At 72.6% G+C, this 57,671-nt stretch carries 49 protein-coding genes (2 of these 49 running past the window's edge); 44 read left to right on the top strand and 5 right to left on the bottom strand.

The genetic code is table 11. The features are described 5' to 3' along the window. From DEI99_RS09880 to DEI99_RS09825, 12 genes are all read left to right on the top strand, one after another. On the top strand, nucleotides 1-246 hold the 3' portion of the coding sequence (locus DEI99_RS09880; protein ID WP_071255911.1) for a F0F1 ATP synthase subunit epsilon. Its footprint begins 18 nt before the window's first position; only the last 246 of its 264 coding nucleotides appear in the window; the start codon falls outside the window, past its left edge; it ends in the stop codon at nucleotides 244-246. Next, on the top strand, nucleotides 243-1,013 hold the full coding sequence (locus tag DEI99_RS09875; protein WP_349774922.1) for a YaaA family protein: 771 nt from the start codon (nucleotides 243-245) through the stop codon (nucleotides 1,011-1,013). Before DEI99_RS09880 ends, DEI99_RS09875 begins: the two co-directional genes overlap by 4 nt. Before the next feature lie 108 nt (nucleotides 1,014-1,121). Then, nucleotides 1,122-1,679, top strand: coding sequence for a hypothetical protein (locus DEI99_RS09870; RefSeq protein ID WP_146247125.1), 558 nt, complete (start codon nucleotides 1,122-1,124; stop codon nucleotides 1,677-1,679). Nucleotides 1,680-1,704: 25 nt separating this feature from the next. After that, entirely contained in the window at nucleotides 1,705-2,997 is a 1,293-nt protein-coding gene (locus DEI99_RS09865) for an FHA domain-containing protein (RefSeq protein ID WP_146247124.1), read from the top strand. 3 nt (nucleotides 2,998-3,000) lie between these two features. After that, entirely contained in the window at nucleotides 3,001-3,822 is an 822-nt protein-coding gene (locus tag DEI99_RS09860; protein WP_071255903.1) for a PP2C family protein-serine/threonine phosphatase, read from the top strand. Nucleotides 3,823-3,953: 131 nt separating this feature from the next. Continuing rightward, complete coding sequence (locus tag DEI99_RS09855) at nucleotides 3,954-5,366, top strand: serine/threonine-protein kinase (protein ID WP_111042058.1); 1,413 nt, start codon at nucleotides 3,954-3,956, stop codon at nucleotides 5,364-5,366. After that, entirely contained in the window at nucleotides 5,363-11,245 is a 5,883-nt protein-coding gene (locus tag DEI99_RS09850) for an Ig-like domain-containing protein (RefSeq protein WP_284180793.1), read from the top strand. The genes DEI99_RS09855 and DEI99_RS09850 overlap by 4 nt, the downstream gene beginning before the upstream one ends. A gap of 85 nt (nucleotides 11,246-11,330) precedes the next feature. Next, a complete protein-coding gene (locus DEI99_RS09845) occupies nucleotides 11,331-12,302 on the top strand; it encodes an AAA family ATPase (protein ID WP_071255898.1) in 972 nt (323 codons plus the stop codon). Between the two features lie 98 nt (nucleotides 12,303-12,400). After that, complete coding sequence (locus DEI99_RS09840) at nucleotides 12,401-13,714, top strand: DUF58 domain-containing protein (protein ID WP_258369168.1); 1,314 nt, start codon at nucleotides 12,401-12,403, stop codon at nucleotides 13,712-13,714. After that, nucleotides 13,711-16,173: a transglutaminase TgpA family protein gene (locus tag DEI99_RS09835; RefSeq protein WP_111040559.1), complete on the top strand. Its 2,463-nt coding sequence runs from the start codon at nucleotides 13,711-13,713 to the stop codon at nucleotides 16,171-16,173. The genes DEI99_RS09840 and DEI99_RS09835 overlap by 4 nt, the downstream gene beginning before the upstream one ends. Next, nucleotides 16,170-18,107 (top strand): zinc-ribbon domain-containing protein, encoded by a 1,938-nt coding sequence (locus tag DEI99_RS09830; protein WP_111040558.1) that lies wholly within the window; start codon nucleotides 16,170-16,172, stop codon nucleotides 18,105-18,107. Before DEI99_RS09835 ends, DEI99_RS09830 begins: the two co-directional genes overlap by 4 nt. A gap of 70 nt (nucleotides 18,108-18,177) precedes the next feature. Next, complete coding sequence (locus tag DEI99_RS09825) at nucleotides 18,178-19,083, top strand: hypothetical protein (RefSeq protein WP_111040557.1); 906 nt, start codon at nucleotides 18,178-18,180, stop codon at nucleotides 19,081-19,083. A gap of 52 nt (nucleotides 19,084-19,135) precedes the next feature. On the opposite strand, the gene DEI99_RS09820 is transcribed toward DEI99_RS09825, so the two are convergent. After that, on the bottom strand, nucleotides 19,136-20,128 hold the full coding sequence (locus tag DEI99_RS09820) for an asparaginase (protein ID WP_111040556.1): 993 nt from the start codon (nucleotides 20,126-20,128) through the stop codon (nucleotides 19,136-19,138). Between the two features lie 35 nt (nucleotides 20,129-20,163). Here DEI99_RS09820 and DEI99_RS09815 point away from each other — a divergent pair, with 35 nt between their 5' ends. The 12 genes from DEI99_RS09815 to rbfA all read left to right on the top strand — a co-directional run bounded on the left by DEI99_RS09815 (nucleotide 20,164) and on the right by rbfA (nucleotide 34,651). Further along, on the top strand, nucleotides 20,164-20,673 hold the full coding sequence (locus DEI99_RS09815; RefSeq protein ID WP_111040555.1) for an OsmC family protein: 510 nt from the start codon (nucleotides 20,164-20,166) through the stop codon (nucleotides 20,671-20,673). A gap of 6 nt (nucleotides 20,674-20,679) precedes the next feature. Then, complete coding sequence (locus DEI99_RS09810; protein WP_111040554.1) at nucleotides 20,680-21,651, top strand: FKBP-type peptidyl-prolyl cis-trans isomerase; 972 nt, start codon at nucleotides 20,680-20,682, stop codon at nucleotides 21,649-21,651. Between the two features lie 2 nt (nucleotides 21,652-21,653). Beyond that, the gene (dxr, locus tag DEI99_RS09805; protein ID WP_111040553.1) at nucleotides 21,654-22,760 is read left to right on the top strand and encodes a 1-deoxy-D-xylulose-5-phosphate reductoisomerase; all 1,107 of its coding nucleotides are present in this window, start codon (nucleotides 21,654-21,656) and stop codon (nucleotides 22,758-22,760) included. A gap of 69 nt (nucleotides 22,761-22,829) precedes the next feature. Further along, nucleotides 22,830-24,164: a M50 family metallopeptidase gene (locus DEI99_RS09800; protein ID WP_181434312.1), complete on the top strand. Its 1,335-nt coding sequence runs from the start codon at nucleotides 22,830-22,832 to the stop codon at nucleotides 24,162-24,164. Between the two features lie 24 nt (nucleotides 24,165-24,188). After that, entirely contained in the window at nucleotides 24,189-25,646 is a 1,458-nt protein-coding gene (locus DEI99_RS09795; RefSeq protein ID WP_111040551.1) for a purine-cytosine permease family protein, read from the top strand. Next, a complete protein-coding gene (locus tag DEI99_RS09790) occupies nucleotides 25,643-26,230 on the top strand; it encodes a cysteine hydrolase family protein (RefSeq protein WP_111040550.1) in 588 nt (195 codons plus the stop codon). The genes DEI99_RS09795 and DEI99_RS09790 overlap by 4 nt, the downstream gene beginning before the upstream one ends. Nucleotides 26,231-26,260: 30 nt before the next feature. After that, entirely contained in the window at nucleotides 26,261-27,394 is a 1,134-nt protein-coding gene (gene ispG, locus DEI99_RS09785) for a flavodoxin-dependent (E)-4-hydroxy-3-methylbut-2-enyl-diphosphate synthase (RefSeq protein WP_111040549.1), read from the top strand. 527 nt (nucleotides 27,395-27,921) lie between these two features. Then, nucleotides 27,922-29,673 (top strand): proline--tRNA ligase, encoded by a 1,752-nt coding sequence (locus DEI99_RS09780; protein ID WP_111040548.1) that lies wholly within the window; start codon nucleotides 27,922-27,924, stop codon nucleotides 29,671-29,673. Nucleotides 29,674-29,816: 143 nt separating this feature from the next. Then, on the top strand, nucleotides 29,817-30,812 hold the full coding sequence (gene nusA / locus DEI99_RS09775) for a transcription termination factor NusA (protein ID WP_111040547.1): 996 nt from the start codon (nucleotides 29,817-29,819) through the stop codon (nucleotides 30,810-30,812). Nucleotides 30,813-30,879: 67 nt separating this feature from the next. Next, entirely contained in the window at nucleotides 30,880-31,191 is a 312-nt protein-coding gene (locus DEI99_RS09770; protein ID WP_111040546.1) for a YlxR family protein, read from the top strand. Between the two features lie 74 nt (nucleotides 31,192-31,265). Then, the gene (gene infB / locus DEI99_RS09765) at nucleotides 31,266-34,100 is read left to right on the top strand and encodes a translation initiation factor IF-2 (RefSeq protein WP_111040545.1); all 2,835 of its coding nucleotides are present in this window, start codon (nucleotides 31,266-31,268) and stop codon (nucleotides 34,098-34,100) included. Nucleotides 34,101-34,189: 89 nt separating this feature from the next. Beyond that, entirely contained in the window at nucleotides 34,190-34,651 is a 462-nt protein-coding gene (gene rbfA / locus DEI99_RS09760; protein ID WP_111040544.1) for a 30S ribosome-binding factor RbfA, read from the top strand. A 9-nt stretch (nucleotides 34,652-34,660) separates the two neighbouring features. On the opposite strand, the gene DEI99_RS09755 is transcribed toward rbfA, so the two are convergent. Then, entirely contained in the window at nucleotides 34,661-35,581 is a 921-nt protein-coding gene (locus DEI99_RS09755) for an iron-sulfur binding domain-containing protein (protein ID WP_502866998.1), read from the bottom strand. Nucleotides 35,582-35,604: 23 nt separating this feature from the next. On the opposite strand from DEI99_RS09755, the gene DEI99_RS09750 reads away from it, so the two are divergent. From DEI99_RS09750 to DEI99_RS09730, 5 genes are read left to right on the top strand one after another with little or no spacing between them, the layout of a single operon-like run. Next, the gene (locus DEI99_RS09750; RefSeq protein ID WP_071255832.1) at nucleotides 35,605-36,051 is read left to right on the top strand and encodes a hypothetical protein; all 447 of its coding nucleotides are present in this window, start codon (nucleotides 35,605-35,607) and stop codon (nucleotides 36,049-36,051) included. A 22-nt stretch (nucleotides 36,052-36,073) separates the two neighbouring features. Then, nucleotides 36,074-37,015: a tRNA pseudouridine(55) synthase TruB gene (truB, locus tag DEI99_RS09745; protein ID WP_111040542.1), complete on the top strand. Its 942-nt coding sequence runs from the start codon at nucleotides 36,074-36,076 to the stop codon at nucleotides 37,013-37,015. After that, nucleotides 37,012-37,377 carry a hypothetical protein gene (locus DEI99_RS09740; protein ID WP_071255830.1) on the top strand — a complete coding sequence of 122 codons (366 nt, stop codon included), beginning with the start codon at nucleotides 37,012-37,014 and terminating at the stop codon, nucleotides 37,375-37,377. The genes truB and DEI99_RS09740 overlap by 4 nt, the downstream gene beginning before the upstream one ends. Before the next feature lie 59 nt (nucleotides 37,378-37,436). Next, nucleotides 37,437-37,880: a hypothetical protein gene (locus DEI99_RS09735; RefSeq protein ID WP_111040541.1), complete on the top strand. Its 444-nt coding sequence runs from the start codon at nucleotides 37,437-37,439 to the stop codon at nucleotides 37,878-37,880. 8 nt (nucleotides 37,881-37,888) lie between these two features. Then, nucleotides 37,889-38,851 carry a bifunctional riboflavin kinase/FAD synthetase gene (locus tag DEI99_RS09730; protein WP_111040540.1) on the top strand — a complete coding sequence of 321 codons (963 nt, stop codon included), beginning with the start codon at nucleotides 37,889-37,891 and terminating at the stop codon, nucleotides 38,849-38,851. Between the two features lie 105 nt (nucleotides 38,852-38,956). Here DEI99_RS09730 and DEI99_RS09725 read toward each other — a convergent pair whose 3' ends face one another. Both DEI99_RS09725 and DEI99_RS09720 read right to left on the bottom strand, forming a co-directional pair. Continuing rightward, on the bottom strand, nucleotides 38,957-40,189 hold the full coding sequence (locus DEI99_RS09725; RefSeq protein WP_181434311.1) for a DUF349 domain-containing protein: 1,233 nt from the start codon (nucleotides 40,187-40,189) through the stop codon (nucleotides 38,957-38,959). A gap of 113 nt (nucleotides 40,190-40,302) precedes the next feature. Next, nucleotides 40,303-41,109 carry a peptidylprolyl isomerase gene (locus DEI99_RS09720; RefSeq protein ID WP_111040539.1) on the bottom strand — a complete coding sequence of 269 codons (807 nt, stop codon included), beginning with the start codon at nucleotides 41,107-41,109 and terminating at the stop codon, nucleotides 40,303-40,305. A 126-nt stretch (nucleotides 41,110-41,235) separates the two neighbouring features. Between DEI99_RS09720 and DEI99_RS09715 the strand changes: the two genes are divergently transcribed. From DEI99_RS09715 to aroB, 9 genes are all read left to right on the top strand, one after another. Further along, entirely contained in the window at nucleotides 41,236-42,588 is a 1,353-nt protein-coding gene (locus tag DEI99_RS09715) for a replication-associated recombination protein A (RefSeq protein ID WP_083404655.1), read from the top strand. Nucleotides 42,589-42,835: 247 nt separating this feature from the next. Beyond that, on the top strand, nucleotides 42,836-43,465 hold the full coding sequence (gene rpsD, locus DEI99_RS09710) for a 30S ribosomal protein S4 (protein WP_071255814.1): 630 nt from the start codon (nucleotides 42,836-42,838) through the stop codon (nucleotides 43,463-43,465). Nucleotides 43,466-43,587: 122 nt separating this feature from the next. Beyond that, on the top strand, nucleotides 43,588-43,770 hold the full coding sequence (locus DEI99_RS09705) for a hypothetical protein (protein ID WP_071255813.1): 183 nt from the start codon (nucleotides 43,588-43,590) through the stop codon (nucleotides 43,768-43,770). A gap of 62 nt (nucleotides 43,771-43,832) precedes the next feature. After that, nucleotides 43,833-46,490, top strand: coding sequence for an alanine--tRNA ligase (gene alaS / locus DEI99_RS09700; RefSeq protein WP_111040538.1), 2,658 nt, complete (start codon nucleotides 43,833-43,835; stop codon nucleotides 46,488-46,490). Nucleotides 46,491-46,498: 8 nt separating this feature from the next. Next, entirely contained in the window at nucleotides 46,499-46,942 is a 444-nt protein-coding gene (gene ruvX / locus DEI99_RS09695) for a Holliday junction resolvase RuvX (RefSeq protein WP_181434315.1), read from the top strand. Nucleotides 46,943-47,033: 91 nt separating this feature from the next. Continuing rightward, nucleotides 47,034-48,542: an endolytic transglycosylase MltG gene (gene mltG / locus DEI99_RS09690; RefSeq protein WP_111040536.1), complete on the top strand. Its 1,509-nt coding sequence runs from the start codon at nucleotides 47,034-47,036 to the stop codon at nucleotides 48,540-48,542. A gap of 112 nt (nucleotides 48,543-48,654) precedes the next feature. Then, a complete protein-coding gene (gene aroC / locus DEI99_RS09685) occupies nucleotides 48,655-49,875 on the top strand; it encodes a chorismate synthase (protein WP_111040535.1) in 1,221 nt (406 codons plus the stop codon). Nucleotides 49,876-49,946: 71 nt separating this feature from the next. Next, nucleotides 49,947-50,483, top strand: a complete 537-nt coding sequence (locus tag DEI99_RS09680) for a shikimate kinase (protein WP_258369169.1) — start codon at nucleotides 49,947-49,949, stop codon at nucleotides 50,481-50,483. Then, on the top strand, nucleotides 50,480-51,577 hold the full coding sequence (gene aroB / locus DEI99_RS09675) for a 3-dehydroquinate synthase (protein ID WP_181434310.1): 1,098 nt from the start codon (nucleotides 50,480-50,482) through the stop codon (nucleotides 51,575-51,577). Before DEI99_RS09680 ends, aroB begins: the two co-directional genes overlap by 4 nt. 24 nt (nucleotides 51,578-51,601) lie before the next feature. On the opposite strand, the gene DEI99_RS09670 is transcribed toward aroB, so the two are convergent. Continuing rightward, nucleotides 51,602-51,781, bottom strand: a complete 180-nt coding sequence (locus DEI99_RS09670; RefSeq protein ID WP_111040534.1) for a hypothetical protein — start codon at nucleotides 51,779-51,781, stop codon at nucleotides 51,602-51,604. A 471-nt stretch (nucleotides 51,782-52,252) separates the two neighbouring features. On the opposite strand from DEI99_RS09670, the gene DEI99_RS09665 reads away from it, so the two are divergent. From DEI99_RS09665 to DEI99_RS09640, 6 genes are all read left to right on the top strand, one after another. Next, the gene (locus tag DEI99_RS09665; protein ID WP_146247045.1) at nucleotides 52,253-53,944 is read left to right on the top strand and encodes an ABC1 kinase family protein; all 1,692 of its coding nucleotides are present in this window, start codon (nucleotides 52,253-52,255) and stop codon (nucleotides 53,942-53,944) included. 97 nt (nucleotides 53,945-54,041) lie between these two features. Next, entirely contained in the window at nucleotides 54,042-54,605 is a 564-nt protein-coding gene (efp, locus tag DEI99_RS09660; RefSeq protein WP_071255797.1) for an elongation factor P, read from the top strand. A gap of 11 nt (nucleotides 54,606-54,616) precedes the next feature. Beyond that, on the top strand, nucleotides 54,617-55,069 hold the full coding sequence (gene nusB / locus DEI99_RS09655; protein ID WP_071255795.1) for a transcription antitermination factor NusB: 453 nt from the start codon (nucleotides 54,617-54,619) through the stop codon (nucleotides 55,067-55,069). Between the two features lie 24 nt (nucleotides 55,070-55,093). Next, a complete protein-coding gene (pyrR, locus tag DEI99_RS09650; RefSeq protein ID WP_071255790.1) occupies nucleotides 55,094-55,681 on the top strand; it encodes a bifunctional pyr operon transcriptional regulator/uracil phosphoribosyltransferase PyrR in 588 nt (195 codons plus the stop codon). Beyond that, nucleotides 55,681-56,658, top strand: a complete 978-nt coding sequence (locus DEI99_RS09645) for an aspartate carbamoyltransferase catalytic subunit (protein WP_111040532.1) — start codon at nucleotides 55,681-55,683, stop codon at nucleotides 56,656-56,658. The genes pyrR and DEI99_RS09645 overlap by 1 nt, the downstream gene beginning before the upstream one ends. After that, nucleotides 56,655-57,671, top strand: partial view of a dihydroorotase gene (locus DEI99_RS09640; protein ID WP_111040531.1) — the 5' portion only. 342 nt of this gene lie beyond the right edge of the window; only the first 1,017 of its 1,359 coding nucleotides appear in the window; the start codon lies at nucleotides 56,655-56,657; the stop codon falls past the right edge of the window. The genes DEI99_RS09645 and DEI99_RS09640 overlap by 4 nt, the downstream gene beginning before the upstream one ends.

Raw genomic sequence — 57,671 nt, 5'->3', positions numbered from 1 at the left:
AGCGTCGTCTCGGCCGACCGCGAGGTCTGGTCGGGCGACACCACCATGGTCGTCGCACGGACGACAGAGGGTCAGATCGGCATCCTCGCCGGGCACGAGCCGATGCTCGCGATCCTGGCGCAGGGTCAGGTCCGCATCACGCGGGCCGACGGGTCGACCGTCACGGTCGACGCCGAGGACGGCTTCCTGTCGGTCGAGCACGACACGGTGACGATCGTCGCGCGGCAGGCCGCGCTGGCGTCCTGACCGGACTGACCGTCCTCCTCCCGCCTTCGGAGACGAAGCGGGAGGGCGGGGACCGGACCCGCACGCTCGACCTGCGTGCGTTGTCCTTCCCGGAACTGATCGGCGAGCGGGCCGCGGTGATCACCGCGGCCCGCTCCGTCAGTTCCGAGGAGTCCTCTGCCCGGACGGCGTTGAAGCTCGGCCCGAAGTCCGTCGGGGAGCGCTTGCGCAACCTCGAGCTCGAGACCTCCGGGACGATGCCGGCGATCGAGCGCTACACCGGTGTGCTCTACGACCCGCTCGGGGCCGTCGACGCAGCCGAGGCCACTCGGAACTGGTGGGCGGAGCACGTGGTCGTCCAGTCCGCGATGTTCGGCCCGATCGGTGCAGGTGACCGGATCCCCGCGTACCGGTTGTCGCACGACTCGCGCCTGGGCGCGCTCCGGCTGGCCACGCACTGGCCCGCCGCCTCGAGCCGTGCACTCGTGCAGCGTGGTGACGGTCTCGTGCTCGACCTCCGGTCGGAGGGCTACCGCAAGCTCGGTCCGGTCCCGGGCGCCGTCGCACCCCGCGTCGTGAGCGTCGACGGGACGCGTCGGCGTCGGGCGCTCAACCACTGGAACAAGACCGCGAAGGGCCGTCTCGTCGCGTTGCTCGGACGCACCGCCGCTGCGGTCGCGTCGATGGACGACCTGGTCGACTGGGCTGCCGGCAACGGGGTCGTCCTCGAGCGCGGCGCCGACGGGTGGGACCTGGTCGCCGAGAGCCTGGAGCCCGTCGCCGCCTGACGGCGGGCACCAAGGTCGGTCCTCCACAGGCTCCGTCAGCGTGGCGGCCGTCCACAGACGGTCCGGGTGGGCCGGTCGGGAGGCGCGGATCACGCTTCGATGGCGTGCATGATCCCTCTCACGGCTCGATCCGACCACGACTCCGCAGTGCGGTTCCCTCGCGAGATCGCGGCTGCGGTGACCCTCCCCGCCGCGGCCGCAGCGCTCGTCGCGCCCGGCGACGGCCCGCTGCGTGCGACCGCGGCGACGGCCGTCGTCACGGCGTGCGGCGCGCTCGCGACCCGGATGGCCCTGGTGGACTTCCTGGCCGCCCCCGGTGTGCGTGACCCTCGGACGCTCCGGGCCTTCGACCCCTTCCACGACGACACACCGCCGGCGCTCTCCGGGATCGGTCCGCGGCCCTCGCGCTCCCGTCTGCGGACGGCGGGGGACCGGTGCGTCGAGGCCTGGCGGACCTGGCACGTGCAGGACGGCCCGGCCGACGGCACGGCTGGAGCGGCCGGTGCGCTGGCCCTCGCAGCCTGGTGCGCCTGGGCGCTGGGGTCGGCGGCCCGCGCCGAGACCCGGGCGCGGTACGCGCTCGACGTCCGTGACGACGACGCGCTGGCCGGACTCGTGCTGCGTTCGGTGCTCGCGGACAGCCGTCCGACGTGGTCGCCGCGGTGATGCGGGGTCGACAGGATCGTCTACGGTGGACGCAACCACTTGGGAAGGGCTCCGGTTGCGCGACGACGACGACGGCTTCGAGGACATCGAGGACACCGTCATCCGGCGACCCCGTGCGGCGCTCAGCAGCGACCGCGTCGCAGCGGCACTCGACGACACCGTCATCCGCGGCCGTACCGACGACGGCGCCGCGGTCGACGACACGGTCGTCCGGCCCGGGCCCTCGGTCCCTGCGATGCCCGGGGCGTCGGCAGGCGTCGATGACGATGTGCTCGGCGACACGGTCCTCCGGCCGGCGTTGGGGCTCCGACCGGTGTCCGGCTCCTCGGACGGCGTCGACGGGGACGCCCTCGGCGACACGGTCCTCCGGCCGGTGTCGCATGTGCGACCGGCGCCCGGCCCGTCCGACGACGTCGACGGCGACCCCCTCGGCGACACGGTCCTCCGACCGGCGTCCGCGCTGCCGCCGCTGCCGCCGCTGCCGCCGCAACCCGGTGCGTCGGACGGCGTCGACGACCCGCACGGGGACACGGTCGTCCGCCGCCTGCCTCCGGTGCCCGGTGCGTCGCCCGACGCGCACGACGACCCGTTCGGCGACACGGTCATCCGGCCCCTGCCGCCCGTCCCGGGCCTCGGCGTCGGCGGTGCGCCGGCCCGGGGCGCACCCGATGCGGCGGACAGCGACGCAACGGGCACCAACGCGACGGACACTGACGCGACGGACACCGACGCGACGGACACGGACGCGACGGACACCGACGCGGCGGACACCGATGCCGAGGCCACGGTCGTCCGCGCCCCGGGCCGACCACCCACGCGACCGGGCGCCGCCGGCGGAGCCGCACCGGGCCTCCCGTCCGCTCCGACGGAACGCACGGCGAAGGTGCCGTCGATCCGGATCGGCGACCAGCTCTTCCGCCTCGACCACCCCGTGGTCATCGGACGACGGCCGTCGCTGCCGCGGATCACCCGCGGGCCGGAACCCGAGCTGGTGACCGTGCGCTCCGTGCACGGGCAGGTCTCGTCGTCGCACGTCCGACTGCACGCCGAGGGCGAGGCCGTCGTCGTGCAGGACCTCCGGTCGACGAACGGCACCGTCGTCCGTCCGGCCGGCGCACCCGCGTACCGCATGCCGTCGGGTGCGTCGATCGTCGCGCTGACGGGTACGGTAGTCGAGATCGGTGACGGCAACGCCATCGAGGTCCTCTCGCCGTACCTCCGGGTCGCACCGACGGCGGACGGGTCCGCTCCGGTTCCCCCGTGGCCCTCCGATCAGCAAGCACACGGCACGCCCCGACCCACCAGAGAGCGATCCTGACACGTGACCGAACTCGGCCGAGCAGCCACTGCGCACGCCATCGACGTCCCCGGTGCCGACGGCGCCACCCTCACCCTGTCGTGGGGAGCCTCGACCGACGTCGGGAGACGGCGTGACCACAACGAGGACAGCTACATCGTCGGTGCCCCCTTCTTCGTCGTCGCGGACGGCATGGGCGGTCACCTGGCCGGTGACCGGGCGAGCGACGCCGTGGTGCGGCGCCTCGAGCAGGTGACGACCGACCCGTTCACGACGCGGCAGGGCATCCAGCGGGCGTTGCTCCTGGCGACCGCCGACATCGAGCGGGCCGCGGGCGGCAACGCCATCGGCGCGGGGACGACCGTCACCGGCATCGCCCTCGTGGCCTCGCTCGGGCAGCCCGCCGCGCTGGTGTTCAACGTCGGCGACTCCCGGACCTACCGCATCGAGGGCGGCGTGCTCCGTCGCGTCACGGTCGACCACTCGGTCGTGCAGGAGATGGTGGACGCCGGTCTGCTCCGCGCCGAGGACGCCGAACGACACCCCGACAGCAACGTCATCACCCGCGCGGTGGGCTTCGGCGAACCGCCGGCACCCGACTGGTGGACGCTCCCGCTGCGGGCCGGCGATCGCTACATCGTGTGCTCGGACGGGCTCACCAAGGAGCTCGGCGACGCCGGCATCGCGCGGATCGCAGCCCGCGAATCCGACGCGCAGCAGCTCGCGGAGCGCCTGGTCGGCGACGCGGTCGTCGCCGGGGGACGCGACAACGTCACGGTGGTCGTCCTGCAGGTCGACGGTGCCCCCGACGACGGTGACCTCGAGGACACGCTGCCCCGGCACTGACCGTCCCCCGAACTGGGGGACCGCGCCCGCCCACGGCCCACCGGCGCGCGGCGACCCGTCCACGAACGGTTCGTACAATGAGCAGGGCCACGACGAGACACGCGGCCACCCGGCCCGGGGAGGAGAGGACGATGGCGCGACGCCTGCCGTCCAACCCGCCCGTCATCGGCGGCTTCAGCCCCGTGCACGTGCTCGGCTCCGGTGGCTTCGCCGACGTCTTCCTGTACGAGCAGGACATGCCGCGCCGACAGGTCGCCGTGAAGGTGCTCCTCGACGAGGTCGTCGACGACCGCGTGCGGCAGATGTTCCAGGCCGAGGCGAACCTCATGGCCCGGCTCAGCACGCACCCGTCGATCCTCACCGTCTTCCAGGCGAGCGTGGCCGCGGACGGCCGCCCGTACCTCGTCATGGAGCTCTGCTCGTCCTCGCTCAGCGAGCGGTACCGACGTGAGCCGATCCCGGTGTCCGAGGTCCTGTCCATCGGCATCCGCATCGGGTCGGCGCTCGAGACGGCGCACCGCGAGGGTGTGCTGCACCGGGACATCAAGCCCTCGAACATCCTGCTCACGGCGTACGGCAACCCGGTGCTGTCCGACTTCGGCATCGCCGCGACCATCGGCGGGACCGACCCCGACGAACCGGTCGGCATGTCCATCCCGTGGTCGGCGCCCGAGGTGCTCATCGACGAGTCCCGCGGCACGATCCAGTCCGAGGTCTACTCCCTCGCCGCCACCGTCTACTCGTTGCTCGCCGGCCGCAGCCCGTTCGAGATCCGCGGCGGCAAGAACGGCGCGAACGACCTGATGCACCGGATCGACAAGGGCGGCGTCAAGCCGACGGGACGCACCGACGTGCCGCCGTCGCTCGAGCGGCTGCTCGCGACGGCCCTGTCCCGCAAGGCGCAGGCGCGCCCCGCGACGGTCATCGAGTTCGTCCGCGGCCTGCAGCAGGTCGAGGCCGAGCTCGGGATCCCGCAGACCCCTGCCGACGTCGCGGTCGAGGCGTGGGCGGTGGCGTCGCCGACGCCCGCCGGTGAACGCACGACGGTGCGGCAACTGCAGGCACCCGCACGGGTCGGCGGTCGGCGTCGCACCCGTCGTCCGGTCCAGGGCGGGATGGTCGCCGGTGGCGCGCAGAGCGTCGGGACCGTGCACCGGACCGGTTCCGTCACCCGCACCCGTCGCCGCACGCGCTCGACGCTCCTCTGGGCGACGTCGCTCACCGTCGTGGTCGTCGCGGCCCTCGCCGTCGCGACGGTCGTCGTGGTCAGCCGTCTCGGCACCGGGGCGATCCCGGTCGTGGCCGACGTGCGGGCATCGACCTCGGCCAGTGCGGTCTCGTTCTCGTGGGCCGACCCGGGCCTGCGCACCGGTGACACGTACGTCATCTCGTCGAACGGGTCCTCGAGCCAGCAGTCCGGCACGACGTTCGTCGTCTCGGGGGAGCGTGGCGAGGAGCAGTGCATCGCGGTCGCCGTGAACCGCGACGGCAAGACCGGCGCAGCGAGTGCGCAGAAGTGCGCGACGATCGGGAGCGCCGGGTGATCCGCGCGCTCCTCGCGAAGCACCGATCGGCCGCCGTCACCACGGGTGTGTCCGTGCTCGTCGCCGCCGTGGTCGCCGGCACCGCGATCGTCTCGACCGGCTACCACACGCAGCGCGTGGACCTCGGCGACGGGACGGTCTGGGTGCCCTCGGCCGAGTACGGCGCGGTCGGTCGTGCGAACACCCAGGTGCTGCAGCTCAACACGGCCGTCGAGACCGCGAGCGACGACCTCTCGGTCCTGCAACGCGGCTCCACCGTCTACAGCGTCGACGAGACCAAGGGCACCGTCGCGAAGGTCGACGTCGCGGCCGCCACGGTCGGCGACGCCGTCACCCTGCCCGCCGGTTCGCCACAGGTCTTCCTGGCCGGGGACACCGCCGTCATCGGCAACGCCGAGACCGGCGAGCTCTGGGCGACACCGGCCGACCAGCTCGAGGAGTTCGACGCCTCCACCAAGGCCGACCTGACGCTCGGCGCCGACACCGTGTTCGACGCCTCGGACGACCACGTCGCCGTCTACTCGGCGAAGACCGGCACCGCCTCGCTCGTCGACATCGGTGCGACCCTGACCGTCGACCGCCGTTGGAAGGTCGACGCCGGTCGCGGCGACGACTTCCAGGTCGCCGCCTTCGGGTCGCACCTCGCCGTGCTCGACCGCACGAGCGGCACCCTGACGGTGGACGGCGACGCGGTCGACCTCGGCGACCGCGTGGGCTCGTCCCCGGCGCTGCAGCGGTCGTCGGACGCCGGCTCGGACGTCACGGTGGCCGGGACGGCCGGCCTGGCCCGGGTCACACCGTCCGGGCGGGTCGACGGCACGCCGCTGGCCGTGTCCGGCCGAGCCGCGCGGCCCTACGTCGACGGCAGCTGCACCTACGCCGCGTGGGCCGGCGGTCAGGCCGTGGACACCTGCGACGGCCGCGCGCTCCAGCGCCTGGCGAGCACCGGTGGGACGAGCGAGATGCAGATCCTCCACAACGGTCGGACGGTCGTCGCCAACGACCCGTCGAGCGGCCGGTCGTGGGCGATCGACCGCAGCGGGCAGCTCATCGACAACTGGTCCGACCTCGTCGAGCAGGACGACCAGAAGCAGCGCGAGCAGGTCTCCGACGAGGACCCCGAGGTCGACAAGGACCAGAAGCCGCCGGTGGCGGTGGACGACGAGCTGGGCGCTCGTCCGGGACGCACCACGAGCCTCCCGGTCCTGCTCAACGACTACGACCCGAACGGCGACCCGATCGTGGTGAGCGAGGTCGGACGGCTCTCGGACTCCGCCGGCCGCGTCGCGATCGTCGGCGACGGCCAACGTCTGCAGGTGACGCTGTCGTCGCGTGCCTCCGGGACCGTGTCGTTCCAGTACACGATCACCGACGGCAACGGCGGTTCCGACACCGCGACCGTCCGCGTCAGCGTCCGGCCCGAGTCGCAGAACGAGGCTCCGCGCCAGGTGCGCGACACCTCGGCGGACGTCGTGCAGAACGGGCACGTCGTGACGAACGTGCTCGGCGACTGGGTCGACCCCGACGGCGACCCCGTCTACCTCGAGTCGGCGACGGCGTCCGACCGCGACAACGCGTCGACCACGCCGGACGGCCTGCTCGACTACCGCAACGACAGCGGCAGGACCGGCGAGCGGTCGGTGCAGGTCGTCGTCAGCGACGGGCGTGCGGACGGCCGCGGCTCGGCGACGATGCGGGTCGCGAAGCAGGGCAGCGTGCCGCTCCGCGCCGACCCCTTCCCGGTGAGCGGGTACGCGGGCAAGGCGTTCAGCGTCGACCCGCTCGACCACGTGCGCGGCGGCAACGGCACCGTGACCCTCACCAGCGTGTCCTCGGCGTCCGGTCTGACGGTGACCCCGAGCTACGACGCCGGCACCTTCCGCGTGCTCGGCGCCGGTGCGGGTGACCACCAGCTCGAGTACACGGTGACCGACGGTGTGAAGACGTCGAGCGGCATCGTGCGGGTGACGATCCTCGCGCCGCCGGACGCCTCGACCGCCCCCATCACGACACCGAAGACGGTGTTCGTGAACACGCTGTCGACGAAGGACACCGACGTCACCGCGACCGACATCGACCCGGCCGGCGGCGTGCTCATGGTGAGCGCCATCGACGCGCCGCAGCGGTCGAGCGGCGTGCAGGCGAGCATCCTCGACCAGCACACCGTGCGCATCACCCTGACGGCGCCGCTCGACGGGCCGGTGTCCTTCGAGTACACCGAGACGAACGGCCTGGCGTCGTCCACCGGCACGATCACCGTCGTCGAGATCCCCCGACCGGACCGCATCCAGCCGCCGGTGGCGCAGCCCGACAGCAGCACGGTCCGGGTGGGCGACGTCGCGAACATCGCCGTCCTCGACAACGACACCCAGCCCGAGGGCGAGCCGCTGACGCTCGAGCCGGACCTGGTGCAGAACGTGCCCGGCGACGGCGGTCTGCTCTTCGTCTCCGGCGACCACCTGCGCTACCTGGCCCCGAAGACCCCCGGCAACTACACGGCCGTGTACCGCGTCGCCGGTCCGGACGGCCAGCACGCCGATGCGTCCGTCTCGATCTCGGTCCGCGAGCGCGACGCCGCCACGAACAACCCGCCGGTCCCGCCGACGGTGACCGCGCGCGTCGTCGCGGGGTCCTCGGTGCGGGTGTCGATCCCGCTGAACGGCGTCGACCCGGACGGCGACTCGGTGCAGCTCGTCGGCGTCGGGTCCAACCCGGACAAGGGCTCGGTGAGCGACGTCTCGAAGGACTCGCTGACCTACCAGGCGGGTGACTACTCGGCCGGCACCGACGAGTTCACCTACACGGTCGTCGACGCACTCGGCGCCCGTGCGAGCGGAACCGTGCGCGTCGGGATCGCGCCGCGCGCCGAGCAGGCGTCGAACCCCGTCGCCCAGGCCGACCACGTGACCATCCGTCCCGGCGGGTCGGTGACCGTCCGGGTGATGCAGAACGACTCCGACCCCGAGGGCGGGCAGCTCACCGTCACCGCGGCGGAGCCCACCGCCGACGACGTCGCGGCGAAGATCCTGCGGAAGCAGCAGATCCGGGTGACCCCGCCGAAGACGGCGAAGTCCGGCGACTACGCCGTGCTGTACACGGTCACCAACAGCAGCGGCGGTTCGAGCACGGCGTTCCTGACCGTCACGGTGGACGAGGACGCCCAGCCGCTGCGACCCGAGGTGGACGACACCACGCTCGACCTGCAGGACATCCTGCACCGCCAGACCGTGACGGTCGACGTGCTCGAGAACGTCTTCTTCGCCGAGGGCACCTCGGCCGACCTCCGGGTGGGGCTGGTCGACGGCTACGGCGACACCGCCCGCACCACGGACGACGACCGGATCACCGTCCGGCTCACCGACGACTCGCAGGTGATCCCGTTCTCGGTGGCCCGGGTCGACCACCCGGACATCGTGTCCTACGGCTTCATCAACGTGCCGGGCTTCGACGACGCACTGCCGCAGATCAACCGCAGCGCGGGGTCGATCACGGTGAAGAGCGAGGCGACCGTGCGGATCCCGCTCGACGACTTCGTGGTGACCGCGAACGGCAAGACCGCGACGATCACCGACCGCGGTACGGTCAAGGCGACCCACGCGAACGGGCAGCGCCTGGTCGTCGACTCGTCGACCCTGCAGTTCACGTCGTCGAAGCTGTACTACGGCAACGCCTCCATCTCGTTCGAGGTCACGGACGGCTCGTCGGCGAACGGCGGCAAGGGACGCGTCGCGACCCTCGTGCTGCCCATCACCGTGACGCCCCGGTCGAACCAGCCGCCGGCGTTCACCGGCTCCGCCGTCGAGATGCAGCCGGGGGAGCGCCGCACCATCGACCTGACGAAGCTCACCGACTACCCGTACCCGCGGGACCTGCCCGAGCTGCGGTACTCGGTCGTCGGGCGTCCGGCGGACGGCGTCACCGCGAGCATCGCGAAGCAGCGGCTGACCATCGCCGTCGCCGACACGGCCAAGAAGAACACGACGGCCGCCATCGGGGTGGGCGTGACCGACGACGCGAACGCCGGGCGCGCGGGGACCGTCACGGTCGGCATCGTCGGGTCGACCCGACCGCTCGTCCAGCCGGGCGCGGACCGGTCCGTCACGAAGCGCGGCGCGACGACCACCATCGACGTCCTGACGAACGACCAGCCGACCAACCCGTTCCCCGGGCAGCGGCTGCGCGTGGTGAACATCCGCGGTCTGTCCGGCGGCCTGCCGAGCGGTGTGACCGTCACACCGAGCGAGGACCGCTCCCGGCTCCAGGTCCGTGTCTCGGACACGGCGAAGCCCGTCGACGCGCACCTGCAGTACCAGGTCGCAGACGCGACGAACGACCCGAACCGGTACGTCTGGGGCGACGTCACGATCTCGGTGCAGGACGTCCCCGACGCCCCCGGCACGCCGACCCGCACGGGGTCGTACGACGGTGGCCAGCTCTCGCTCACCTGGGCCGCACCGCAGGGCAACAACTCGCCGATCACGGGCTACCGCGTCGTCGGGACGAACGGGCTCACGAAGAACTGCGGGACGTCGACGGTCTGCCAGCTGACCGGGATCGACCCGAAGGCGTCGTACCGCTTCCAGGTCGTCGCGACGAACGCCATCGGCGACTCGAAGCCGTCGGCGCGGTCCGTCTCGATGAGCGCCGACTACGTGCCGGCGCCGCCGAAGAACATCACGGTCTCACCGAGCAAGAGCACCCCGAACCAGCTCGACGTCGCATGGACGCCGGTGCCAGCACCGAAGGGCGGCAGCGCGGTCGACGACTACGTCGTGACGGTCAAGGGGCCGGGCCTGTCCACGATGCGCCGCACCGGGACCGCGACGAGCACCTCGTTCACCGGCGCCGAGAGCGGTGCGAAGTACTCCGTCTCGGTCTCCGCGCGCAACGACGCGGACCGCAACGGCACCGTGGTGCAGTGGAACTCCGGCTCGGGGTCGGGCACGGCGGTCGGGACGCCCGGCAAGCCGTCGAACGTGCAGGCCGAGGCCGGTGCACAGGCGGACGAGTCCGGTCGGTCGACGGTGAACGTCACCTGGGGTCCGGCGGACGCCGCCGGGGGATCGGGGCTGCGGTACGCGGCGTACCGCTCCGCCGACGTCGACTGCAAGGCGCCGCCGTCGAACTCGCTCGGCACCAGCAGCCCGGCTCGGGACTCCGGGGTCGGCGCCGGGACCACGCGGTACGCGGTGACCGTCTCGAACGGCTACTTCTGCAACGTGGCGTACGCAGACGCGGTGACGTACGAACGCCCGACCGCCACCGGGCGCGCCGGCGTCGACGTGACGAAGGTCGGGACGAACACGTGGAACGTCAGCGTCACCGCGTCGTCCCGTGACGCGCACCACTACCAGCTCGAGACCGGCGGCCAGACGGTGTCGTTGCGACCAGGCGAGACGTGGACCGGTGTCCCCGGCTCGGGTGCGCGCAACGTCGCCGTGCAGCTGCTCGTCCGCGCCTGCGGTGGGCCCGGCAGCTCGTTCTGCACGAGCGACGACCAGTCCTGGACGGGGACGGCTGCCGCGTACGACACGACCGCGACCGTCACCTCGGCGCAGGAGGGACAGCCGCTCGGGGTCACCGGGCCGAGCGGTACCGGCGTCGGTGTGCACTTCACGGCGTACTGGTACCTCGACGAAGAGGGCACCGTCCCCGCCCTGCCGCGGTCTGCGGGATGGAACGCGGGCGAGGCGACCCCGACCCCGCTCTCGTACGCGAAGTCCGTGAAGGTGCGTGCGACACTGACGCTCGCGGACGGGTCGAACGAGGCCATCGGCGATGCATCGGAGGCGTTCCCGATCACGCCGGCACCCGAACCGGAGCCCGACCCCGAGCCCGCCCCGTCCGACCCCGTCCCGTCCGATCCCGCGGCCCCCTGACCCCCAGCCTTGACCCGCGGCCCCGACCCGCGGCCAGCCCGACCGCCCCACCGCCCGCACGCCACCAACGAAGGACCGACCCCGCATGAGCATGACCCCGGAGCAGGCCACCTGGTTCGCCGACGTCGCCGGCCGCATCGTGACCAACGTCGAGCAGGTGCTCCTCGGGAAGACGTTCGTGATCCGCCTCGCGGTCACGGCGATGCTCAGCGAGGGCCACCTGCTGCTCGAGGACGTCCCCGGAACCGGCAAGACCAGCCTCGCCCGGGCGATGGCGCAGAGCGTGCAGGGCACGACGAACCGGATCCAGTTCACGCCGGACCTGCTGCCCGGCGACATCACGGGCATCAGTGTGTACGACCAGCGCACCCAGGAGTTCGACTTCCACCGCGGGCCGGTGTTCGCGAACATCGTGCTCGCCGACGAGATCAACCGGGCGAGCCCGAAGACCCAGTCCGCCCTGCTCGAGGCGATGGAGGAGTCCGCGATCACCGTCGACGGCGTGAACCACCGGCTCGCCGCCCCGTTCATGGTCATCGCCACGCAGAACCCCGTCGAGCAGGCCGGCACGTACCGTCTGCCCGAGGCGCAGCTCGACCGCTTCCTCATGAAGACCTCGATCGGCTACCCGGACCACGCCGCGACGGTGAAGATCCTCGAGACGTCCTCGGCACCCTCGGCCTCGGTGCCGCTCGCGAGCGTCGTCCCCGCGGCGACGATCACCGAGATGGCCGCGCTCGCCCGCTCGGTGCACGTCGACGCCGTGATCGCCGACTACGTGGCACGGCTCGTCGACGCCACCCGCTCGGCCAGCGAGGTCCGCCTCGGCGTCAGCGTGCGTGGCGCGATGGGCCTCATCCGGGCCGCCCGGGTGTTCGCGGCGCTGAACGGCCGTCACTACGTCACGCCGGACGACGTCAAGGCCCTCGCCGTGCCCGTGCTCGCGCACCGGCTCGTGCTCGACGCCGAGGCCGAGTTCGACGGCGTCAGCTCGCCGAGCGTGATCGCGCAGCTCCTGGTCGAGACCCCGCCGCCGGCCGACCGGGTCACGACGTGACGGACCGCCGGCCCGTCTCCACGCGCTCGCGCCGCCCGTCCTCGACGCGGTCGCGTCGCGGGACGACGGCGTACGAGCGCACGGGGACGGTCGCCGGCATGACCAACGTCCGGTCCCGGATCGTCGGGGACCGCGAGGGCGTGGCAGCGGATGCCGTCGTCGGCGTCGTCCGCGCCTGGGCGACGGTCTGGAGGCTCGTCACGCGTTCCTGGGGCGAGGTCTCGTCGGTCGTCACCGGGCTCGGCTGGACGGTCGCCGCGCTCACGCTCGTCGCGTTCGTGACGGGCTACCGGTTCGGGCTGCGCGAGATCGTGGTCGTCGGGTTCGCCGGTGCGGTGCTGGTGGTCGTCGCGGCCGTCGCGCTCATCGGCCGGTCACGGCTGGTGATCCGGATGCGGCTGCCGCAGCACCGGGTGGCCGTCGGCGACGCCGCTGGCGTGGTGGTCACCGCGGAGAACCCCTCGCGACTGCCCTCCGTGCCGACGACCGTCGAGGTGCCCGTCGGTTCCGGTCTGGTCGACGTCGCCGTCCCCGCGATCGGCCCGCAGGGCACGTTCGAGCGCGAGGTGCCGGTGCCGACCCTGCGCCGCGGCGTGCTCGACGTCGGTCCGGTGACCGGCGTCCGCGCCGACCCGGTCGGGCTGGTCCGTCGCGAGGTCGTCTGGACGGCCCGCGAGCAGGTCATCGTGCACCCGCGGACCATCGCGATCCCGTCGACGAGCACCGGTCTGGTGCGGGACCTCGAGGGACAGGCGACCACCGACCTCTCGCCGGCGGACATCGCGTTCCACGCCATCCGCGAGTACATGCCGGGCGACGACCCTCGCACGATCCACTGGAAGTCGACGGCGAAGTCCGGCGCGCTGATGGTGCGCCAGTTCGAGGACACCCGCCGCTCGCACCTCGTCGTCGCACTGGGCACGGCGCGCGCCGAGTTCGGTGACGACGACGAGTTCGAGCTCGCCGTCAGCGCCGCCGCCTCGCTCGGCGCACGGGCGATCCGCGACGGCCGCGAGGTCTCCGTCGTGGTCTCCGAACGGACGCCCGAGTTCGCACGGCGCGCGGTCTACGCGGTGCGGTCCCTGCCGACGGTCACGCCGACGCGCCTGCTCGACGACTTCGCGTCCGTCGGCCTCGCCGACGCCTGCCTGCCGGTCTCCGAGGTCGCGCGGATCGTCGGCAACGACGCCGAGGGGATCTCGGTCGCCTTCCTGGTGGTTGGGTCGACCGTCGGGCTGCCGGCGCTCCGGCTCGCGGCCACGCGCTTCCCGGTGGGGGTCGAGGTCGTCGCGGTGATCTGCGAGCCGGAGGCGCAGCCCCGGTTCCTGCGGGTCGCCGGCCTGACGGTGATGACCATCGGCTACCTGGACGACCTCCGGCACGCGCTGCACCGATCGGCAGCGGCCGCATGAGCGCAGCACCCGTGGTCGAGCCGACCGCGCCGGAGCGCGCACGGCGCACCACCCGGCGTTCCGACCGCCGGGACGCCCGCCGTGCCGCACCGCTCCGGTTGGCCGGCAGCACCCTGGTCGTCTGGCTCCTGCTCGCCGTGGCGAGCACGTCCTGGTGGCCGGTCTACCGCGACCAGGCGATGGTCGCCGCGGCGGTCACCGCGATCGTCGCCGGCACGCTCGTCGCCCTGCTCGGCGCCGTCTTCCGGCTGCCCGCTGCGGTGGTCGCCGTCGCCGGCGTCGCGGCGTTCACCCTGACCGGCGTGCCGGCCGCGGTGCCCGACCGGGCGGCCGGTCTGCTGCCCACCGGTCCCGGGCTCCTCGACCTCTTCGCCGGCGTCGCGCTCGGCTGGAAGCAGCTGGTGACCATCAGCCTGCCGGTCGGGTCGTACGAGGCGCTCCTCGTGCCGTACTTCGTGACGCTCCTGGTGGCGGCGGTGACGTCCGTGAGCGTGGCGACCCGTGCCTCCCGACCGGAGCTCGCGAGCATCCCGGCACTGGTGCTGTTCGCGGTCGGCGTGGTCGTCGGACCGACCCGTCTCGACACGTCCGTGCTGACCGCGGTGGTGCTCGTGGGGATCGCCCTGGTGTGGGCGCTGACCGTCCGCCACGCGCGACGCGCGGTGGCCGTCGCGACCACCATCGGCACGAGGGTCCCGCTCGTGCGGTCCGTCGTGCGGCCGGCGCTCGTGGGGACGGGCACCATCGTCGCCGCTGCGGTCGTCGCGACCGGACTCGGTCTCGTGGCGCCGCCCACCGTGGGGCGCACCGTGGCGCGGACCGACGTCGTGAAGCCCTTCGACCCGCGCGACCACGTCAGCCCGCTCAGCGGTTTCCGGGCCTACGAGGAGCCGGCCGCCGCGGACACCGCGCAGCTGCGGGTGACCGGGCTCCCCGAGGACGGGTTCGTGCGCATCGCCACCCTCGACACGTACGACGGCGTCGTCTACCGGGTGGGGGGTGCCGACGGGTCGTCGGCGTCGGGCACCTTCGAGCGGGTGCCGACCTCGGTCGACGTGCGCGGGGTCGACGGCACCACCGTGCGCGTCGGCGTGACCGTCGACGGGTACAGCGGCGTGTGGCTGCCGACGGTGGGCGACCTCGAGCGGGTCGAGTTCACCGGTCGCGGCGCGGAGTCCGAGCGCGGAGCGTTCTTCTACAACGCGTCGACGCAGACCGGAGCCGTGGTGGGCGGGGTCGGTGACGGCACGTCGTACGACCTGACCGCCGTGGTGCCCGACCAGCCGACCCAGGAGCAGCTCGCCGCGGCGCGACCGGGCACCGCGTCGGTGCCGGCGACCCGGGACGTCCCGGAGGCCGTGCGGGACACCGTCGAGTCGACGACCCGCGGTGAGACCGCGCCCGGCGCGAAGCTCCTGGCCGCGCTGCAGTCGCTCAAGCGCAACGGGTACGTCAGCCACGGGGTCGGCGACGACCGGATGAGTCGTTCGGGCCACGGTGCCGACCGGATCCAGGAGCTCCTCACCGCGCCGCTGATGATCGGTGACCAGGAGCAGTACGCCGCCGCCGCGGCGCTGATGGCCGACGAGCTGGGGTTCCCCGCGCGCGTCGTGATGGGGTTCAGCGCCGGCGGCGACTCCGGGGCCGACCGCGGCGACGCGGGCACGAGCGGCGGCACGACGACGTTCCGCGGCTCGGACGTGACGGCGCGCATCGAGGTGGACACCGCGCAGTGGGGATGGGTCATGCTCGACCCGAACCCGACCGTGCGCGAGATCCCGGACGAGCAGCAGCAGACCCCGCAGCCCGTGACCCGGCCGGAGACGGTGGTGCCGCCGCCCCCCGTCACCCAGCAGGACCAGGACCAGCAGGCCCCGCCGCAGACCGACCGCAACACGCCGCCGGTGCAGCCGCTGTGGCTGCAGATCCTGCTCGCCGCGTTGCCGTGGGTGCTCGGCGTGCTCGGCCTCGCGGCGCTCGTGCTGCTGCCGTTCGCGGTGATCGTGCTCGTGAAGCGCGCACGGCGCCGCCGCCGCCGTCGCGCGCCGACGCCGCGCGGCCGTGTCGTCGGCGCGTGGGACGAGTACCGCGACGCGCTGCTCGACCGCGGGCACGACGTGTCCCGGTCGGCGACGCGACGCGAAGCGGTGGCGGGCGCTCCCGGCGACGGCGGGACCGGCCTCGCCGCCCTCGCCGACCGCGCGGTCTTCGGTCCGAGCGACGTCGACGAGTCGGTCGCCGACCGGATGTGGTCGGCGACGGACGACGCGATCGGCAGTCTCCGGACCGGACGGAACCGACGGGAACGGTTCCGCACCGCCGTCTCGCTGCGGTCGCTCCGGGGACGGCGACCCCCTCGTGGGCGCACCCGGCAGGGTGCTCGGGGACGCGGCGACTACGATGGGCCGAGGCCCGGCGAGCGTCGTGCAGGGCCGAGTGAGGACAGAGGCACCCCGTGATCAGATGCGAACACTGCGGATCGATGCTCCCGGACGGGGCGATCTTCTGCGGTGAGTGCGGCCGCGCGGTGACCGCCGCGGCCAGCCGTCGCCCGGTCGCCCAGCCCCCCGTTGAACAGACACCGCCGCCACCGCTGCAGCAGCCCGACGCGCACGGCCGCCGCTCCGACCCCGCCGCCGACGCCTGGCTCCCCGAGGCCACGCTCGACCCGGCGACGCGCGCCTGGTTGACCGGCTCCGACCGTCCGGGCAGCGGTGCCGTCCCCGTCCAGCGACCCGACGACTTCGCCCCCCGGCAGGCACCCTCGCACGTCCACGGAGCCGACTCCGGGTTGGCGGAGCGCGGTGCGCCGAACCCGCAGAGCGCCGAGCCCTCGCTGGACCCCGCCGACCACCACTCCGAGCCCATCCCCGGCGCGGACCTCGCCGACGATCCCGAGCGGACCCGCCTGGCGCCCCCCGCGTCGGCTGCCGCCCCGACGGACGCTCCCGCGGCCGACCACGGCGTCCCGGCATCGGTGTGGGCGCCCCCGGCGGACGTCGCACCGCCGGCCGCGCCGGCCGGTCCCTCGTGGTGGGTGGGTCGCGGCAACGCCGCCGAACCCGAGGTCGTCGCCGACCCCGTCGTCCCCCCGGTGCCGCCCGTCCCGCCGGTGCCGCCCGTCCGCGGTCCCGCCGACGACGAGGCCGCCGGAGCATCCGCCGAGCACGGCCCGGGCGACGACCAGTCCGACGGTGCCGGCATCGAGGGCCTGCGCGTCCCCGCTCCGGCCGCCGAGTCGACGGACGACGGCGACGCGCAGTCGGGCCACGCCGTCGTGCCCGCTGCGGACGGCCCGGTCGCGTCGCCGCCGCAGCCCGGTGACACCGCGGTCGTCGAACCCCTGGTCGACCGCCGACCGCTCCGTCCGGCTCCGCTGGTCACCCCGGGCATGCACGCCACGACGACCTGCCACGTGTGCGGACACCAGCTCGAGCCCGACGACATCTTCTGCGGTGAGTGCGGCGCGGTCCGCCCGGCCGTGACCGCCGCCTTCACCGGACCGGTCGTCCCACTGCCGATGGCGCGTCCGGACTGGGCTGCCGACGACGAGGCCGAGGTCGTCGACGATGCGTCCGCGGACGCCACCGGCGGGGGTGCGGAAGACACCGACGGCGACCCGGACGGTGACGACGCGGACGCGGACAGCGACGACGGCGGCGCCACCGACGGCGCCGGAGCGGACGGCGCCCCGACCGCGGCGGACGACGAGTTCGCGGACTCCGGGCCGCGCCTCCGCCCGCGCGGGGTGCACGCCGCCCCGAGCCTGTCCCCGGACGCCTTCCCCTCGGCGCCGGCGACCACGCCGCCGGGATCGGCGACCGTGCCCTCCGCGGCACCGTCGGCTGCGCCGCTCGCCGCGCCGCTGCCCCCGATCCCGGGTGCCCCGGGAGCGATCCCGCCGATGCCGGGTGCTTCCGTCGACGCCCCGCACGGGCCGGTCACGCCGGACCCGGCGTCCCTGGTGTCCAGCGCGAACGACGACGGCCTCGGGCAAGACGGTCTCGGGGACGACGGTCTCGGTGATGACGTCGAGGAGACCCGCATCGTCGGGCAGGCTCCGGTCCAGGCCCCCTTCGTGCTGCACTTCAGCACCGGTGAGCGCTTCGGCGTGCACGGCACGGGGCTGCTCGGCCGCCTGCCCCGCCCGCAGCCGGGCGAGCGGTTCGACGACCTGCTGACCGTGCACGACCCCGGCAAGTCGGTGTCGAAGATCCACCTGGAGCTCGGTCGTGACGGCGACGACCTCTGGGTGTCGGACCGCTTCTCGGGTAACGGGACCGTGGTCCGGCACATCGACGGTTCGATCCGTCGGTGCGAACCGGGCCGTCGGTACCGGGTCGAGCGTGGTGCCCGGGTCGACATCGGGGAGCAGTTCTTCCTGGTGCAGTAGTCGGCGCCGGCTGTCCACAGTTCCCGTCGGAGGGCCCACGGCTGCGACGGGGACGTGCTCGGATGGAGCGGTGTCCCCGTTCACCGCCCGCTGCGTCCTGGTCGTCACCGCGGTCGTGCTGGTGCTGTCCGGCCTGCTCGGGCCCGTGGCGGGGAGTGGACGGGTGGCGCTGCTGGCGGCGGCGGCCTGCTGTGCCGTGCTCGACGTCGTGCTGCACCGATCGACCACCTCGGCGGAACCCGAGCAGGCGGGGGAGCCACTGCCGCTGCCCCTGCTCCCACACCTCGAGCAGGCCGACCTGGCGTCGACCGGGTTCGTCCTCGGGCACCGGCCGGAGGGTGCGGTCGTCCTCCACCCAGCCCCGGCGCACCTGGTCGTCGTCGGGACCGGTGCCGTCGCCGACTCGGTGTTCCGGGCACTGGCCGCGCAGCTCGCAGCGGGTCCGGCCGCGGACGACCACGCCGCGGGCGAGGACGGCGCGGGCGAGGACGGCGCGGACGACCACGCCGCGGGCGACGACGGCGTCGCGCCGAGGACCGAGGGCAGCCACCAGCAGGTCGCGGACCCACACGGCCCCGCCCGGACGGTTCGCTGGGGGAGCGACCCGGATCGGGACCCGCCCGTGCGCCCGTGCACGGGCTCGGGCTCGGGCTCGAGCTCGAGCTCGGGCACGAGCACGGACCGGGTCGGTCGGATGCCGCCCGGCACGGCCGCGGCGGTCCGGTTCGACGACGCCGGACGCCCGGCCTCCACGGTGGTGCACGTGCCGGGTCTCGGGGCGATGCCGAGGACCTGGGACGTCGCCGTCGTCGTCTCCCGTTACGGCTGCACGAGCCGTCGCCCGGCCGATCCGGCCGCGGAACCGCTCGTCCCCGTGCTCCCGGTCGCACCGGACCCGGACCCGGACCCGGACCAGGACCCGGACCCGCGGACGTCAGGGACGTCAGGGACGTCGGTGACACCGACCGCATCGTGACCGCGCAGCGGCACCCGTCCGTGGCGGCCGACGGTCAGCAGCCGCTGTTCCGTCAGCGCAGACCCGCACCCACCCGCACCGCGCCGACCGGCACGCCGCCGCCGAGCACCTGCTCGCCGGTGGCCGCCACGACGTCCGCCACACCCTCGGCGTCGACGAGGCCGTTCCGCTCCAGCAGCGTCAGCGCGGCGAGCGTGCCCGCCCGCGCCGAGCCGTCGAGCATCTTCACGGCCACCGCAGCACCGCCGGGCAGTCCCATCACCATGACGCCCTCGGCGCCGAGCTTCGCGAGCACCCCGAGCCGCTCGATCGTGACGGTGTTCGCCCGGCCGATGCCGTCGATGGCCCACGGGTGCGCCAGGACCGCGTCGGTGAGCGCCGCCGAGTCGCTGTCGGCCCGCGCGACGACCCCGGCGAAGCCCCGTGCGAGCCCGGTGAGCGTCAGCGGGAACACCGGCGCGCCGCAGCCGTCGGTCCCGACGACGTCGACGGTCTCGTGCGTGTACTCCTGCACGACGCTGCGGACGCGCTCCTGCATCGGGTGGGTCACGTCGAGGTAGGTCGCCTCGTCCCATCCGTTGACCCGGCACGCGGCGAGCATGCCGGCGTGCTTCCCCGAGCAGTTCATCGCCAGGCGGCGCGGGCCGTCCATGGTGCGTGCGGTCGCGCGGTCGAAGGGCATGTCCGGCGGGCAGCCGAGGTCGGCCTCGACGTGGTCGAAGGACTCGAGCATGTGCCGGGCGAGCGCCTGGTGTGCGACGGTGCCGGCGTGGCTCGCGGTGGTGAGCACGAGTTCCTCGTCGGAGAACAGCGCGCCGGCGCCGCGCACGGCGAGCGCCTGGAACGGCTTCATCGTCGAGCGGGGGTAGATGCTGGCGGTGGCGTCGCCCACCGAGTCGAGGACCGTGCCCGAGGCGTCGACGACGACGCCGGCGCCGACGTGGCGGCTCTCGTCGAAGCCGGAGCGGTCGAGCACCGCGAGCTCGACCGACCCCTCGGCGGTGAGAGGATGGCGATCAGTGCGGACTCCGTGGCTCACCGTCATGCCGCCATGCTAACGAACCGAGAAGGGCGTCCCGCGTGCACGACCACTCCTACGAGGTCTCCGTCCGGTGGACCGGCGACCGCGGCACCGGCACGTCCGGTCACCGCGACTTCGGGCGCGACCACGTCGTGTCCGCCGCGGGCCACCCGGACGTGCCCGGGTCGGCGGACCCGACGTTCCGCGGCGACCGGGACCGCTGGAACCCCGAGGAGATGGTCGTCGCCGCCCTCGCGCAGTGCCACATGCTCAGCTACCTGCACGTCGCGGTCACGCAGGGCTTCACGGTCGTCGACTACCGCGACACCGCGACGGCGTCGCTGCGGCTCAACCGGGACGGCTCCGGCGAGCTCACCGAGGCGACCCTGCACCCCGTGGTCACGATCCTCGAGGCCGACCGGGTGGCGGACGCCGAGGCCGCCCACGTCACGGCCAACGCCCTGTGCTTCATCGCCCGTTCGGTGGCGTTCCCGGTCCACCACCAGGCCGAGACGATCGTCCGACCTGCGTCGTCGTCAGCGGACTCGTCGACCGGTGGGGCAGACTAGGGTCCCGTGAAGCGACTCCGCCTGCTCCCGATCGCCATCGTCCCCGCCGTCGTGCTGGGACTCGCCGCGTGCTCCGGCGCCGGATCCGAGGGGTCATCGGCCACGCCGACGCCCTCCGCCAGCGCCACGGTCTCGCCGATCACGGCCTGCCCGAAGCCGGGCGACGAGTCGGACTCGATCCGCGCCGCCGGGAAGTTCGGGGGTGGCAAGGCCCCGATCGTGAAGTTCGACGCCGGCCTGTCGGCGACGCCGCCGCAGGCGACGAAGCTCGAGTCCGGCAAGGGTGCCGCGCTCGACGAGGGCGACTACGCCCAGGTGTCGTACTCGGTGTACGAGGCGAAGGACGCCAAGAAGCTCGGCACGGTCGGCTTCGACGAGGGCAACCCCCAGGTCCTGTCGGTCGGTGGGACCGGGTTCGGTGCGCTCCTCGCCTGCTCGAAGGTCGGCGACCGGGTGGCGGCCGTCGGCCAGTCCGCCGCGCTCGGCTTCAACACGGGCGGCGAGATCGTCGTCGTCGCGGACGTCGTCGCCCAGGTCCCCACGAAGGCGGACGGCACGCCGCAGGACCAGGACCCGAAGCTGCCCACGGTGAAGGACAAGGCCTCCGGCGAACCGGAGATCACCATCCCCGACGGTGTGAAGGCCCCGTCGAAGACCGAGGTCGAGGTCCTCAAGCAGGGCGACGGCGCGACGATCGCAGACGGCGACACCGCGCTCGTGCAGTACAAGGGCGTCGTCTACAGCACCGGCAAGGAGTTCGACTCCTCGTGGTCGAAGGGCACCCCGGCGTCCTTCACGGTCTCCGAGTCGGCGCTCATCAAGGGCTTCGTGACCGGGCTCGTCGGCCAGAAGGTCGGCTCGCAGGTCCTCATCGTCGCGACCCCGGAGGACGCCTACGGCGCGAACCCGCAGGAGGGCTCGGGCATCCCGAAGAACGCCACCCTGGTGTTCGTCGTCGACGTCCTCGCCAAGGGCTGACCGTGACGGACCGCCGCGACGCCGGTCCCGCCCGCAGGCGCATCGTCGTCCTCGGCAGCACCGGCTCGATCGGCACGCAGGCGCTCGACGTCGTCGCCCGCAACCCCGACCGGTTCGAGGTCGTCGGGCTGACGGCGGGCAGCAACCGTGCGCTCGTCGCCGAGCAGGCCGCCCGGTTCGGCGTCCGGGACACCGCGTTCGGCGCGGCGGACGCGGAGCAGCTCGTCCGCAGCGTCGAGGCCGAAGTCGTCCTGAACGGCATCACCGGGTCGGTCGGCCTCGGTCCGACCCTGGCGGCGCTGGAGTCCGGAGCGACCCTGGCGCTGGCGAACAAGGAGAGCCTGATCGTCGGCGGCCCGCTCGTGCAGCAGGCCGCCGCGCCGGGACAGATCGTGCCGGTCGACAGCGAGCACTCCGCGATCGCGCAGGCGCTCCGCTCCGGCGCCGACACCGAGGTGCACCGGCTCGTGCTGACCGCGAGCGGCGGGCCGTTCCGCGGGCGCTCCCGCGAGCAGCTCCGCGACGTCACCCCGGCCGAGGCGCTGGCGCACCCGACCTGGGACATGGGACTCGTCGTCACGACGAACTCGGCCACCCTGGTGAACAAGGGCCTCGAGGTCATCGAGGCGCACCTGCTCTTCGACGTCCCCTACGACCGGATCGACGTCACCGTGCACGCGCAGTCGATCGTGCACTCGATGGTCGAGTTCGTCGACGGCTCGACCATCGCCCAGGCGTCCCCGCCGGACATGCGCCTGCCGATCGCACTCGGGCTGGCATGGCCGGACCGGGTGCCCGGCGTCGGCGTCCCGCTCGACTGGACGACCGCGAGCACCTGGACCTTCGAGCCGCTCGACCAGGACGCCTTCGGTGCCGTCGCGCTCGCGAAGCGGGTCGGCGAGCTCGGCGGGACCTTCCCGGCCGTCTTCAACGCCGCGAACGAGCAGGCGGTCGCCGCGTTCCACGCGGGTGCCATCGGCTTCCTCGACATCGTCGACACCGTCGAGCGCATCGTCGACGAGCACACCGCGGGGGAGCCGTCGCTCGACGGCGTGCTCGCGGCGGAGCAGTGGGCACGCACGGCTGCGGACCGCGCGCTGGCCCGCTGACGGGAGGCCCGTCCCACCTCCCAGACGGCGCTCGGCTCCGCCATGGGGTCGGTCCCGTACGCTTTCCCGGTGACCGTCGAATCCGTCCTGCTCTTCGTCCTCGGCGTGGTCGTCTTCATCGTCGGCCTGCTGGTCTCGATCGGGCTCCACGAGCTGGGGCACCTGTCCTTCGCGAAGCTGTTCAACGTCAAGGTGACGCAGTACTCGCTCGGGTTCGGCAAGGCGATCTGGTCCTTCCGCCGCGGTGAGACCGAGTACGGCATCCGACCGATCCTGCTCGGCGGGTACATCTCGATGGTCGGCATGCTCAAGCCGCGTGCCTCGGGCCGGGCGAACGCGATCACGAACACCGGCATGTACGGCGCCTTCGTGCAGGACGCCCGCCAGGCCAGCGCCGAGCAGATCGCGGACTCGGGTGGCGACGACTCCCGGGCGTTCTACCGGCTCACCCCGTGGAAGCGCATCATCGTGATGGTCGCCGGACCGGCGATGAACCTCGTCATCGGCATCGTGCTGTTCGGCGTGCTCCTGTGCGGGTTCGGCGCGCCGACGACGACGTTCACTTCCAGCGTCGACTGTGTGTTGCCCACCAGCCAGGCCACCGAGTGCGCCCCGGGTGACGCGGAGTCGCCCGCGAAGCAGGCGGGCATCGTGTCCGGTGACGTCGTGCTGTCGGTGAACGGCGAGCAGGACCCCACCATCGCCCGCGTCTCCGAGGTGTTCCAGCGATCGGCCGGTGAGCAGGTGACGGTCGTCGTCGAGCGCGACGGTGCCCGGAAGACGCTCGAGATCACGCCGACGACGGCCACCCGCGACGTGTACGACGCCGAGGGCAAGGCTGTCGAGAACGCCGACGGCACCACGAAGACCCAGCAGGTCGGCGTGGTCGGCGTCAGCATCGGGCAGTCCCTGGTGCGGCAGTCGCCGACCGAGGTCCTGCCGGCGACCGGCGCGCAGATCGCGGCGTCGGCGCACCTCATCATCGACCTGCCGCAGCGGCTCGTCGCCGTGTGGAACGCGGCGTTCGGCGCCCAGGAACGCTCGCAGGACAGCCCGGTGTCCGTGGTCGGTGTCGGCCGTGCCATCGGCGAGGTCTCGTCGATGAGCGGCGTCCCGGTGGTCGACAAGGCGTACACGATCCTCGGCCTGCTCGCGTCGCTGAACATCGGCCTGTTCGTGCTGAACATGTTGCCGCTGCTGCCGCTCGACGGCGGACACATCGCGGGCGCGCTGTGGGAGGCGATCAAGCGACGTGCGTTCACGCTCGTCGGCAAGGCCGACCCCGGTCCCATCGACCTGGCGAAGACGATGCCCCTGACGATGGTGGTCGTGGTGCTGCTGGCGGGCATGAGCGCGCTGCTCATCTACGCCGACCTCGTGCGCCCCGTGGACCTGTTCGGGTAGTCGGCCGCGCACTACGCTCGGCGCATGAGCACCGTGCCGGCCAAGCCCACGCCCGAGGTCCGCGCCGTCGAACGGCAGGGCCTCGACGTCATCGCCGAGGTCGACCGCAAGGGCACCCCGCGCGGGCTGTTCTGGCCGTGGTTCGCGGCGAACGTCTCCGTGCTCGGCCTCGCCTACGGGTCGTTCGTGCTCGACTTCGGCATCTCGCTCGTCCAGGCGACCGTCGTCTCCGTCGTCGGCGTCGCGTTCTCGTTCCTGCTCTGCGGCGTCGTCGCGATCGCCGGCAAGCGGGGCTCAGCGCCCACGATGGTGCTGAGCCGCGCGGCGTTCGGCGTGCGTGGCAACCGCCTGCCCTCGTTCCTCAGCTGGGTGCTCACGGTCGGGTGGGAGACCGCGCTGGCGGCCCTGGCGGTCCTCGCCACCTCGACGGTGTTCACCGAGCTCGGCTGGGACGGCGGGGTCCTCACCAAGCTCGTCGCGCTCGTCGTCGTGGCCGCGCTCGTGGTCGGTGCCGGCGTCGCGGGCTTCGACGTCATCATGCGCCTGCAGACGGTGATCACCGTCGTCACGGCCGTGCTGACCGTCCTCTACGTGGTCCTCGCGGCGCCGACGATCGACACGGCGGCGCTCGGCGCCCTGCCCTCGGGCAGCGCCCAGCAGGTGATCGGGGCGCTCGTGCTCGTGATGACCGGGTTCGGCCTCGGCTGGGTGAACGCCGCGGCCGACTACTCGCGCTACCTGCCGCGGACCGCCTCGACCCGCGGGGTGGTCGGCTGGACGACGTTCGGCGGAGCGCTCGCCCCGGCGGTGCTCGTCGTGGTCGGCCTGGTGCTCGCGGGGTCGTCGCCGGACCTGCGGGCGGCGATCGGCGCCGACCCGATCGGAGCGCTCACCACCGTGCTGCCGGTGTGGTTCCTCGTCCCCTTCGCGGTCGTGGCGATCCTCGGCATCGTCGGTGGCGCCGTGCTCGACATCTACTCGTCGGGCCTCGCGCTGCTCAGCGCGGGCGTCCGCATCCCGCGACCGGTCGCCGCCGGGGTCGACGGCGTCGTCATGGTCGTCGGCGCGGTGTACGTCGTCTTCTTCGCCACCGACTTCCTGCAGCCGTTCCAGGCGTTCCTCATCACGCTCGGGGTCCCCGTCGCCGCGTGGGCGGGCGTGTTCGTCGCCGACGTCCTGCTGCGACGGACGGCGTACGCCGAGGCGGAGCTCGACGACCGCCGCGGCCGCTACGGCGACGTGCGGTGGGGCGCCGTCGCGCTGGTCCTGGTCGGCACGGCGCTGGGCTGGGGACTCGTGACGCTCTCGTCGCCCGTGTGGCTGTCGTGGCAGGGGTACCTGCTCGGCCCGTTCGGCCTCGGTGGGCGCGGCGGCCCCTGGGCGTACGCGAACCTCGGCGTCCTCGTCGCGCTCGTCGTCGGGTTCGTCGGCACGCTGCTCACCGCCCGTCGCGCCGTGCGTCGCCAGGAGTCGCAGCGGTGACCACGACCGTGCCGGAGGACGCCTGGCTCGTGGTCGTCGACATGCAGCAGGTCTTCTCGGGCGAGAGCCCGTGGGCGACGCCGCGGTACGACCACGCCGGGTACGCGATCGAGCACCTGCTGCCGCGGTTCACCGGCCGCACCGTGTTCACCCGGTTCGTCGCCCCGGCACAGCCCGAGGGTGCGTGGGTGCCGTACTACCGCGACTGGCCCTTCGCCCTCGTCCCGGATGCCGACCCGCTGTACGCACTCACCGAGCCCTTCGCGTCGGCCGCTGCGGACCGGGGCGACCCCGTCGTGACGGAACCGACGTTCGGCAAGTGGGGGACGGGCCTCCAGGCCGTCGTCGGCGACCACCCGCACCTCGTGCTGACGGGCGTGTCCACGGACTGCTGCGTCCTGTCGACCGCGCTCGCGGCGGCGGACGCCGGCGCGACGGTGACCGTCGTGGCGGACGCCTGCGCCGGCGCGAGCGACGCCGACCACGACCGGGCACTCGACGTCATGCGCCTCTACGCGCCGCTGATCACCGTCGTCGACGCGGCCGCGGACGTGGTGCGGGGGAGCGTCAGGGCGAGCGCGTAGAGTGCTGACGTGCCCGCAGTCAACCTCGGTATGCCCAAGACGCCCGAAACTCTCGCCCCCCGTCGCAGGTCGCGGCAGATCCGGGTCGGCAAGGTGCTCGTCGGCGGCGACGCGCCCGTGTCCGTCCAGTCGATGACCACGACCCCCACGACGAACATCAACGCGACCCTGCAGCAGATCGCCGAGCTCACCGCCTCCGGCTGCGACATCGTCCGGGTGGCCGTGCCGAGCCAGGACGACGCCGACGCGCTGCCGATCATCGCGAAGAAGTCGCAGATCCCGGTGATCGCCGACATCCACTTCCAGCCGAAGTACGTCTTCCAGGCCATCGACGCCGGGTGTGCCGCGGTCCGCGTCAACCCCGGCAACATCCGCAAGTTCGACGACCAGGTCGGTGCCATCGCCCGCGCCGCGAAGGACGCCGGGGTGTCCCTGCGCATCGGCGTGAACGCCGGCTCCCTCGAGCCGAGCCTGCTGCAGAAGTACGGCAAGGCGACGCCCGAGGCGCTCGTCGAGTCCGCCGTGTGGGAGGCCTCGTTGTTCGAGGAGCACGACTTCCACGACTTCAAGATCTCGGTGAAGCACAACGACCCCATCGTCATGGTGAAGGCCTACCGGCAGCTCGCGGCCGCCGGCGACTGGCCGCTGCACCTCGGCGTGACCGAGGCCGGCCCGGAGTTCCAGGGCACGATCAAGAGCGCCACCGCGTTCGGCATCCTGCTCGCCGAGGGCATCGGCGACACCATCCGCGTGTCCCTGTCCGCGCCCCCCGCGCAGGAGGTCAAGGTCGGCCTGCAGATCCTGCAGTCCCTCAACCTGCGCGAGCGCAAGCTCGAGATCGTCTCGTGCCCGAGCTGCGGCCGTGCGCAGGTCGACGTCTACCAGCTCGCGAACGACGTGACGAAGGGACTCGAGGGCATGACCGTGCCGCTGCGCGTCGCCGTCATGGGCTGCGTCGTGAACGGCCCGGGCGAGGCCCGCGAGGCCGACCTCGGCGTCGCGTCCGGCAACGGCAAGGGCCAGATCTTCGTCAAGGGCGAGGTCGTCAAGACCGTGCCGGAGCACGAGATCGTCCCGACCCTGATCGCCGAGGCGAACCGCATCGCCGCCGAGATGGGCCCCGAGGCCGCACTCGGCTCGCCCCAGGTCATCACCGCGCCGTAGCGCACGGGTCGAGCGCGCCCGCGCCTGCGGGGCCGCGCGCCCCTTCGTGAGCAGAAGGTGTCGGGTCGCGCGGGCGCACTCGACATCTTCTGCTCACCAAGTGCCGACGGCCACGACCGCGGCGCCGCGCACGGTGACCTTCGCCGCCGCGCGCCCTTTGGTGAGCAGAAGGTGTTGGGTCGCGCAGGCGCAACCGACATCTTCTGCTCACCGAGTGCCGACGGCCAGCGCCTCGGCGTCGAGCACGCGCCCGCGTCGGTGCTGCGCGCCCCTTCGTGAGCAGAAGGTGTCGGGTCGCGCGGGCGCACTCGACATCTTCTGCTCGCGAAGTGCCGATGGGCGCGACCGTGGTGACGGGCACGCGCTCCCGCCGGCGTTGCGCGCCCCTTCGTGAGCAGAAGGTGTCGGGTCGCGCAGGCCCACTCGACATCTTCTGCTCACCAAGTGCCGGCCGGCACGACCGCGACCGCGACCGCGACCGCGACCACCGCCACGACCACGCCCCCCGTCGCCGCTAGGCTTGCCCCGTGGTCACACGGCTTTCGCATCTCTTCCTCCGTACCCTCCGCGACGACCCCTCCGACGCCGAGGTGACGAGCGCCAAGCTGCTCGTCCGCGCCGGGTACGTCCGTCGCCAGTCGCCGGGCATCTTCGCCTGGCTGCCGCTCGGCCTGCGGGTCCGTGCGCGCATCGAGGGCATCATCCGCGACGAGATGGTGGCGGCCGGCGCGCAGGAGGTCCTGCTCCCCGCGCTCCTGCCGCGCGAGCCGTACGAGGCGACGAACCGCTGGACCGAGTACGGCGACGGCATGTTCCGCCTGCAGGACCGCAAGGGCGCCGACTACCTGCTCGCGCCGACGCACGAGGAGATGTTCGCGCTCCTGGTGAAGGACCTGTACTCGTCGTACAAGGACCTGCCCGTCACCCTGTTCCAGATCCAGGACAAGTACCGCGACGAGGCCCGCCCCCGCGCCGGACTCCTGCGCGGCCGCGAGTTCACGATGAAGGACGCGTACTCGTTCGACATCTCCGACGAGGGCCTCGAGCGCAGCTACCAGGTCATGCGCGACGCGTACGAGAAGATCTTCGCCCGGCTCGGCCTCGAGTACGTGATCGTCAAGGCGGACGCCGGGGCCATGGGCGGCTCGAAGTCCGAGGAGTTCCTGCACCCGATCGGCGTCGGCGAGGACACCTTCGTCCGCAGCGCGGGCGGCTACGCGGCGAACGTCGAGGCGTACGTCACCCCGGTCCCCGACGCCCTGCCGATCGAGGGGCAGCCGGAGCCGGTGCTGCTCCCCGCGTCGGACACCCCGACGATCGACTCCCTCGTCGAGCACGCGAACGCGGTCGCCCCGCGCGAAGGCGCGCCGTGGACCGCCGCGGACACCCTGAAGAACGTCGTCCTCGCGCTCACCCACCTCGACGGCACGCGCGAGGTCGTGGTCGTCGGGCTGCCCGGCGACCGCGACGTCGACCTGAAGCGTGCCGAGGTGGCCTTCGCCCCCGCCGAGGTCGAGGCCGCAGGCGACGACGACTTCCGCAAGCACAAGGGCCTCGTGAAGGGCTACATCGGCCCGCAGGTGCTCGGCGCGGAGAGCGCCACGGGCCTGCGCTACTTCGTCGACCCGCGCGTGGTCGACGGCACCGCCTGGGTCACGGGCGCCAACGAGCGCGGCGTGCACGTCTCCGGGCTGGTCGCCGGTCGTGACTTCGTCGCGGACGGCGTCGCCGAGGTGTCCGACGTCCGTGCCGGCGACCCGGCACCCGACGGGTCCGGCCCGCTCGAGACGGCCCGTGGCATGGAGATCGGCCACGTCTTCCAGCTCGGCCGCAAGTACGCCGAGGCGCTCGGCCTCAAGGTGCAGGACGAGAACGGCAAGCTCGCCACGGTCACGATGGGCTCCTACGGGATCGGCGTGACGCGGATCCTGGCGATCCTCGCCGAGGCGCACAACGACGACAAGGGCCTGGTCTGGCCGAAGAACGTCGCGCCCTTCGACGTGCACGTGGTCGCCACCGGCAAGGACGCGGTCGCCTACGACCTGGCGACGGACATCGTCGCGCAGCTCGAGGGCGAGCGCTTCGAGGTCGTGTACGACGACCGGCCGAAGGTCTCGCCCGGCGTGAAGCTCCGCGACGCGGAACTCCTCGGCATGCCGATCGTCGTCGTCGCCGGTCGCGGCGCGGCAGACGGCGTCGTCGAGCTCTGGGACCGCGCCACGGGCGAGCGTCGCGACGTCCCGGTCGCCGAGCTGCTCGACGCGGTCCGCGCGATCTAGACGCAACCACGGGACGGACGGGAGGCCCGGTGCCAGCTGGCACCGGGCCTCCCGTCCGTCCCGGGGTTCTGGGGTACGCTTGTGGCCGACTTCTGCGCAGTCCCACCCCGCGGAAGCGACTCATCTGAATACGGAGGCCCTCGGTGAAGATCGATCTCGCAGTCCTGCGACTCATGGAGCGCGAGCGGGAGATCCCGTTCGACGAGCTCGTCCAGATCATCGAATCTGCCATCCTGACCGCCTACCAGAAGCACGCCGACGAGAACGGCGAGCCGGCCCACGCCCAGTCGCGCGTCGAGCTCGACCGCAAGTCCGGCGAGGTCAGCGTCTACGTCCCCGAGCTCGACGACGAGGGCGCCGTCATCGGCGAAGCCGTCGACCAGCCGAGCGACTTCGGCCGCATCGCGGCGTTCGCGGCGAAGCAGGTCATCAACCAGCGTCTGCGCGACATCGGCGACGACAAGATCCTCGGCGAGTTCCGCGGCAAGGAGGGCGACATCGTCGCGGGTGTGGTCCAGCAGGGCCCGAACCCGAAGATGGTGCACGTCGACCTCGGCACGATCGAGGCGATCCTGCCGCCGGAGGAGCAGGTGCCGGGGGAGTCCTACACGCACGGCTCCCGCATCCGCGTGTACGTGACGAGCGTCGCCCGCGGCAACAAGGGCCCGCAGATCACGGTGTCCCGCACGCACCCGGGTCTCGTCCGCAAGCTGTTCGCACTCGAGGTCCCGGAGATCGCGTCCGGGGTCGTCGAGATCACTTCGCTCGCGCGTGAGGCCGGTCACCGCACGAAGATCGCGGTGAAGGCGAACGAGCCCGGCGTGAACGCGAAGGGCGCGTGCATCGGTGAGCTCGGTGCCCGTGTCCGCTCCGTCACGAACGAGCTCGGCGCCGAGAAGATCGACATCGTCGACTGGTCGTCCGACCTCGCCTCGTTCGTCGCGAGCGCCCTGTCGCCGGCCAAGGTGACGAGCGCGTTCGTGCTCGACGCCTCGACGAAGGCCGTCCGCGCGCTCGTGCCGGACTACCAGCTGTCGCTCGCGATCGGCAAGGAGGGGCAGAACGCCCGCCTCGCCGCGAAGCTCACCGGTGCCCGCATCGACATCCAGCCGGACTCGATCCTGGACGGCGAGGACTAGACGGATTCCGCCCTCGGCGTGACGCCGAGGGCGCGCCGGATCGCGCACGTCCGAGGCAAGGAGTAGAGTGGACCCCGTCAGAACGTGCATCGGCAGTCGTCGTCGCGCTTCCCGATCCTCCCTCCTCCGAGTCGTCGCCCTGAGCGACGGGCGCGTGGTGGCGGATCCGAAGGCAGTCATGCCGGGCCGGGGAGCATGGCTCACACCGACCGTCGATGCCTACGATCAGGCCGTCAAGCGCAGGGCTTTCCGCCGTGCGCTGCGGCTGGATCGCGATCCCGACACGTCCGCGGTGCTCGACCACATCGCCGGTCTCCCACAGGAGTCGGCCGAGCGCCCGGACATGACAGAACAGGCTGAACGGCTTATGGACAACTGATGAGCGGCTCGAAATGAGACCCGTCATCCATTGAGTCCTGCCCCTTCACGGGGTGGGACCCGTGAAGGAGAACAGTGGCTAAACCACGCGTACACGAGATCGCAAGCGAACTCGGCGTCGACAGCAAGACCGCACTCGAGAAGCTCAAGGAGCTCGGCGAGTTCGTCCGGGGTGCCAGCTCGAGCATCGAGCCCCCCGTCGCCCGGAAGCTCCGCGCCGCCCTGCAGGCGGACGGTGCCCCGGCGAAGCCGGCTGCCACGGCCCCCGCGCCGAGCGCACCCGCGAAGACCAGCGCCCCGAAGTCCGGCGCGCCGAAGCCCGGCGGCCCCCGCCCGGGTCCGGTCCGTCCGGCACGCGCTCCGGAGCCCGAGGCCCCGGCAGCACAGGCGGCTCCCGCCGAGGACGCCCCGACCCCGGCCGCGCCGAAGTCCGTCGCCCAGCGACAGGCCGAGGCCGAGGCTGCGCAGAAGGCCCGCGCCGAGAAGGCCGCGGCCGCCTCGAACGACGACGCCGCGAAGACCGACGCCGTCAAGCCGGGCACCAACCCGAAGCCCGCCGCCGCCGGTCCGAAGCCGGGTGGCCCGAAGCCCGGTGGCGCACGTCCGGGCAACAACCCCTACGCGTCGAACCAGGGCATGGGCTCGCGCCCTCCGCGTCCCGGCAACAACCCGTTCGCCTCGAACCAGGGCATGGGGCAGCGTCCGGCTGCCGGCTCCGGTGGTGGCAACGGCATCCCGCGTCCGGCTCCGCCGCGTCCGGGTGTCCCCCGTCCGGGCGCTCCGCGTCCCGGCGGCCCCGGTCAGGGCAACCGTGCCCCCGGCTTCGGGCAGCGCCCGGGCCAGGGCGGCGGCCGTGGCGGCCCCGGTGGTCGTCCGGGTGGTGCCGGTGCCGGTGCCGGTGGGGGCTTCCCGCGTCCGGCCTTCAGCGGCCCGCGTCCCTCCGGTGGCGGCGGCCGTGGCCGTGGTCCCGGCGGCGGGACCGCCGGTGCGTTCGGTCGCGGTGGCGGCAAGAGCCGTGCCCGCAAGTCGAAGCGGACGAAGCGCGCCGAGTACGAGATGCGGCAGGCACCGTCGCTCGGCGGTGTGCAGGTCCCTCGCGGCGACGGCAACACGGTCGTCCGACTCCGTCGTGGTGCGAGCATCTCGGACTTCGCGGACAAGATCGACGCCATGCCCGGCAACCTCGTGACGGTGCTGTTCCACCTCGGTGAGATGGCGACCGCGACCGAGTCGCTGGACGAGGCCACGTTCGAGGTCCTCGGCGAGGAACTGGGCTACAAGATCCAGATCGTCTCGCCGGAGGACGAGGACAAGGAGCTCCTCGAGGGCTTCGACATCGACATCGATGCCGAGTACGCCGACGAGGACGACTCCGTCCTGCAGCAGCGTCCCCCGGTCGTCACCGTCATGGGTCACGTCGACCACGGCAAGACCCGCCTGCTCGACGCGATCCGGAACTCGAAGGTCGTCGAGGGCGAGGCCGGTGGCATCACCCAGCACATCGGTGCGTACCAGATCGTCACCGAGCACGAGGGCATCGAGCGTCCGATCACGTTCATCGACACCCCGGGTCACGAGGCCTTCACGGCCATGCGTGCCCGTGGTGCGCAGGTCACCGACATCGCGATCCTCGTGGTCGCGGCGGACGACGGCATCATGCCCCAGACGATCGAGGCACTGAACCACGCGCAGTCGGCCGGTGTGCCGATCGTGGTCGCGGTGAACAAGATCGACAAGGAAGGCGCGAACCCGGCCAAGGTGCGCCAGCAGCTCACCGAGTACAACCTGGTGGCCGAGGAGTACGGCGGCGACGTCATGTTCGTCGACGTGTCGGCTCGCCAGAACGTCGGCATCCAGGACCTCCTGGACGCCGTGCTGCTCACCGCCGACGCCGGTCTCGACCTGCGTGCGAACCCCGACAAGGACGCCCGCGGTGTCGCGATCGAAGCCCGGCTCGACAAGGGCCGCGGTGCGGTGGCGACCGTCCTCATCCAGTCCGGCACGCTGCACGTCGGTGACGCCATCGTGGCGGGCACGGCCTACGGCCGCGTCCGTGCGATGACCGACGAGAACGGTGTCGCGGTCAAGGCTGCGACGCCGAGCCGCCCGGTCCAGGTGCAGGGTCTGTCCTCGGTGCCCCGCGCCGGTGACACGTTCCTCGTCACCGAGGAGGACCGCACGGCACGTCAGATCGCCGAGAAGCGTGAAGCCGCCGAGCGCAACGCCCAGCTGGCCAAGGCCCGCAAGCGCATCTCGCTCGAGGACTTCACCCGTGCGCTCGAAGAGGGCAAGGTCGACTCGCTCAACCTCATCATCAAGGGTGACGTCTCCGGTGCCGTCGAGGCACTCGAGCAGTCGCTCCTGGACATCGAGGTCGACGACAGCGTCCAGCTCCGGATCCTGCACCGCGGTGTCGGTGCGATCACGGAGTCGGACATCGACCTCGCCACGATCGACAACGCGATCGTCGTCGGCTTCAACGTCCGCCCGGACGTCAAGGCCCGCGAGCGTGCGGCGCGCGAAGGCATCGACGTGCGCTTCTACTCGGTCATCTACAACGCACTCGAGGACATCGAGCAGTCCCTCAAGGGCATGCTCAAGCCCGAGTACGAAGAGGTCCAGTCCGGTGTCGCCGAGATCCGCGAGGTCTTCCGATCCTCGAAGTTCGGCAACATCGCGGGTGTCATCGTCCGCTCCGGCACGATCACGCGCAACGCCAAGGCGCGCGTCATCCGTGACGGCGTGGTCCTGGCCGACGGACTGGCGATCGAGTCGCTCCGTCGCTTCAAGGACGACGTCACCGAGGTGCGGACGGACTTCGAGGCCGGTATCGGTCTCGGCAAGTTCAACGACATCCAGATCGGCGACGAGATCGAGACCACCGAGCTCGTCGAGAAGCCGCGCGACTGATCGCGTGAGTACCCTGGGCCCCGGCTTCCTTCACGGGAGGCCGGGGCCCGACCCCGTTCCAGAGCACGACATCTCCACAGGAGGCACCCATGGCCGACCCGCAGCGCGCACGCAAGATGGCGGACCGCATCAAGGAAGTCGTCGCCCGTCGACTCGACAAGGGCCTGCGGGACCCGCGACTCGGGTTCGTCACGATCACCGACGTCCGGGTGACCGGTGACCTGCAGCACGCGTCGGTGTTCTACACCGTCTACGGCACGGACGAGGAGCGCGCCGACTCCGCCGCCGCCCTGAAGGCTGCGACGGGCATGCTCCGGTCCGAGGTCGGCAAGAACATCACGGCGCGGCTCACGCCGTCGCTCGAGTTCATCGCGGACGCCCTGCCGGAGACGTCGGCGCACATGGAGGACCTGCTCGTGCAGGCCCAGGTGCGCGACGAGCAGGTGCGTGCGGCCGCGGCCGGCGCGAGCTACGCCGGCGACGCCGACCCGTACAAGCACGACGAGGACGAGGACGAGGACGCAGACGACGCCGACGCGGCGCGCGCCTGAGCCGTCCGGTCAGCCCTCCGGCAGCCGGTACCCGCTCGCGTCGTCGCCGACGGCGAGTCCGTCGCGCACCAACGACGCGAGCGCCCGGTCCCGCTGGGCGGCGTCCGGCCACACCGGTTCGATCTCGGACCGCGTGACCGGGACGTCGCTCGCGCGGAGCTCGGCCATGATGAGGCCGCGCACCTGCCGGTCGCTCCCGGCGAACCTCGCCTGCTTCGGCGCCCGGGGCCCCTCGTGCTCCGGGTACCCGGCCGCGCGCCACGCGCAGCGGTCCGCGATCGGGCACGCGTCGCAGGCCGGGGCGCGGGCGACGCAGACGAGTGCACCGAGCTCCATCACCGCGGCGTTCGTCGCTGCGGCGTCGTCGCGGTCCGCGGGCAGCACCGACTCCATGAGCGGCAGGTCGACCTTGGCCTTCGCGGGCCCGGGGTCGCCCTCACCGAGGAGCGCACGCTTCAGGACGCGGCGCACGTTGACGTCGACGACGGGGTGCCGGTCGCCGTACGCGAAGACCGCGACGGCCCGCGCCGTGTAGTCACCGATGCCCGGCAGCGCGAGCAGCGCCTCGACGTCGCGCGGCACCACGTTGCCGTGTCGCTCGGCGATCGCCGTGGCGGCGGCGTGCAGCGCGAGCGCGCGTCTCGGGTAGCCGAGCCGGTCCCAGGCACGCACCGCGTCCGCCGGGGGCGACGCGGCGAGGTCCGCAGGGGTCGGCCACCGGGTGAGCCACGCCTCCAGTCGGGGGACCACGCGCGCGACCTGCGTCTGCTGCAGCATGATCTCGCTGACCAGCGTGCCCCACGCAGGGAAGCCGGGCCGCCGCCACGGCAGGTCCCGTCCGGCAGTCCGGAACCAGGTGATCAGCGGGGTCGCGACGTCCGGGACGCTCGCGTTGTCCACATCCGGTCGGGAGGCCCTGCTCGCGTTCACCACGACAGCCTACGGTGGTCGTCATGGCACGCTGGGCACCGCAGGAGACCGACACCATGGCCGCGATCGCGTCGGAGGTGATCGCACAGGTCGGCACGAACCGGACCGTCATCGGCATCGACGGACAGGACGGCACCGACCTCGAGCGGGTCGCCCGCGGCCTGGTCGCCGGCTTCGAGCAGCAGGGCGTGTCCGCGATGGCCGCGGCGGCGCCCTCCACCGACGCCGACACCCTGCGTGCCGACCTCGTCGCCCCCTTCCGCACCACCGGTGCCGGCGACGGCGTCCTCGTCGTGCACGGGCAGGGCGTCCTCGGGCACGGTGTCCGCGGCCTCTGGCGCTGGTCGCTCTGGGTCGAGCAGGAGGCCGGTCGGCTCGAACGCCGGGCGGACGTCAAGATCGCCGCGTCGGCGGTGCTCGACGTCACCGACCCGGACCACCCCCGCCGCGAGTGGAACGACGCCTGCTGACCGGCGCTGTTACGCTCCTCTGGTGCTCGAAACCGTGCCGGACGGCATCCTCCTCGTCGACAAGCCGCAGGGGATCTCCAGCCACCGCGTCGTCTCCATCGCACGCCGGCGGCTCGGCCTGAAGAAGATCGGCCACGCGGGCACCCTCGACCCGATGGCCACCGGGCTGCTGCTGCTCGGCGTCGGCGCGTCGACGCGGCTGCTGACGCACCTCGTCGGGCTCGGCAAGACCTACACGGCGACCATCCGCCTCGGCGTCTCGACCGACTCGGACGACGCCGACGGCACGCCGACCGCAGCGGTCGGGGTCGCCGACGCCGACGTGTCGGAGGGCGCCGTCGAACGGGCCGTCGCGGCGCAGCGCGGGCAGATCGACCAGGTGCCGTCGACGGTGAGCGCGATCAAGGTCGACGGCCGACGCGCCTACGACCTGGCACGCAAGGGCGAGACGGTCGAGCTGCGCTCCCGCAGCGTCACGGTGTCGCGCTTCGACGTCACGGCCCGGACCGAGCACACCGTCACGGTCGACGGAGCCGACGTGGCGGTCGTCGACCTCGACGTCGTGGTCACCTGCTCGTCCGGCACCTACGTCCGCGCCCTCGCACGGGACGTCGGGGCCGCCCTCGGCACCGGGGCCCACCTCACCGCGCTCCGACGCACCGCGGTCGGCCCCTTCGACGTCGCCGACGCGGTGGACGTCGAGTCCGAGGCCGTCGATGTCCGGGCCGCCCTCGCCCGACCGGTCGACGTCGCACGCCGCCTGTTCCCGACGGTGGCGCTCGACGCCGCCGCGGCGAAGGACCTGACCGACGGCAAGCGCGTGGCCGCCGACCACCCCGACTCGGACGCACCCGTCGCCGCCGTCGCGGTCGCGGACGACCGCCTGGTGGGCCTGGTGTCGGTGCGACGCGGACAGCTGCGGGTCATCACGAACTTCCCGGCACCGACGGAGGCGCGCCCGTGATCGAGTGGTACATGTGGGTGCAGCTCGTCGTCGCGGTGCTGGCCGGCCTCTTCGCGGTCGTGGTCGGCTTCGTCGGGTGGAAGCCGAACGACTACACCGTCGGTTCGCTCGTGCTCGTCGAGCTGCTGCTCGTGGCGCAGGGCGTCATCTCGCTCGTGCTGCCGCTGACCGGCAGCCCGCCGCAGGGGAACGCCCTGGAGTTCGGCGTCTACGCCGTGTCGGTGCTGCTCGTGCCGCCGGCCGCCGTGGTGTGGGCCCTCGTCGACCGCACGAAGTGGAGCACCGTGGTGCTCGGCGCCGGCGCGTTCACGGTCGCCGTGATGGTCTACCGGATGTACCAGATCTGGTTCGCCCTGAACTGACCCGGCCCGGCACCCGGGAGCGGTACGGAGCGTCGTCGGTCGTCGGTAGGATCGGTGCAATGGCGACCAGATCCTCACTCGCGACCGGCATCGGCCGCGTCCTCATCGCCGTCTACGGCATCCTCGCCCTCGCGGCGACGGGTCGGAGCGTCGTCCAGATCATCGAGAAGTTCTCGTTCGCGCCGTTCGCCTACACGCTGAGCGCCGTCGCGGCCGTGGTCTACATCGTGGCGATGATCGCGCTCATCGTCCCCGGACGCACCTGGTACCGCATCGCCTGCGTGACCATCGGCTTCGAGATGACCGGGGTGCTCGTCATCGGCACCCTGTCGCTCGTCGACCGCCAGCTGTTCCCCGACGACACCATCTGGTCGTACTACGGCCTGGGCTACGCCTTCGCGCCCCTCGTCCTGCCGATCGCCGGGCTCTGGTGGCTGCGCAAGCACCACCGCACCGCGGCGGGCGTGCCCGCGACGTCGGCCGACGCCCCGGTGAGCGAGTAGGAGCCCCCGTGCAGTACTACGACGACCCGGCCGACGTGGCCGACGGCTTCGGCCCGAGCGCGGTGACCATCGGCAAGTTCGACGGCGTCCACGTCGGACACCGTGCGGTCATCGCGCACCTCGAGCGCGCCGCACGCGAGCACGGCCTGGTGTCCACCGTCGTGACCTTCGACCGGCACCCGCTCAACGTCATCGACCCCCCGCACGTGCCGCCGGCGCTCACCAGCACGACGCAGCGCCGCGAGCTCCTCGCCGAGGCCGGGGTCGACGCCACGCTGCTGCTCCGCTTCGACGAGGCCCTGCAGTCCAAGGCTCCAGAGGCCTTCGTGTCCGAGGTCCTCGTCGACACCTTGCACGCACGCCTGGTCTTCGTCGGCAGCGACTTCCGGTTCGGCGCGAAGGGCGCCGGCGACGTGACGCTCCTGCGGGCACTGGGGGAGCAGCACGGCTTCACCGTCGAGCTCATCGACGACGTCGACCTGGTGGACGACGTCCGCCCGGACGGTGAACGCCGGGTCTCCTCGACGTGGATCCGCGAGCTCCTCGGGCAGGGCCGCGTCGCCGAGGCCGCGCGGCTGCTCGGCCGCGAGCACGCCGTCCGCAGCACCGTCGTGCACGGCAACCAGCGCGGTCGCGCGATGGGCTACCCGACGGCCAACCTCGACCCGGCGTGCGAGGGCTTCGTGCCGGCCGACGGCGTGTACGCAGCGCGCGTGCTGCACGACGGCACGGTCTACCCGGCGGCGGTGTCGGTGGGCAACAACCCGACGTTCGAGGGCGTGCCCGCGAAGCAGATCGAGGCCCACCTGCTCGACGTCGACATCGACCTGTACGACGACCGCATCTCGGTGCTCTTCGTGTCGTACGTGCGCGGGATGGTCAAGTTCTCGTCGATGGACGAGCTCGCTGCGCAGATGCGGCAGGACGACCTCGACATCCGCCTGCTGCTCGGGCTGCCCGCGCCGGTCTGAGCCGGGCGGCGCCTGCCGCGACGCGGCGGGCCACCCACCTACGCAGGACGCCCCGCGACCGATGGGTCGCGGGGCGTGCTGCGTGGGGCCCTGGTGGGTCGCGGCTCAGCCGCCGAGGGCGTCGAGCCAGATCTTGCGGGCGTCGAGGGCTTCCTGCGCGTCCTTGATCTTGCGGGCGTCCCCGGTGGCCTGCGCGGCGGCGAGTTCGGACTCGAGCTTGCCGATGGCGTCCTCGAGCTGGCTGGCGAGCCCGGTCTGACGAGCCTTGCGCTCCGGGTTCGACTCCTTCCAGTGCGCGTCCTCGAGGCCACGGACGTGGTCCTCGACGGCACGCAGGCGGTCCTCGACGCGGCGGACGTCCCCGCGGGGGACCTTGCCGATCTCGTCCCACTGGCGCTGGATGCCGGTCAGGGTCTTCCGGGCGGACACGCGGTCGGTCGCCTGCAGCAGCGGCTCGGCCTCGACCAGGAGGGCCTGCTTGGCCTCGAGGTTGGCCGAGAACTCCTCGTTCTCGGCGGCGCTCTCGGCGTGGCGCTGCTCGAACAGCACGTCACCGGCCGCCTTGAAGCGCGCCCACAGCGTGTCGTCGTGGCGCTTGCCGGCGCGGCCGGCGTTCTTCCACTCGTCGAGCAGCTGCCGGTACGCGGGGATGGCGTCCGAGCCGCGGGGCGCGAGCGCCTCGGCCTGCTGCACGAGCTCCTGCTTGCGCGACCGCGCGTCGCGGTGCTGCGCGTCGAGCTCCGAGTAGAAGGCACGACGGTGCTGGTCGACCGTCGAGCGCGCGGCGCGGAACCGCTTCCAGAGCTCGTTGGCCTCGTTCTTGGGGATCCGCGGGCCGTCGTGCTGGTGCTGCTGCCACCGCGCGAACACGTCGTCGAGCTGCGCCGTGACCTGCTTCCACTGCGCGCGGGCCGGGTCGACCGCGGCCAGGGCCTCGGCTTCCTCGACCAGGGCGGTGCGGTGCGCCAGGGCGTCGTCGAGGGCCTGCTGGGCCTGCTGCGCCTGCGCCTGGGTGAGGGAGCCGAGCTGCTCGGAGAGCGCCGCCACCCGGGTCTCGAGCGACTTCAGGTCGCCGACGACGCGGGCCTCTGCCACCTGGGTGGACAGGTGCTCGACGGTGCGGGCGACGTCGTTCGCCGAGGCACCGCGCTGCACGCGCTGCTCCGCGATCTTCACCTGCCCCTCGAGGTCGGCGTACTTCCGCGCGAAGTAGGCGAGGGCTTCGTCGGGGGTGGCGTCCGGGTACTCGCCCACGACACGCTCGGTCTCGTCGTACCGGACGTACACGGTCCCGTTCTCGTCGACCCGCCCCCAGGTCGTTGCTTCGTCAGATGCCACAGGTCTCGCCTCGATCGTGGTCGTGCATCGCCGACGTCCCCGTCGGCACGGTCAGGTCGTCAGCCTATTGCACGGACGGGGTCGTCGGTCCGCCGCCGGTGCCTGCTTGTGGACTACTTCTCTTCCGCGATGGTCGCCGCGGTGATCGTGGTGGCCACCTTCGGCTCCCCGGTGCCGTCGTCGCCGGGCGAGGAGATGCCCTTGTCCGCGATCTCGGACCGCAGCTCGGACAGGCCGCTCGTCACCTTGCCGACCACGGTGTAGCCGCCGGTGGAGCCGTCGAGCGTGGTGTCGCCGTAGACGATGAAGAACTGGGTCGACTGCGAGTAGGGCGAGCTCGAGCGTGCGATCGCGATCGTGCCCTCGTCGTAGACGCCGTCGCTCGGCACGTTCTCGAGCGGCCCGTACTGGAACCCGGCGTCGCCCGTGCCGTCGCCGTTGGCGGAGCCGCACTGCAGGAACCGCAGCCCGTCGCTGTCGGCGAGCCGGTGGCAGGAGGTGCCGTTGTAGAACTGCTCCTTGATCAACGAGATCTCGACGCTCGCGGCCTGCGGGGCCTTCGCGCCGTCCAGTTCGATGCCGAGGTCGATCGACCCGTTCAGCGTCAGCGAGCCCGTCCAGGTCGCGCCCTTCGCGATCGCCTTGCTCGGCACGTCGCCGGTGTTGCCCGGGGTGGCGCTGGCCGACGGCGTCGGCGTGGCGGTGGCCGCCGCCCCGGCGGTGTCGTCCCGTTGGGTGCCCGCGAAGGCGAGCTGCGAACCCGTGGCGAGCGCGGCGACGAGCACGAGCGCACCGACGCCGAGCAGGTCGTCCCGCTTCCGGCGGCGACGCTGCCGCTCGTGCAGCCCCTGACGGGCCTGGTAGAGGCGCAGGCGCTCGCGCGCCTCGCGGTTGTCACGCGCTGGGTTCTTCGGTGCCACGGTGCTGGTCTGCCCTCTCCTCGCAGTGTGCGACGAGCGTATCCGAACGGTCACCCTGCCCGACCGGGAGGCGCGGCCTGCGTCGGTGGACCGGCCTACGATTGCAGGATGGCAGCGGACTCGGGCATGCGTGCCCCCACGACGGGTGGTCGCGCCGGTCTCGCGCAGGGCTCCGTCCCGCTCGCGGTCCGGATGCGCCCCACCAGCCTCGACGAGGTCGCCGGGCAGCAGCACCTGCTCGGGCGCGGGTCGCCCCTCGTGCAGCTGGCGTCCGGCACGCGTGAGAACCCCGGCGGTGTCTCGGTGATCCTCTGGGGACCGCCCGGCACCGGCAAGACGACCCTGGCGCAGGCGATCGCACGGCAGTCCGGGCGCGAGTTCGTCGAGCTGTCCGCGGTGACGGCCGGCGTGAAGGACGTGCGCGAGGTCATGGAGAAGGCCCTCACCCACCGCGACCTGTACGGGTCGACGACCGTCCTGTTCCTCGACGAGATCCACCGCTTCAGCAAGGCCCAGCAGGACGCCCTGCTGCCCGGGGTCGAGAACGGGTGGGTGATCCTCATCGCCGCCACCACCGAGAACCCGTCGTTCTCGGTGATCTCCCCGCTGCTGTCCCGTTCGCTGCTCCTCACGCTCAAGCCGCTCACCGACGCCGACCTCGGCATGCTCGTCGACCGCGCGGTCGAGGACCCGCGCGGGCTCGGCGGCGCCGTCGTGCTCGGCGACGAGGCACGCGGCGCGATCATCCGGTTGGCCTCGGGCGACGCCCGGCGCGCCCTCACCGCACTCGAGGCCGCAGCGGCGTCCGCCACCGCTGCCCAGGACGACGAGGACGACACCGTCCCCGTGGTCGACGCGGACACCGTCGCCGCAGCCGTCGACCGCGCGCTGCTCCGGTACGACCGGCAGGGCGACGAGCACTACGACGTCATCAGCGCGTTCATCAAGTCGGTGCGGGGGAGCGACGTCGACGCGGCGCTGCACTACCTGGCGCGGATGATCGAGGCGGGCGAGGACTCGCGGTTCATCGCCCGGCGCATCATCATCTCGGCCTCCGAGGACATCGGCATGGCCGACCCGCAGGCGCTGCCCATCGCCGTCGCCGCGGCCCAGGCGGTGCAGCTCATCGGCATGCCCGAGGGCCGCATCCCGCTGGCGGAGGCCGTGGTCTACCTGGCCACCGCACCGAAGTCGAACGCCGCCTACAACGGTGTGAACCAGGCGATGGCCGACGTCAAGGCCGGGCGCATGGGCACCGTGCCGATGCACCTGCGTGACGCGCACTACGCCGGGGCGAAGCGGCTCGGCCACGGCAAGGGCTACGTCTACTCGCACGACGCCGAGCACGGGGTCGCCGAGCAGCAGTACCTGCCGGACGCCCTCGAGGGCACCGAGTACTACACGCCGACCACGAACGGCTACGAGCGCGAGGTCGGGCCGCGTCTCGAACGACTCCGGAAGATCACGCGCGGGCACTGACGCGGTGCTTCTGCACCCGCTCGGATGCTGCTATCGTTGACGGGCCTACGTCCTGGTCCTCGGGCTCGGCTGCATCGAGGACAGAGTGCCACTCCGGTGGTACGCGGACAGAGGTTCGGACTGTAGCCGTCCGATCCCACAGGCTCATCCCTCTGGATCCCGTCGTCGGGTTCGAGCGTGCACGGCCAGGCCGTGACCACTCGTGCGATGCCCGCGACCACCCAGTTCGAACAGAGAAAAGGACCCTGTGTCTACCAAGTCACGTACCCGCAGCAAGACCCGCCTCTCGCGCGCGCTCGGCATCCCGCTGACGCCGAAGGCGGCCCGTTACCTCGAGAAGCGCCCCTACGGCCCCGGCGAGCACGGTCGCACCCGTCGCCGCGCGGACAGCGACTACGCCGTCCGTCTCCGTGAGAAGCAGCGTCTGCGCGCCCAGTACGGCATCCGCGAGAAGCAGCTCCGCATCGTCTTCGAAGAGGCCCGCAAGACGAAGGGCCTGACCGGTGAGAACCTGGTCGAGCTCCTCGAGCAGCGCCTCGACGCCCTCGTGCTCCGTGCCGGCTTCGCCCGCACGACCGCGCAGGCCCGTCAGCTCATCGTGCACCGCCACATCCTGGTGGACGGCAAGCTCGTCGACCGCCCCTCCTTCCGCGTCAAGGAGGGCCAGCAGATCCACGTCAAGCAGCGCTCCGAGTCGCTCGAGCCCTTCCAGGTCGCCGCTGCCGGTGGTCACCAGGAGGTCCTGCCGAAGGTCCCGGGTTACCTCGAGGTCGAGATCGACAAGCTCCAGGCCCGCCTCGTGCGTCGCCCGAAGCGCGCCGAGGTCCCCGTGACCTGCGAAGTGCAGCTCGTCGTCGAGTACTACGCAGCTCGCTGATCTCCTGATCGCACCCGAACGGCGGGTCGTCCTCTCGAGGACGGCCCGCCGTTCGGCGTCCCGGGCCCGACGGCTAAGCTTGTCGCGGCATGCACCGCCGGGTGCAGAGAGGGAGAGGCACCGTGAAGCAGCTGTTCTTCGTCGTCGTCGGCGTCGTCATCGGGGCCGCCGTCGCGCACCAGGTCACCCGGACCCCCGGTGGCGCACGGTTCCTCACCGAGGTCGACGCCCGGACGAAGGCCTTCACCGGTGCGGTCGCCGACGGCTACCGGTCCCGCGAGGCCGAGCTCCGCACCGACGCCTGAGCCGACCGGCACCCGGCCGGCCCGTCGCTCCTCCCGCCCACGACCTGAACCCAGGAAGCACCATGCAGACCGCAGAGATCCGCCGCCGTTGGCTCCAGTACTTCGGTGACCGCGGCCACACCGTCGTCCCGTCCGCGTCCCTCGTCTCCGACGACCCGTCGCTCCTGTTCACGGTGGCCGGCATGGTGCCGTTCATCCCGTACCTGACCGGGCTCGTCCCCGCTCCGTACCCGCGTGCCACCAGCGTGCAGAAGTGCATCCGCACGAACGACATCGAAGAGGTCGGCAAGACCCCGCGGCACGGCACGTTCTTCCAGATGAACGGGAACTTCTCGTTCGGTGACTACTTCAAGGAGCAGGCGATCCAGTACGCCTGGGAGTTCCTGACGAACGACGAGTCCGACGGCGGCCTCGGCTTCTCCGCCGACGACCTCTGGGTGACGGTGTACGAGGACGACGACGAGGCGATCGCGTTCTGGAAGCAGCACTCCTCGCTGCCTGACGAGCGCATCCAGCGCCTCGGCAAGGACACGAACTACTGGTCGACCGGGCAGCCCGGTCCGGCCGGCCCCTGCTCGGAGATCTTCTTCGACCGCGGGCCGGAGTACGGCGTCGACGGCGGTCCCGCCACCGACGACGACCGCTACGTCGAGATCTGGAACCTCGTGTTCATGCAGTACCAGATCGCCGACGTCCGCTCGAAGTACGACTTCGCGATCACCGGCGAGCTGCCGAACAAGAACATCGACACCGGCATGGGCCTCGAGCGCGTCGCGTTCATCAAGCAGGGCGTCGACAACATGTACGAGATCGACCAGGTCCGCCCGGTCCTCGACCGTGCCGCCGAGATCTCCGGACGTCGCTACGGCGCCGACCACGACGACGACGTCCGGATGCGCGTGATCGCCGACCACGTCCGGTCCTCGCTCATGCTCATCGCGGACGGGGTCAGCCCGTCGAACGAGGGGCGCGGCTACATCCTGCGCCGCCTGCTCCGCCGCACCGTGCGCGCGATGCGCCTGCTCGGCGTCGAGACCGCGACGTTCCCCGAGCTGTTCCCGGCATCGCGCGACGCGATGCGCGACGCGTACCCGGAGGTCGGCACGGACTACGACCGGATCGCCCGCATCGCCTACGCGGAGGAGGAGACCTTCCTCCGCACCCTCGCGCAGGGCACCACGATCCTCGACGTCGCGGTCGAGCGGGCGAAGCAGGACGGTGCGCCCTCGATCGGCGGCGACACCGCGTTCCTGCTGCACGACACCTTCGGGTTCCCGATCGACCTGACGATGGAGATGGCGGAGGAGGCCGGCGTCCACGTCGACCGCACCGCCTTCGAGACCCTCATGTCGGAGCAGCGCGCCCGCGCCAAGGCCGACGCGAAGAGCAAGAAGACCGCGATCGCCGACCTCAGCGTCTACAGCGCGTTCCGGGCGCAGGGCGAGACCGTGTTCCTCGGCTACGACGCGCTCGAGGCCGAGACGACCGTGCTCGGCATCATCGTCGGTGGCGTCAGCGTCGACCGCGCGGTCGCGGGCGACATCGCCGAGGTCGTCCTCGGTGAGACCTCGCTCTACGCGGAGTCCGGTGGCCAGGACGCCGACCAGGGCTCGATCGTCGGCAACGGCTTCGACCTCGAGGTCCTCGACGTCCAGCGTCCCGTCGCCGGACTCTGGAGCCACACCGTGCAGGTCCGTTCCGGCGAGGTCGGCGTGGGCGACGCGGCGAGCACCGTCGTCGACGCCGAGTACCGCCGCGGCGCGACCCAGGCGCACTCCGCGACCCACCTGGTGAACGCGGCGCTCCGCGACATCCTCGGGCCGGAGGCGCTGCAGGCCGGCTCGTACAACAAGTCCGGCTACATGCGGCTCGACTTCTCGTGGTCGCAGCCGGTCTCGCTTGCGACCCGCTCCGAGATCGAGGAGGTCGTGAACACCGCGATCCGCACCGACCTCGAGGTCACGACCCGCGTCATGCCGATCGACGAGGCCAAGGCACTCGGCGCGCAGGCGCTCTTCGGCGAGAAGTACGGCGCCGAGGTCCGCATGGTCGACATCGGCGGCCCGTGGTCCCGCGAGCTCTGCGGTGGCACGCACGTCGCCTCGAGCGCCCAGGTCGGCCTCGTCAACCTGGTGGGGGAGTCGAGCGTCGGCTCGACGAACCGACGCGTCGAGGCCCTCGTCGGGCTCGAGGGCTTCCGCGACCTCGCGGTGGAACGCACCATCGTGTCGCAGCTCTCGAGTGCGCTGAAGGCCCCCCGCGCCGACCTGCCCACCCGCGTGCAGTCGCTCATGGAGGACCTGCGGACCGCGCAGAAGAAGATCGCCGAGTACGAGTCGGCGAACCTGCAGCAGCGTGTCCCCACGATCGCCCGCACCGCGACGACGATCGGCGCGACGACGGTGGTGGCCGAGACCGTCGACGGCCTGCAGTCCGGCGACGACCTGCGCTCGCTCGCCACCGGCGTCCGGGCCCAGCTCGGTGACGGTGCCGCCGTGGTCGTGCTCGGCGCGGTCGTGTCCGGCAAGCCGATCGTCATCGTCGCGACGAACGACGCCGCCCGCTCCGCCGGGGTCCAGGCCGGCCCGCTCGCCAAGGAAGCCGCCGGCGTGCTCGGCGGCGGTGGCGGCGGCAAGCCGGACCTGGCGCAGGGCGGCGGGACCGACGCCGCCGCGCTCCCGGCCGCGCTGCGCGCCGTGACCGCACGGCTCGCGGGCTGACCGTGACGATCCGGTCCGGGCGTCGTCTCGGCGTGGACGTCGGGCGCGCCCGGATCGGCGTCGCCGTGTGCGACCGCGACGGCCTGCTGGCGACGCCGGTCGAGACCGTGCGCCGCGACGACGACACGGACCTCGGTCGCATCCTCGCCATCGCCGACGAGTACGACGTGCTCGAGGTGGTCGTCGGGCTGCCGCTGTCGATGTCCGGTGGCGACACCCCGTCGACCGCGGACGCCCGCGACTTCGCGGCGCGGATCGCCGCCCACCGACCGGTCCGGCTCGTCGACGAACGCCTGTCGACGGTGACCGCGCAGCGGGGGCTGCACCAGGCCGGCAGGAACACGAAGAAGTCCCGAGCCGTGATCGACCAAGCGGCCGCTGTTATCATTCTGCAACACGCGCTCGACCACGAGCGCCGTGCCGGTGCCCCTCCGGGCGCCAGGCTTCCCTGACAGGGCTGTCCGTACCGTCACCCGGCTGTCCTGCCGTCACCCGTCGACGGCGGTACCCAGGTGGAGTTCCCGACCGAGAGACCGAGGACCGTTGACAGACGATCTGGACTGGAACGCGATCATCGCGCCCGGCGACGACCCCGATCGGCGGAGGACCCCCTCCGACCGTCCGCTGTCCCGACGCGAGGCCCGCGCCCTCGAGGCAGAACGTGCTCGCCGGTCCTCCGCCGAGGACACCGACCCGCGTGAGGCCACGGTCCGCGGGGACGAGGGCGACACCGTCGACGGCCCGCGGAGCGACGACCGGCCGGTGTCCCCGGCCGATGCGCCGGTCGCATCGCGGCCGGAGGAGCTCCACCCGGAGGTGCAGGCGCTCCTGACCGGCGAGGTCCCCTCGGCTGCGTCGGTCGCCGCGTCCGGTGGCGGCGCGAGCGACGGCGGCGACCACGCCGGGGGCGGTGGACGCGGTGGCGCCGGTGGTGACGGTCGTGGCGGACGTGGTCGGGCCTCCCGGCCGCCGCGCGAACCGCGACCGGGACGGCGACGTGGACCGCTCATCGCGGGCATCGTCATCGTCGCCATCGTGCTCGCCGGCGGGGTGAGCGCGTACGCGTTCGCCGCGCCGAAGGTGCAGCAGCTCGTCTCGGCGTTCAGCGGCTCGAAGGAGCCCGACGACTACACCGGGTCCGGCAAGGACAAGGTGACCATCACCATCAAGCAGGGCGACATCGGCGAGAACGTCGCCGCGACGCTGCAGCGCAGCGGCGTCGTGAAGGACTCGAAGGTCTTCTACAAGCTGCTGCTCGCGTCCCCGGACGTCCAGTTCCAACCCGGGTCGTACGCGATGAAGAAGCAGATGAGCTCCAAGTCGGCGCTGGCCGCGCTGCAGGACGACTCCAACCGCGTGCAGGCCTCGATCGTCATCCCCGAGGGCACGGCACTGGCCGACATCGAGGCCGGCATGGTGTCGAAGGCCGGGCTGACGAAGACCGAGGTCGCCGCGGCCGCGAAGGACGTCTCGGCCTACGGGCTGCCGTCCGGCGTCACCACGCTCGAAGGTTGGCTGTTCCCCGCCACGTACCCGATCAACCCGGGCTGGTCCGCGCAGCAGTACTTCCAGGCGATGGTCGACACGATGCAGGAGCACCTTGCCGCCGCCGGTGTGCGGAAGGCCGACCAGGAGCGGACGATCGTGTTCGCGTCGCTCGTGCAGAAGGAAGCCGGCCTCGCTGCCGACTACCCGAAGGTCGCCCGGGTGTTCCAGAACCGGCTCGACATCGACATGCCGCTGCAGTCCGACGCCACGGTCGCATACGGCACGGGCAACACGCACCGCGTGACGACGACGGACGACGAGCGCGGCGACGCGTCGAACCCGTACAACACGTACGAGCACAGCGGGCTGCCGCCGGCACCGATCTCGAACCCCGGTGACGTGGCGATCAAGGCGGTCACGAACATGGCGCAGGGCAAGTGGCTGTACTTCGTCACGGTGGACCTGGAGACCGGCGAGACGGTGTTCTCGGACACCTACGACCAGCACCTCGTGGCCGTCGACCAGTTCCAGGCCTGGCTCCGCGCCCACCCCGACTACCAGTGACGCACGAGACCCCGCAGCACGGTGCTGCGGGGTCTCGCCGCCCGGTGCTCCGGGGTCTCGCCACGCTGTACTGCGGGGTCTCGCCGTGCGGGGCTGTGGGAGGATGGTGTCCATGCTTCGTTGGTTGACCGCAGGTGAGTCCCACGGACCCGAACTGATCGCGATGCTCGAGGGCCTGCCCGCGGGTGTCCCGGTGTCGTTCGCGTCCATCCGCGCCGATCTCGCACGACGCAAGCTCGGCTACGGCCGCGGCTCGCGCATGAAGTTCGAGCAGGACGAACTGCACGTCTCCGGCGGCGTCCGCCACGGGTACTCGATCGGCAGCCCGATCGCGATCCGCATCGGCAACACCGAGTGGCCGAAGTGGGTCGAGGTCATGAACCCCGAGCCGGTCGAGTCGACGGGGATGTCCCGCGGCCGCAGCGCACCCCTGACCCGTCCGCGGCCCGGGCACGCCGACCTGGTGGGCATGCAGAAGTACGGTTTCGACGAGGCCCGCCCGATCCTCGAGCGCGCGAGCGCCCGCGAGACCGCGGCGCGGGTCGCGCTCGGCGCGGTCGCGAAGGCGTTCCTGGCCGAGCTCGGCATGCGGTCCGTCGCGCACACGCTGCAGGTCGGGACCGTCCGCGTGCCGGACGGCACCGAGCTGCCGCTCCCCGACGACGTCGACCGCCTCGACGACGACCAGCTGCGGTGCTTCGACGCCGAGACCTCCGCCCGCATGGTGACCGAGGTCGAGGCCGCGAAGAAGGACGGCGACACCCTCGGCGGTGTCGTCGAGGTCCTGTTCTACGGCGTCCCACCGGGGCTCGGCTCGCACGTGCAGTGGGACCGCCGGCTCGACGCGCGCCTCGCCGCCGCGATCATGGGCATCCAGGCGATCAAGGGCGTCGAGGTCGGCGACGGCTTCGCGACCGCCGGCCGCCGCGGATCGGCCGCGCACGACGAGCTGTACCGCGAGGACGGCGAGATCCACCGCACGACCGACCGCGCCGGCGGCACCGAGGGCGGCATGTCCACGGGGACCGTGCTGCGCGTCCGGGCGGGCATGAAGCCGATCGCGACGGTGCCGCACGCGCTGCACACCATCGACGTCGCCTCCGGAGAGGAAGCCTCCGCGCACCACCAGCGGTCCGACGTCTGCGCGGTCCCGGCCGCCGGCGTCGTCGCCGAGGCCATGGTCGCGCTCGTGCTCGCCGACGCCGTGCTCGAGAAGTTCGGCGGCGACAACGTCGTCGAGACGAAGCGCAACCTCGACGCGTACCTCGCCTCGATCCCGGAGACGCTGCGCACCCGTCGGACGGAGCCGGCGGCACCGGCCGACGCCCAGTGACCACGGACGGCGCCGCGCCCGGCACGGGTGCCACTGCCGGCGGCGGTGCACCCGTCGTCGTCATCGGTCCGATGGGCGCCGGCAAGTCCAGCGTCGGCAAGCGCGTCGCGAAGGCGCTCGGCGTGCCGTTCACCGACACCGACCGCGTGATCGTCCGCGAGCACGGTCCGATCCCGGGCATCTTCGCCGAGCAGGGCGAGCCGGCGTTCCGCGCCCTCGAGGCCGAGGCCGTCCGGGTCGCGCTCCGCACCGGCGGCGTCATCGCCGTCGGCGGGGGAGCCGTCACCCACGCGGACACCCGCTCCGCACTCGTCGGCGCGCGCATCGTCCTGCTCACCGTCTCGCCCGAGGCCGTCGCCGACCGCATCGCCGGCTCCGACCGACCGCTCCTGGCGTCCGGCGGGATCGACGCCTGGCAGACGATCATGGACGACCGCGCCGCGACCTACGCCGAGCTCGCGCACGTGGTCGTCGACACGTCGCGGCGTCCGATGTCCCGCGTCGTCGACGAGGTCGTCGCCTGGCTGCGCGGCGACGGACACCGGGACGACCGCGGCGGCACCGCCTCCGGCGTGAGCGCCGACCCCACCACCGAAGGAGCACCGTGACCGACCCGATCCTGCCCGCAGGGACCACCGAGATCCGCGTCGGCGGTGCGGACGGCTACACCGTGGCCGTCGGTTCCGGCCTGCTCGGTGCGCTGCCCGCGATCCTGGGACCCCGGGTCGCGAAGGTCCTCATCGTCCACGCACCGACGCTCGGCGCCCGGGCGAACGAGCTGCGGGAGCTCCTGGTCGGCGCCGGGCTCGAAGCACTCATCGCCGAGGTGCCGGACGCCGAGGGCGCCAAGCGCGTCGAGGTCGCCGCCTTCTGCTGGCAGATCATGGGCCAGTCCGACTTCACCCGCACCGACGCCGTCATCGGGCTCGGCGGCGGCGCGGTCACCGACCTCGCGGGGTTCGTCGCCGCCACCTGGCTGCGCGGCGTGCCGTACGTGGGGGTCCCGACGAGCGTGCTCGGCATGGTCGACGCGAGCGTCGGCGGCAAGACCGGGATCAACACCAACGAGGGCAAGAACCTCGTCGGGGCGTTCTCGGCACCGCGCGCCGTGGTCGTCGACCTGGACCTCGTCCGGACGCTGCCCCGCAACGAGATCCTGACGGGCTTCGCCGAGATCGTGAAGGCCGGGTTCATCGCGGTCCCGGAGATCCTGGACATCGTCGAGGCCGACGTCGCCCGGGTGACGGACCCGACGACGCCGGAGTTCCGGCGCGTCGTCGAGCTCGCCATCGCCCTGAAGGCCGAGGTCGTGACCGACGACTTCACCGAGCAGGGGCGCCGCGAGGTCCTGAACTACGGCCACACCCTCGGGCACGCGATCGAGCACGCCGAGCGCTACCAGTGGCGCCACGGTGCGGCGGTGTCGGTCGGCATGGTCTTCGCTGCGGAACTCGCCCGCCTGACCGGGCACCTGGACGACGCGACCGTCGACCGCCACCGGACGATCCTCGAGTCGCTCGAACTGCCGACGACCTACGGCCTCGGCCGGTGGGAGGGGCTGCTCGCGACGATGCGTCGGGACAAGAAGGCCCGCGCCGGCATGCTGCGCTTCATCATCCTGGACGGCGTCGGGAAGCCCACGACCCTCGAGGGCCCCGAGGACCACCTGCTCTTCACCGCCTACCAGGAGGTCGGGGTCTAGCCGGTCGGGGTCCAGCCGGTCGGCTCAGCGCAGGACGCGGCGGGTGCGGCGCCACCACCACTTCACGCGCATCGAGAGGGTCACCACGCCGGTGCGCTGTGCTTCCCGCCATTCGTCGAGGGTGGCGCCGTTGTCCCACGCGAAGAGGACCTCGTCGTCGTCGTCGAGGTCGGGAGCATCGGGGAGTGGTCGCAGGATCGACATCACCGTGGTCCTTCCTGTTGCGTCTGGTCGTCGGAGTCCGGCCGGTCGGGCATCGCTCGTCTCCAGAGTGCTCGCCCGGCGAGCCGACGGTCCCGCTCCGACCACCACGCTACGGACTCCAGCTCGCGGAGCACAGCTGTCGAGATGTCGTATGTTCTCCGGTCGTGGTGCGGCGAGACTGCCCACGTGAAGCGACGCCACGCGTGGTCACGATCGGCCGTCCGACGGTTCTGGAACGCCCCGAATCAACTGACGATCGCAGCGACGATCGCCGCTCCGGCGGCGATGCACGCCGCGACCAGTGCTGTCTCCATGCGCCGAGTCTGACCCGGCCGACGCGACCCGGGGGCGCGCGGTGCCCGACCTGTGGAGAGCCGGCCCGTGCCTCCGGTCTGTGGAGGACGGAGCGACCGGCGTCACCCGCACCGCGCGGGAAGCTCCGCCCCAGCCCCGGGGAGCAGAGTGGCAGGCGTGCCCACCCCACCCCGTCTGAGCGACCTCTCCGCACCACGCGACACCGACGCCGGCACGCTGCGCGCCCGCGGCCGTCGCTTCACCGAACTGCTCGCGATCGCCCGGCGGCACCACCTGCTGCCCTTCCGGCGTCTCGACTTCTCGCACGACCCCGCGACGTCCGCGCTGCGCGCGGGCCAGGCAGAGCACCTGCGCCGGGCGCTCGAGGAGGCCGGCGGCGGGTTCGTGAAGATGGGGCAGCTGCTGTCGACCCGCGACGACCTGCTGCCGGAGGAGTGGACCGAGGGCCTCGCGCACCTGCAGCGCAACGTCACGGCGGCCCCCGTCGACGAGGTGCGCGCGCTGCTCGAGCGGGAACTGGGCGCCCCGGTCGACCAGGTCTTCGCGGCCTTCGACCCGGTGCCGGTCGCCGCCGCGTCGATCGCCCAGGTGCACCGGGCCCGGTTGCAGGACGGCACCGCGGTCGCGGTGAAGGTCCAGCGACCCGGCATCGACGCCGCGGTGCGTCGGGACGTCGACATCGCCCTGCGGGTGGTCCGGTTCATGGCCCGGTGGTCGTCCGAGGCGCGGCAGGTCGGCGTGCAGGAGGTCGCGCAGCAGTACGCCGACGACCTCGTCCGGCAGGTCGACTTCGTCTCGGAGCTGCGGAACCTCACCGCGCTCCGCGCCGCCCAGGCCCGCAGCGCCCGCCCCGACGAGGTCCGGTTCCCGGACCCGTACCCCGACCTGTCCGGCCGACGCGTGCTCGTCATGGAGTTCCTGGAGGGCGACACGCTCAGCGCGATCCGCGCCGAGCGCGCGGACCGCGACCTCGACGCGCCGATGCGCGCGATCCTCCGCGCCTTCCTGCGGCAGGTCGTCTTCGACGGCGTGTACCACGCCGACCTGCACCCGGGGAACGTCCTGGTGCTGCCCGACGGGCGGCCCGCGTTGATCGACTTCGGCTCGGTCGGGAGGCTCGACCCCGGTCTCCGGGACACGGTGCAGGACCTGTTGGTCGCCTACCTGCAGGACGACACCACGCGGATCGCCGACGCGGTCCTGCGGATGGCGCCGGTGCGCGACGCGCACGACGAGCCCGACTTCCGACGCGACATCGCGCGCTTCGTCGCCGACGAGCTCGGCCCCGGCGCGCGGATCGGCGTCGAGACGGTCGACGACGCGGTCGAGGTGTTCGGGCGCTACCGGCTGAAGGCCCCGGCGGACTTCGTCGCCGCGGCCCGCGCGCTGGCGATCTTCGAGGGGACGCTCCGCACGCTCGCACCGTCGTTCGACCTGCTCGAGGAGTCGCGGGGGCTCGCCCGCCAGCAGCTCACCGACCAGCTGCGTCCGGGGAAGCTGCGCGACCTGGCGGCGAAGGAGCTCATCGGCGTGGTGTCGGCGGCACGTCGGCTGCCGCGCCGCATCGACCGCATCGGCGAGGCGATCGAGACCGGGAAGTTCACCGTGAACATCCGGCTGTTCGCCGACAGCCGCGACCGCGAGACGGTGACCGGGCTGATCCGTCGCGTCCTGCTCGTGCTGCTCGGGGCGGGCGCGGGGATCCTGGCGATCGTCTACCTGGCGCTCCCGGCCCGCCCGACCGCAGCACTGTCGACCGGGGCGGCCGGTGCGTTGCTCGGGGGAGCGGCCGTCGTGCTGCTCGGCTGGGCGGCGGTCGACTCGTGGCGCGCCCGACGACGACGCTGACGACGCCACGGGCGGCGGGCGGGCGTCCGGTACACTCGTCCGGGGCCCAGCGCCCGAAGACCTTCCACAACACGACCGAACGGGACACCGAAGACTCATGGCCAGTACCACTGACATCAAGAACGGCGCCGTTCTCATCATCGACGGCCAGCTGTGGTCGGTCGTGGAGTTCCAGCACGTCAAGCCCGGCAAGGGCGGCGCGTTCGTCCGCACGAAGCTCAAGAACGTCGTCTCCGGCAAGGTCGTCGACCGCACGTTCAACGCCGGCGCGAAGATCGACACCGCGACCGTGGACCGCCGCGACTACCAGTTCCTCTACGAGGACGGCGACTCCTACGTGTTCATGGACACCGACACCTACGACCAGATCCCGGTCTCGGCGACGGTCGTCGGCGATGCGAAGAACTACCTGCTCGAGTCCGCGATGGTCACCATCGCGATGAACGAGGGCAACCCGCTGTACGTCGAGCTCCCGACGTCGATCACGACCGAGGTCGAGACCGAGCCCGGCCTGCAGGGCGACCGCTCCTCCGGTGGCACGAAGGACGCGACCATCATCGCGACCGGCCACCGCATCCAGGTGCCGCTGTACCTGGAGTCCGGCACCACGGTGAAGATCGACACGCGCGACGGCAGCTTCCTCGGCCGCGTCAACTCCTAGGCGCCGACCGCATGAGTGCTCGTTCGAAGGCCCGCAAGCGCGCCCTCGACATGCTCTACGTGGCCGAGGTGCGTGAGCTGCCCATCGCGGACGTCCTCGCCACGGAGACCGTCCGCCACCTCGACCAGCCCGAGCGCGCCTCGAGCTGGGACTACGCACGCCAGATCGTGACGGGCGTCGACGAGGCGCGCCACGAGATCGACGCCGTCATCGTCGACCACGCCCAGGGCTGGTCGATCGCGCGCATGCCGGTGCTCGACCGCTGCATCCTGCGCATGGGCGTCTGGGAGCTCCGGTTCAACCCGGAGGTGCCCGACGCCGTCGCGATCGCCGAGGCGGTCGAGCTCGCGCAGTCGCTGTCGACGGACGACTCCGCCGGGTTCGTCAACGGCGTGCTCGGAGCCGTCTCCGGTGGTCGTGCACCGTCCGGTCGGACGGTCGCAGGGGACGCCGGGTCCCGCTAGGGTTGACCACGTCAGCATCCTTTAATGCCGTCCTGTGAGGCGGGGAAGGGGGTCGACGTGGGTACCAGAACGGTCCTGCAGCAACCCGACATCACGCGTGCCCTGACACGCATCGCACACGAGATCCTCGAGGCCAACCACGGTGCCTCGGACCTCGTGCTCCTCGGCATCCCGACCCGGGGTGCGGTCCTCGCCGACCGTCTGGCGTCGGTCCTGGCCGACATCGAGCCCGAGTGGGCGGCGGAGCGCGACCAGCGCCTCGGCACCCTCGACGTCACGATGCACCGGGACGACCTCGGCCACGGCATCGGCCGCGCGCCGCACCGGACCACCATCCCGACGAGCGGGATCGACGGCAAGGTCGTCGTGCTCGTCGACGACGTGCTCTACTCCGGCCGCACGGTGCGTGCCGCGCTCGACGCCCTGCAGGGCATCGGCCGGCCGCGCGCCGTCCGGCTCGCCGTGCTCGTCGACCGCGGACACCGCGAGCTGCCGATCCGCGCCGACCACGTCGGCAAGAACCTGCCGACCGCGTCCGACGAGCGCGTCACGCTCCGCCTGACCGAGACCGACGGCGCCGACGAGGTCGTCATCGAGCAGGGGGCGGCGTGATGCGACACCTGCTCTCCACCGCGGACCTGAGCCGCGACCAGGCCGTGCACATCCTCGACGTCGCCGAGGAGATGGCGGAGGTCAACCAGCGCGAGGTCCGGAAGCTCCCCGCGCTCCGCGGCAAGACCGTCGTCAACCTGTTCTTCGAGGACTCGACGCGCACCCGGATCTCCTTCGAGGCCGCCGCGAAGCGCCTCTCCGCCGACGTCATCAACTTCGCCGCGAAGGGGTCGAGCGTCTCGAAGGGCGAGTCGCTCAAGGACACCGTGCAGACCCTCGGCGCGATGGGCATCGACGGCATCGTCATGCGGCACGGCGCGTCCGGCGCCCCTCGGGTGCTCGCCGACGCCGACTGGATCGACGTGCCGGTGGTGAACGCCGGCGACGGCACCCACGAGCACCCGACGCAGGCGCTGCTCGACGCGTTCACGATGCGGCGACGCCTGCACGGGGACGCGAGCCGGGGCCAGGGGCTCGACGGGGTCCGCGTCGCGGTCGTCGGCGACGTCCTGCACAGCCGCGTGGCCAGGAGCAACGCCTGGCTCCTCCGCACGCTCGGCGCCGAGGTCACCTTCGTCGCCCCGCCGACGCTGCTGCCCGCGGTGGAGCGTCCGTTCGGTGCCGCCGTGCACCACGACCTCGACGCCGCCCTCGCCGAGGACCCGGACGTCGTGATGACCCTCCGGATCCAGCAGGAGCGCATGCACGACGCCTTCTTCCCGAACGAGCGCGAGTACACCCGGCACTTCGGCCTGACCGCCGCACGCGCCGCCCGGCTGTCCGAGCGCACGCTGATCATGCACCCCGGTCCGATGAACCGCGGGCTCGAGATCGCCGGCGTCGCCGCCGACGACCCCCGCTCGACCGTGGTCGAACAGGTCGCGAACGGCGTGAGCGTGCGGATGGCCGTGCTCTACCTCGCGCTCACCGGTTCCGACACCACGAACGCCGCACCCTCGAAGGAGACCACCGCATGACCGCCCACCTCATCCGCGGCGCGCAGCTGGTCGACGGCACGCGTGCCGACATCCGACTGCAGGGAGCACGCATCACCGCGGTCGGGTCCGGGCTCGACGCGTCCGGCGCCACCGTCGTGGACGCCGACGGACTCGTCGCCCTGCCCGGTCTCGTCGACCTGCACACGCACCTGCGCGAGCCCGGGCACGAGGAGTCCGAGACGGTCCTCACCGGCTCGCGCGCCGCGGCCGCCGGTGGCTTCACCGCCGTGAACGCGATGGCGAACTCGAACCCCGTGGCGGACACCGCCGGCGTGGTGGAGCAGGTGCAGGCCCTCGGGGACGACGCCGGCTACGTCACCGTCCGACCGATCGGTGCCGTCTCGCAGGGGCTGCAGGGCACGCACCTGTCCGAGATCGGGGCGATGGCGACGAGCCGGGCCAGGGTCCGGGTCTTCTCGGACGACGGCTCCTGCGTGGCCGACCCGCTGCTCATGCGCCGTGCGCTCGAGTACATCAAGGGCTTCGGCGGCGTCCTCGCGCAGCACGCGCAGGAACCGCGGCTGACCATCGGCGCGCAGATGAATGAGGGCCGTCTGTCGTCGGAGCTCGGCCTCGCCGGCTGGCCCGCCGTCGCGGAGGAGGCGATCATCGCCCGCGACGTCCTGCTCGCCGACCACGTCGGTGCCCGCCTGCACGTCTGCCACGTCTCCACCGCCGGCAGCGTCGAGGTGATCCGCTGGGCGAAGTCCCGCGGCATCGCCGTCACGGCCGAGGTCACGCCGCACCACCTCGTGCTCACCGAGGACCTCATCGCCGGGCACGACGGCGCCGCCGGGTACGACGCCCGCTACAAGGTGAACCCGCCGCTGCGGTCGCGCGAGGACGTCGACGCGCTCCGGGCCGCCCTGGCCGACGGCACCATCGACATCGTCGCGACCGACCACGCGCCGCACACCGCCGAGGCGAAGTGCTGCGAGTGGCCCGCCGCGGCGAACGGCATGGTCGGGCTCGAGTCAGCGCTCAGCGTCGTG

This window comes from Curtobacterium sp. MCLR17_036, from assembly GCF_003234445.2.
Lineage (GTDB): Bacteria > Actinomycetota > Actinomycetes > Actinomycetales > Microbacteriaceae > Curtobacterium.
Note: the sequence above shows the minus strand (reverse complement) of the source record. Positions and strands in the feature narration are given on the sequence as shown.

Bases quoted from the DNA above. Each gene is read 5' to 3' on its own strand.
- DEI99_RS09870 (WP_146247125.1), top strand. From the start codon at position 1,122: ATGATCCCTCTCACGGCTCGATCCGACCACGACTCCGCAGTGCGGTTC.
- DEI99_RS09855 (WP_111042058.1), top strand. From the start codon at position 3,954: ATGGCGCGACGCCTGCCGTCCAACCCGCCCGTCATCGGCGGCTTCAGC.
- DEI99_RS09845 (WP_071255898.1), top strand. From the start codon at position 11,331: ATGAGCATGACCCCGGAGCAGGCCACCTGGTTCGCCGACGTCGCCGGC.
- DEI99_RS09840 (WP_258369168.1), top strand. From the start codon at position 12,401: ATGACCAACGTCCGGTCCCGGATCGTCGGGGACCGCGAGGGCGTGGCA.
- DEI99_RS09835 (WP_111040559.1), top strand. From the start codon at position 13,711: ATGAGCGCAGCACCCGTGGTCGAGCCGACCGCGCCGGAGCGCGCACGG.
- DEI99_RS09820 (WP_111040556.1), bottom strand. From the start codon at position 20,128: ATGACGGTGAGCCACGGAGTCCGCACTGATCGCCATCCTCTCACCGCC.
- DEI99_RS09795 (WP_111040551.1), top strand. From the start codon at position 24,189: ATGAGCACCGTGCCGGCCAAGCCCACGCCCGAGGTCCGCGCCGTCGAA.
- ispG (WP_111040549.1), top strand. From the start codon at position 26,261: ATGCCCAAGACGCCCGAAACTCTCGCCCCCCGTCGCAGGTCGCGGCAG.
- rbfA (WP_111040544.1), top strand. From the start codon at position 34,190: ATGGCCGACCCGCAGCGCGCACGCAAGATGGCGGACCGCATCAAGGAA.
- DEI99_RS09750 (WP_071255832.1), top strand. From the start codon at position 35,605: ATGGCACGCTGGGCACCGCAGGAGACCGACACCATGGCCGCGATCGCG.
- DEI99_RS09735 (WP_111040541.1), top strand. From the start codon at position 37,437: ATGGCGACCAGATCCTCACTCGCGACCGGCATCGGCCGCGTCCTCATC.
- DEI99_RS09715 (WP_083404655.1), top strand. From the start codon at position 41,236: ATGCGTGCCCCCACGACGGGTGGTCGCGCCGGTCTCGCGCAGGGCTCC.
- alaS (WP_111040538.1), top strand. From the start codon at position 43,833: ATGCAGACCGCAGAGATCCGCCGCCGTTGGCTCCAGTACTTCGGTGAC.
- aroC (WP_111040535.1), top strand. From the start codon at position 48,655: ATGCTTCGTTGGTTGACCGCAGGTGAGTCCCACGGACCCGAACTGATC.
- DEI99_RS09680 (WP_258369169.1), top strand. From the start codon at position 49,947: ATGGGCGCCGGCAAGTCCAGCGTCGGCAAGCGCGTCGCGAAGGCGCTC.
- DEI99_RS09670 (WP_111040534.1), bottom strand. From the start codon at position 51,781: ATGTCGATCCTGCGACCACTCCCCGATGCTCCCGACCTCGACGACGAC.
- efp (WP_071255797.1), top strand. From the start codon at position 54,042: ATGGCCAGTACCACTGACATCAAGAACGGCGCCGTTCTCATCATCGAC.
- nusB (WP_071255795.1), top strand. From the start codon at position 54,617: ATGAGTGCTCGTTCGAAGGCCCGCAAGCGCGCCCTCGACATGCTCTAC.
- pyrR (WP_071255790.1), top strand. From the start codon at position 55,094: ATGCCGTCCTGTGAGGCGGGGAAGGGGGTCGACGTGGGTACCAGAACG.
- DEI99_RS09645 (WP_111040532.1), top strand. From the start codon at position 55,681: ATGCGACACCTGCTCTCCACCGCGGACCTGAGCCGCGACCAGGCCGTG.